The 57196-nt window shown below is 70.8% G+C and carries 52 protein-coding genes, 2 tRNA genes and 1 pseudogene (2 of these 55 only partly in view); 37 read left to right on the forward strand and 18 right to left on the reverse strand.

Annotated elements, in window-relative coordinates:
- Positions 1-1088 carry the 3' portion of a cytochrome P450 gene (locus ABZS69_RS10295; protein ID WP_355369339.1) on the forward strand. 88 nt of this gene lie to the left of the window's left edge, so only the last 1088 of its 1176 coding nucleotides appear in the window; its start codon lies beyond the left edge, outside the window; its stop codon occupies positions 1086-1088.
- 13 nt (positions 1089-1101) lie between these two features.
- Here ABZS69_RS10295 and ABZS69_RS10300 read toward each other — a convergent pair whose 3' ends face one another.
- From ABZS69_RS10300 to ABZS69_RS10315, 4 genes are all read right to left on the reverse strand, one after another.
- Positions 1102-1932, reverse strand: coding sequence for an NUDIX hydrolase (locus tag ABZS69_RS10300; RefSeq protein ID WP_355369341.1), 831 nt, complete (start codon positions 1930-1932; stop codon positions 1102-1104).
- Complete coding sequence (locus ABZS69_RS10305; RefSeq protein WP_355369343.1) at positions 1925-3985, reverse strand: RNA degradosome polyphosphate kinase; 2061 nt, start codon at positions 3983-3985, stop codon at positions 1925-1927. The genes ABZS69_RS10300 and ABZS69_RS10305 overlap by 8 nt, the downstream gene beginning before the upstream one ends.
- A gap of 224 nt (positions 3986-4209) precedes the next feature.
- Positions 4210-5106: a TetR family transcriptional regulator gene (locus tag ABZS69_RS10310; RefSeq protein WP_355369345.1), complete on the reverse strand. Its 897-nt coding sequence runs from the start codon at positions 5104-5106 to the stop codon at positions 4210-4212.
- 52 nt (positions 5107-5158) lie between these two features.
- Entirely contained in the window at positions 5159-6097 is a 939-nt protein-coding gene (locus ABZS69_RS10315) for a fatty acid desaturase (protein WP_355369347.1), read from the reverse strand.
- A gap of 299 nt (positions 6098-6396) precedes the next feature.
- Here ABZS69_RS10315 and ABZS69_RS10320 point away from each other — a divergent pair.
- The 12 genes from ABZS69_RS10320 (at position 6397) to ABZS69_RS10375 (ending at position 18024) form a co-directional block, all read left to right on the forward strand.
- Positions 6397-6468: transfer RNA gene (locus ABZS69_RS10320), tRNA-Gln, on the forward strand.
- A 126-nt stretch (positions 6469-6594) separates the two neighbouring features.
- A complete protein-coding gene (gene glmU, locus ABZS69_RS10325) occupies positions 6595-8046 on the forward strand; it encodes a bifunctional UDP-N-acetylglucosamine diphosphorylase/glucosamine-1-phosphate N-acetyltransferase GlmU (RefSeq protein ID WP_355369349.1) in 1452 nt (483 codons plus the stop codon).
- 64 nt (positions 8047-8110) lie between these two features.
- The gene (locus ABZS69_RS10330) at positions 8111-9088 is read left to right on the forward strand and encodes a ribose-phosphate diphosphokinase (RefSeq protein WP_355369351.1); all 978 of its coding nucleotides are present in this window, start codon (positions 8111-8113) and stop codon (positions 9086-9088) included.
- Positions 9089-9234: 146 nt separating this feature from the next.
- Positions 9235-9852, forward strand: a complete 618-nt coding sequence (locus ABZS69_RS10335; RefSeq protein ID WP_355369353.1) for a 50S ribosomal protein L25/general stress protein Ctc — start codon at positions 9235-9237, stop codon at positions 9850-9852.
- Positions 9853-9915: 63 nt separating this feature from the next.
- Positions 9916-10500 (forward strand): aminoacyl-tRNA hydrolase, encoded by a 585-nt coding sequence (gene pth, locus ABZS69_RS10340; RefSeq protein WP_355369355.1) that lies wholly within the window; start codon positions 9916-9918, stop codon positions 10498-10500.
- Between the two features lie 108 nt (positions 10501-10608).
- A complete protein-coding gene (locus ABZS69_RS10345) occupies positions 10609-12048 on the forward strand; it encodes a sugar transferase (RefSeq protein WP_355369357.1) in 1440 nt (479 codons plus the stop codon).
- Positions 12048-12812 carry a 3'(2'),5'-bisphosphate nucleotidase CysQ gene (locus ABZS69_RS10350; RefSeq protein ID WP_355369359.1) on the forward strand — a complete coding sequence of 255 codons (765 nt, stop codon included), beginning with the start codon at positions 12048-12050 and terminating at the stop codon, positions 12810-12812. The genes ABZS69_RS10345 and ABZS69_RS10350 overlap by 1 nt, the downstream gene beginning before the upstream one ends.
- 19 nt (positions 12813-12831) lie before the next feature.
- Complete coding sequence (gene cysD / locus ABZS69_RS10355; RefSeq protein ID WP_355369361.1) at positions 12832-13746, forward strand: sulfate adenylyltransferase subunit CysD; 915 nt, start codon at positions 12832-12834, stop codon at positions 13744-13746.
- Entirely contained in the window at positions 13746-15008 is a 1263-nt protein-coding gene (gene cysN, locus ABZS69_RS10360; RefSeq protein WP_355369363.1) for a sulfate adenylyltransferase subunit CysN, read from the forward strand. The genes cysD and cysN overlap by 1 nt, the downstream gene beginning before the upstream one ends.
- Before the next feature lie 87 nt (positions 15009-15095).
- Positions 15096-15992, forward strand: a complete 897-nt coding sequence (locus ABZS69_RS10365; protein ID WP_355369365.1) for a sulfotransferase — start codon at positions 15096-15098, stop codon at positions 15990-15992.
- Positions 15989-16870: a glycosyltransferase gene (locus ABZS69_RS10370; protein ID WP_355369367.1), complete on the forward strand. Its 882-nt coding sequence runs from the start codon at positions 15989-15991 to the stop codon at positions 16868-16870. The genes ABZS69_RS10365 and ABZS69_RS10370 overlap by 4 nt, the downstream gene beginning before the upstream one ends.
- Positions 16867-18024 (forward strand): WecB/TagA/CpsF family glycosyltransferase, encoded by a 1158-nt coding sequence (locus tag ABZS69_RS10375; RefSeq protein ID WP_355369369.1) that lies wholly within the window; start codon positions 16867-16869, stop codon positions 18022-18024. The genes ABZS69_RS10370 and ABZS69_RS10375 overlap by 4 nt, the downstream gene beginning before the upstream one ends.
- On the opposite strand, the gene ABZS69_RS10380 is transcribed toward ABZS69_RS10375, so the two are convergent.
- From ABZS69_RS10380 to ABZS69_RS10405, 6 genes are read right to left on the reverse strand one after another with little or no spacing between them, the layout of a single operon-like run.
- Positions 18014-19000, reverse strand: coding sequence for a sulfotransferase (locus ABZS69_RS10380; protein WP_355369371.1), 987 nt, complete (start codon positions 18998-19000; stop codon positions 18014-18016). The genes ABZS69_RS10375 and ABZS69_RS10380 overlap by 11 nt on opposite strands.
- On the reverse strand, positions 18997-20253 hold the full coding sequence (locus ABZS69_RS10385) for a polysaccharide biosynthesis C-terminal domain-containing protein (protein WP_355369847.1): 1257 nt from the start codon (positions 20251-20253) through the stop codon (positions 18997-18999). The genes ABZS69_RS10380 and ABZS69_RS10385 overlap by 4 nt, the downstream gene beginning before the upstream one ends.
- Positions 20250-21095: a sulfotransferase gene (locus ABZS69_RS10390; RefSeq protein WP_355369849.1), complete on the reverse strand. Its 846-nt coding sequence runs from the start codon at positions 21093-21095 to the stop codon at positions 20250-20252. Before ABZS69_RS10390 ends, ABZS69_RS10385 begins: the two co-directional genes overlap by 4 nt.
- Positions 21096-21100: 5 nt before the next feature.
- Positions 21101-22000, reverse strand: a complete 900-nt coding sequence (locus ABZS69_RS10395) for a hypothetical protein (RefSeq protein ID WP_355369373.1) — start codon at positions 21998-22000, stop codon at positions 21101-21103.
- Positions 21997-23340, reverse strand: a complete 1344-nt coding sequence (locus ABZS69_RS10400) for a hypothetical protein (RefSeq protein WP_355369375.1) — start codon at positions 23338-23340, stop codon at positions 21997-21999. The genes ABZS69_RS10395 and ABZS69_RS10400 overlap by 4 nt, the downstream gene beginning before the upstream one ends.
- Positions 23337-24608 (reverse strand): Wzz/FepE/Etk N-terminal domain-containing protein, encoded by a 1272-nt coding sequence (locus ABZS69_RS10405; RefSeq protein WP_355369377.1) that lies wholly within the window; start codon positions 24606-24608, stop codon positions 23337-23339. The genes ABZS69_RS10400 and ABZS69_RS10405 overlap by 4 nt, the downstream gene beginning before the upstream one ends.
- 294 nt (positions 24609-24902) lie before the next feature.
- On the opposite strand from ABZS69_RS10405, the gene ABZS69_RS10410 reads away from it, so the two are divergent.
- Positions 24903-25940, forward strand: a complete 1038-nt coding sequence (locus ABZS69_RS10410) for a hypothetical protein (RefSeq protein WP_355369379.1) — start codon at positions 24903-24905, stop codon at positions 25938-25940.
- Here the strand turns inward: ABZS69_RS10410 and ABZS69_RS10415 are convergent, their stop codons facing one another.
- From ABZS69_RS10415 to ABZS69_RS10425, 3 genes are all read right to left on the reverse strand, one after another.
- On the reverse strand, positions 25941-26876 hold the full coding sequence (locus tag ABZS69_RS10415) for a sulfite exporter TauE/SafE family protein (RefSeq protein WP_355369381.1): 936 nt from the start codon (positions 26874-26876) through the stop codon (positions 25941-25943).
- Positions 26873-28087: an adenylyl-sulfate kinase gene (gene cysC, locus ABZS69_RS10420; RefSeq protein ID WP_355369383.1), complete on the reverse strand. Its 1215-nt coding sequence runs from the start codon at positions 28085-28087 to the stop codon at positions 26873-26875. Before cysC ends, ABZS69_RS10415 begins: the two co-directional genes overlap by 4 nt.
- Before the next feature lie 70 nt (positions 28088-28157).
- Complete coding sequence (locus ABZS69_RS10425) at positions 28158-28877, reverse strand: methyltransferase domain-containing protein (protein WP_355369385.1); 720 nt, start codon at positions 28875-28877, stop codon at positions 28158-28160.
- A gap of 170 nt (positions 28878-29047) precedes the next feature.
- Here ABZS69_RS10425 and ABZS69_RS10430 point away from each other — a divergent pair, with 170 nt between their 5' ends.
- The 19 genes from ABZS69_RS10430 to ABZS69_RS10520 all read left to right on the forward strand — a co-directional run bounded on the left by ABZS69_RS10430 (position 29048) and on the right by ABZS69_RS10520 (position 46184).
- Positions 29048-29302, forward strand: coding sequence for a signal peptidase I (locus tag ABZS69_RS10430; protein WP_355369387.1), 255 nt, complete (start codon positions 29048-29050; stop codon positions 29300-29302).
- A gap of 107 nt (positions 29303-29409) precedes the next feature.
- Positions 29410-32898, forward strand: a complete 3489-nt coding sequence (mfd, locus tag ABZS69_RS10435; RefSeq protein ID WP_355369389.1) for a transcription-repair coupling factor — start codon at positions 29410-29412, stop codon at positions 32896-32898.
- A gap of 29 nt (positions 32899-32927) precedes the next feature.
- Entirely contained in the window at positions 32928-33530 is a 603-nt protein-coding gene (locus ABZS69_RS10440; protein ID WP_355369391.1) for a SurA N-terminal domain-containing protein, read from the forward strand.
- Positions 33531-33533: 3 nt separating this feature from the next.
- Positions 33534-34472: a MazG family protein gene (locus tag ABZS69_RS10445; protein WP_355369393.1), complete on the forward strand. Its 939-nt coding sequence runs from the start codon at positions 33534-33536 to the stop codon at positions 34470-34472.
- A gap of 91 nt (positions 34473-34563) precedes the next feature.
- Positions 34564-35841: a phosphopyruvate hydratase gene (eno, locus tag ABZS69_RS10450; protein WP_355369395.1), complete on the forward strand. Its 1278-nt coding sequence runs from the start codon at positions 34564-34566 to the stop codon at positions 35839-35841.
- A gap of 91 nt (positions 35842-35932) precedes the next feature.
- Positions 35933-36352: a septum formation initiator family protein gene (locus ABZS69_RS10455; protein ID WP_355369397.1), complete on the forward strand. Its 420-nt coding sequence runs from the start codon at positions 35933-35935 to the stop codon at positions 36350-36352.
- A 187-nt stretch (positions 36353-36539) separates the two neighbouring features.
- Positions 36540-36971 carry a DUF501 domain-containing protein gene (locus ABZS69_RS10460; RefSeq protein ID WP_355369851.1) on the forward strand — a complete coding sequence of 144 codons (432 nt, stop codon included), beginning with the start codon at positions 36540-36542 and terminating at the stop codon, positions 36969-36971.
- A complete protein-coding gene (locus tag ABZS69_RS10465) occupies positions 36962-37909 on the forward strand; it encodes a Ppx/GppA phosphatase family protein (RefSeq protein WP_355369399.1) in 948 nt (315 codons plus the stop codon). Before ABZS69_RS10460 ends, ABZS69_RS10465 begins: the two co-directional genes overlap by 10 nt.
- A 173-nt stretch (positions 37910-38082) precedes the next feature.
- Complete coding sequence (locus tag ABZS69_RS10470) at positions 38083-39180, forward strand: hypothetical protein (protein ID WP_355369401.1); 1098 nt, start codon at positions 38083-38085, stop codon at positions 39178-39180.
- Positions 39181-39293: 113 nt separating this feature from the next.
- Positions 39294-39620 carry a PadR family transcriptional regulator gene (locus ABZS69_RS10475; protein WP_355197401.1) on the forward strand — a complete coding sequence of 109 codons (327 nt, stop codon included), beginning with the start codon at positions 39294-39296 and terminating at the stop codon, positions 39618-39620.
- Complete coding sequence (locus ABZS69_RS10480) at positions 39617-40486, forward strand: hypothetical protein (RefSeq protein WP_355369403.1); 870 nt, start codon at positions 39617-39619, stop codon at positions 40484-40486. The genes ABZS69_RS10475 and ABZS69_RS10480 overlap by 4 nt, the downstream gene beginning before the upstream one ends.
- Before the next feature lie 18 nt (positions 40487-40504).
- Positions 40505-41299, forward strand: coding sequence for a uracil-DNA glycosylase (locus ABZS69_RS10485; protein WP_355369405.1), 795 nt, complete (start codon positions 40505-40507; stop codon positions 41297-41299).
- Between the two features lie 95 nt (positions 41300-41394).
- On the forward strand, positions 41395-42711 hold the full coding sequence (locus tag ABZS69_RS10490) for an NAD(P)/FAD-dependent oxidoreductase (RefSeq protein WP_355369407.1): 1317 nt from the start codon (positions 41395-41397) through the stop codon (positions 42709-42711).
- A gap of 80 nt (positions 42712-42791) precedes the next feature.
- Complete coding sequence (locus ABZS69_RS10495) at positions 42792-43304, forward strand: ACT domain-containing protein (RefSeq protein WP_355369409.1); 513 nt, start codon at positions 42792-42794, stop codon at positions 43302-43304.
- Positions 43301-43876 carry a peptide deformylase gene (locus ABZS69_RS10500; RefSeq protein ID WP_355369411.1) on the forward strand — a complete coding sequence of 192 codons (576 nt, stop codon included), beginning with the start codon at positions 43301-43303 and terminating at the stop codon, positions 43874-43876. Before ABZS69_RS10495 ends, ABZS69_RS10500 begins: the two co-directional genes overlap by 4 nt.
- Positions 43877-43925: 49 nt before the next feature.
- A tRNA-Leu gene (locus ABZS69_RS10505) sits at positions 43926-43998 on the forward strand.
- Positions 43999-44528: 530 nt separating this feature from the next.
- Positions 44529-45320 (forward strand): Bax inhibitor-1/YccA family protein, encoded by a 792-nt coding sequence (locus ABZS69_RS10510; protein WP_355369413.1) that lies wholly within the window; start codon positions 44529-44531, stop codon positions 45318-45320.
- A 168-nt stretch (positions 45321-45488) separates the two neighbouring features.
- Positions 45489-45722: a DUF4287 domain-containing protein gene (locus tag ABZS69_RS10515; protein WP_349448394.1), complete on the forward strand. Its 234-nt coding sequence runs from the start codon at positions 45489-45491 to the stop codon at positions 45720-45722.
- A 54-nt stretch (positions 45723-45776) separates the two neighbouring features.
- Positions 45777-46184 (forward strand): PPOX class F420-dependent oxidoreductase, encoded by a 408-nt coding sequence (locus ABZS69_RS10520; protein WP_355369415.1) that lies wholly within the window; start codon positions 45777-45779, stop codon positions 46182-46184.
- A gap of 74 nt (positions 46185-46258) precedes the next feature.
- Here ABZS69_RS10520 and ABZS69_RS10525 read toward each other — a convergent pair whose 3' ends face one another.
- The 3 genes from ABZS69_RS10525 to ABZS69_RS10535 form a co-directional block, all read right to left on the reverse strand.
- Entirely contained in the window at positions 46259-47476 is a 1218-nt protein-coding gene (locus tag ABZS69_RS10525; RefSeq protein ID WP_355369417.1) for an acetyl-CoA C-acetyltransferase, read from the reverse strand.
- Positions 47477-47521: 45 nt separating this feature from the next.
- Complete coding sequence (locus ABZS69_RS10530; RefSeq protein WP_355369419.1) at positions 47522-48880, reverse strand: PQQ-binding-like beta-propeller repeat protein; 1359 nt, start codon at positions 48878-48880, stop codon at positions 47522-47524.
- A gap of 88 nt (positions 48881-48968) precedes the next feature.
- Entirely contained in the window at positions 48969-49976 is a 1008-nt protein-coding gene (locus ABZS69_RS10535; protein ID WP_355369421.1) for an SGNH/GDSL hydrolase family protein, read from the reverse strand.
- Positions 49977-50122: 146 nt separating this feature from the next.
- Here ABZS69_RS10535 and ABZS69_RS10540 point away from each other — a divergent pair, with 146 nt between their 5' ends.
- Positions 50123-51493 carry a cystathionine beta-synthase gene (locus ABZS69_RS10540; RefSeq protein ID WP_355369423.1) on the forward strand — a complete coding sequence of 457 codons (1371 nt, stop codon included), beginning with the start codon at positions 50123-50125 and terminating at the stop codon, positions 51491-51493.
- Here the strand turns inward: ABZS69_RS10540 and ABZS69_RS10545 are convergent.
- Complete coding sequence (locus ABZS69_RS10545; RefSeq protein ID WP_355369425.1) at positions 51490-52347, reverse strand: NAD(P)-binding domain-containing protein; 858 nt, start codon at positions 52345-52347, stop codon at positions 51490-51492. The genes ABZS69_RS10540 and ABZS69_RS10545 overlap by 4 nt on opposite strands.
- A 64-nt stretch (positions 52348-52411) precedes the next feature.
- Here ABZS69_RS10545 and ABZS69_RS10550 point away from each other — a divergent pair, with 64 nt between their 5' ends.
- Positions 52412-55570, forward strand: a complete 3159-nt coding sequence (locus tag ABZS69_RS10550) for a BTAD domain-containing putative transcriptional regulator (protein WP_355369427.1) — start codon at positions 52412-52414, stop codon at positions 55568-55570.
- Here ABZS69_RS10550 and ABZS69_RS10555 read toward each other — a convergent pair.
- A pseudogene (locus tag ABZS69_RS10555) lies at positions 55493-56515 on the reverse strand (histidine kinase); the annotation flags it as partial. The gene ABZS69_RS10550 and the pseudogene ABZS69_RS10555 overlap by 78 nt on opposite strands.
- Positions 56516-56706: 191 nt before the next feature.
- Here ABZS69_RS10555 and ABZS69_RS10560 point away from each other — a divergent pair.
- Together ABZS69_RS10560 and ABZS69_RS10565 are read left to right on the forward strand one after the other, a co-directional pair.
- Positions 56707-56895 (forward strand): hypothetical protein, encoded by a 189-nt coding sequence (locus tag ABZS69_RS10560; RefSeq protein ID WP_355369429.1) that lies wholly within the window; start codon positions 56707-56709, stop codon positions 56893-56895.
- A 122-nt stretch (positions 56896-57017) separates the two neighbouring features.
- Positions 57018-57196, forward strand: the 5' portion of a protein-coding gene (locus tag ABZS69_RS10565; RefSeq protein ID WP_355369431.1) for a cystathionine gamma-synthase. It continues 961 nt past the right edge of the window; 179 of the gene's 1140 nt are visible here — the first part of the coding sequence; it begins with the start codon at positions 57018-57020; the stop codon falls past the right edge of the window.

Consider the following 57196-nt stretch of genomic DNA (forward strand, 5'->3'; position numbering starts at 1 on the left):
TCGCGAAGGTACGCACCCCGACGGGTGACGAGGTCTGGCTGGTCAGCGGCTACGAGGACGCACGCAGTCTGTTCAACGACCCCCGGCTCGGGCGCTCGCATCCCGAGCCGGACAAGGCCGCCCGCCTGTCGGGCTCGGCCCTGCTCGGCGGCCCCCAGGGCGACGTCGCCACGGAGAAGGCCGAGCACGACCGCATGCGCAAGCTGTTCATGCCGTCCTTCTCGGCGCGCCGGATGAAGGCGCTCAGCGACCACGTCGGCTCGCTCGTGGACGAGCGGCTCGACCACCTGGCCAAGCTGACGCCGCCGGTCGACCTGCACGCCGAGCTCTCCTTCCCGCTGCCCGTGCTGGTCATCTGCCAGCTCCTCGGGGTGCCGTACGAGGACAGGGAGTACTTCGGGGGCGTGTCGCAGCGCATGGGCGACATGCTGGACCTGGAGAAGGGCCAGGCGGCGCGCGAGGAGCTGAGCGCGTACATGGCCGGGCTCATCGAGCGCAAGCGGCACGAGCCGGCCGAGGACGTGCTGTCCGACCTGGCGAACGAGCTGGACGACGACGGGAGGATCGCCGAGCTCGCCGGCGGGCTGCTGTTCGCCGGCCACGAGACCACAGTCAACCGCATCGACTTCGGCGTGCTGCTCCTGCTCGCCAACCCCGGCCAGCGCGACCTGCTCATCGCCGACCCTGGGCTGGCGCCCGGCGCGGTCGAGGAGATCCTGCGCATGGCCGTGCCGAGCCTGCACGGCCTGCCCAGGTACGCCCACGAGGACATCGAGATCGGCGGCCACACGATCCGCCGGGGCGAGGCCGTGGTGCTCACCCCGGGCGTGGCCAACCGGGATGAGCGGATCTATCCGGATCCGGAGGTGTTCGACATCCGGCGTCCGCAGACCGACCCGCATCTGAGCTTCGGGTACGGCCCGCGCTTCTGCATCGGCGCCAGCCTGGCCAGGGTCGAGCTGGTGGCCGTGTTCAGCCGGCTGTTCCAGCGCTTCCCCACCCTGCGGACGGTCGTGCCGGTCGAGGAGCTGCCACGCAGCGAGGGACGGATCGCCGACGGCTTCGCGAACCTGCCGGTCACCTGGTGAGCGGCACGGGCGGTCAGGCCGGGTAGCGCTCGACGCTGACGACCTGCCCGCCCGCCCTCTGCAGCACGGCGAACGCGCCCTTGCGCAGGTGCACGTCCTTCCCGCTCAGCGTCTTGATCAGGTCGGGGAGCACCTTGCGGTGGCTGCACACGGCCGCGGGCACGGTGATCTCCCTGACCAGGGCGGGCGTCTTCTGCGGGTCCTGCCCCTCCTCGCTGAGCAGGCAGTCGAGCTTGACCTCGGCCCCGTACGGCTCCAGGGTCTGGACACATCGGGCGCTGGGGGAGCTGATCAGCAGCTCGGGCCGGTAGGCGGGCAGCGCGGTGGCCAGGTGCGCCGCCTGGGACCGGCCGTCGGTGTCGAGCGGGCGCAGGGCGTCGTCATCCTGCCAGTCGTTCCTGGAGCCGGCCGAGCCGTGCCGTACGAGGACGAGGGGCACGGTCTCCAGCGGCGCGGCGCTCAGCGCGCGCAGCAGCCCCACGTCCCATTCGTACGTCAGCAGCCGTCTGGCCTCCTCTAACGGCAGCCAGCGCAGCTCGTCCACCTCTTCACCGGGGGCGAACCCGTCGTCGGCGGCGATCCGCGCCGTCCAGTAGTCGACCCGCTTGAGCTGCCCGGCGCTGAGGTAGTGGATGGGTGGCAGCGCGCGGCCGAGCAGCACGGTCAGCCCGGTCTCCTCCCAGACCTCGCGCAACGCGCCGGCGATCACGTGCTCGCCGGACTTGAGCTTGCCCTTGGGGAAGGTCCAGTCGTCGTAGTCCGGACGGTGGATGACGGCGACCTCGGGGCGGCTCTCCTCGCCCCTCCAGACCACGGCTCCGGCGGCGCGGAGCAGGTCAGTCATCAACGGTCCTCCAGCGGCGCGTGCTGATGAGATGGCTCTGCGGGTCCTCGCCCGGGTGGCGGGTCCACTTGCCGTCGGAGTTCAGCACCCACGCGTTCGTGGTCTCGGCCATGACCAGGTCCATCAGCTCGATGAGGTACGCCTTGTGCTGCGGCGACGTCACCTTGACCAGGGCCTCGACGCGGCGCTCGAGGTTCCTGCGCATGAGGTCGGCGCTCCCGATCCAGATCTCGGGGCGGCGGCCCAGGCCGAACTCGTACACCCGGGAGTGCTCAAGGAAGCGCCCCAAGACCGACCTTACGCGGATATTTTCGGACAAGTCTGGGATGCCGGGGCGGAGGCTGCAGATGCCCCGCACCCACAGGTCCACCGGGACACCCGCCCTGGACGCCCGGTAGAGCGCGTCGATGATCGGCTCGTCCACCAGGGAGTTCGTCTTTATCCTGATCCGCGCCGGGCGTCCCGCCTCCTGGTGGGCGATCTCCCGCTCGATCCTGGCCAGCAGCCCGCTGCGCATCGAGTGGGGCGCGACCAGCAGCCGCCGGTAGGCGGAGTGGTTGGAGTAGCCGGTCAGGTGGATGAACAGGTCCGTCACGTCCTCGCCGACCAGCGGGTCGGCCGTGAGCAGGCCGAAGTCCTCGTACTGCCGGGCGGTCTTGGGGTTGTAGTTGCCGGTGCCGATGTGGCAGTAGCGGCGCAGCTCGCCCGAGGGCTCCTGGCGGACCACGAGCGCCAGCTTGCAGTGGGTCTTCAGCCCGACCACGCCGTAGACGACGTGGCAGCCGGCCCGCTCCAGCTTGCGCGCCCAGGAGATGTTCGCGTGCTCGTCGAAGCGGGCCTTGATCTCCACGACCACGACGACCTGCTTGCCGGCCTCGGCCGCGTCGATCAGCGCGTCCACGATGGGGGACTCGCCGCTGGTGCGGTAGAGGGTCTGCTTGATCGCCAGGACCCGCGGGTCGGCCGCGGCCACCTCGATGAAGCGCTGCACGCTGGTGGCGAACGAGTCGTACGGGTGGTGCAGCAGCACGTCGCGCTCGCGCAGGATCGAGAAGAGGTCGTCCTCGGCGTTGATCACCTCGGCGGGCACGAACGGCCGGTAGCTCAGCTCGCCCCGGTCCAGGTCGGCGATGGCGTGCAGGCCCGACAGGTCGAGCGGCCCGGGCAGCCGGTAGATCTCGTGCGGCGCCAGCTCCAGCTCCTCGACCAGCGGCGCCAGCACCTCCGGGGTGATCGTGTCCTCGACCTCAAGGCGCACGGGCGGGCCGAACCGACGCCTGAGCAGCTCCTTCTCCAGGGCCTGCATGAGGTTCTCGGTGACGTCCTCGTCGACGTCGAGGTCCTCGTTCCTGGTGACGCGGAAGACGTGGTGCTGGAGGATCTCCATGCCCTTGAACAACTGCCCCAGGTGGGCCGCGATGACATCCTCAAGTGGGACGAATCGGTCCTTCGAGGCCGGCACGAACCGCGGCAGCTGCGACGGGACCTTGACCCTGGCGAAGACCGTGTGGTCGGTCGCCGGGTTCCGCACCAGGACGGCGAGGTTCAGGCTGAGCCCGGAGATGTAGGGGAAGGGGTGCGCGGGGTCCACGGCCAGCGGCGTCAGGACGGGCCTGATCCGCTCCCTGAACAGCTTGCGCAGCTCCGTACGCTCCTCGCGGCCCAGCTCGTCCCACCTGACGATCTCGATGCCCTCGGCCGCGAGCTGCGGGGAGATGTGGTTGTGGAAGGCCGCGGCGTGCCGCCTGGCCAGGTCGTCGGCGATCGTGGCGATCCTGGCCAGCTCCTCGCGGGGCTTCAACCCGCTCTTGGTGCGCAGCAGGAGGCCCGTGGCCATGCGGCGTTTCAGACCCGCGACCCGTACGCGGAAGAACTCGTCGAGGTTGCTCGCGAAGATCGCCAGGAAGCGCACTCGCTCCAGGAGGGGTGTCGATGGATCTTCGGCCATGTCGAGCACGCGCTCGTTGAACTGGAGCCAGCTCTCTTCGCGATTGAGAAACCGCTCCTGTGGCAGGGGCAGGTCGTTGGTGGGTTGGAACGGTTCCGCGGACATATGGCCTATATTGCCCCGTTTGGTTGAACAGAACGTTAACGTGGTCGCAACGGCTTATCCCGGAAAGTCAACCACGCTCAACCCAATCGTCACTCAAGACATCCCCCCTGTTCAAGCCCACCTGCGGGCCGCCGGCCCCCACCCGCCCCTCCGGTCGACGACAGCCGGGGTCCTTCGGGAGCCGGGAGCGGAAGGCCGAGGGCTGAGGGGCGCCGGGCCTTGGGTCAGTCCTGGTGGTCGGTGTGTTCGAGGCGGGCGGCGCGTTCGGCGAGGCGGGCCTCGCGCTGGCGGATCTTGTCCTCGCGCTCCCGCGCCTTCTCCGCCTCCTTCAGCAGCCGCTCCCGCTCCTTGAGGTCCCGCACCCGTGCCTTCTCGGCATCCTTGAGCTCCCGGACCCGCGCCTTCTCCGCCTCCTTGAACTCCTTCTCCCGCGCCTTCTCCAGCTCGCGCAACTCCTTCTCGCTCGTGCGCGGCTTGGCGGGGACGGACTGCTGCTCGCGGCTCGTGGCGGTGATCGCCGGGTTGGGGTTGAGGCCGGTCAGGCCGTTCCAGGCGAGGTTGACGAGGTGGGCGGCGACCTCCTCGCGGCCCGGCTTGCGTACGTCGAGCCACCACTGCCCGGTCAGCGCGACCATGCCGACCAGCATCTGGGCGTACATCGGCGCGAGCTTGGGGTCGTAGCCGCGGGCCACGAACTCGTCGGCCAAGACGTCCTCCACCTGGCTGGCGATCTCGCTGATCAGGCTCGCGAACGTGCCGGTGCCGGAGGCGGCGTGGGAGTCGCGTACCAGGATGCGGAAGCCCTCGCTGCTCTCCTCGATGTACTGGAGCAGCGCCAGCGCGGCCCGCTCCAGTTTGATCAGGGAATGGGACGCGGCCAGGGCCTCGGTGATCATGGCGAGGAGCTTGCGCATCTCGCGGTCCACGACGACCGCGTAGACGCCTTCCTTGCCGCCGAAATGCTCGTACACCACGGGTTTCGACACCTGTGCCGTAGCTGCGATCTCCTCGATAGAGGTCCCGTCGAACCCCTTCTCCGCGAAGAGGGTGCGGCTGATCTGGATCAGCTGCTCTCTACGCTCGCTACCGGACATGCGCCTGCGAGAACGGGGTTCGGTCACGGTCTCCATAATGACGGCCACGGGTGCGCGGCCGCTCACTGGCTGATCTACGTCAGGCAATGCGCTTCGCCGCCAGGCGTTCCGGGCTCGGCCAGCGGACGTCGTACACCCAGCCCAGCTTCTCGAAGATCCGGATGAGCCCGGCGCTCAGGTCGATCTGGCCCTTGAGCGCGCCGTGCCGGGCGCAGGTCGGGTCGGAGTGGTGCAGGTTGTGCCAGGACTCGCCGAAGGACGGGATGGCCAGCCACCAGACGTTGCGCGACTTGTCGCGCACCTGGAACTCCTCCTCGCCGAAGACGTGGCAGATGGAGTTGATCGACCAGGTCACGTGGTGCAGCAGGCCGATGCGGACGAGCGTGCCCCAGAACAGCGCGGTCACCGCGCCCTGCCAGGACCAGGTGACGAGCCCGCCGATCACACCGGGGAGCAGGATCGAGGCGAGGGCGATCGGGCCGAACCACTTGTGCAGCTTGATGACGTCGGGGTCCTTGCACAGGTCAGGGGCGTACTTCTCCCTGTTGGTGCGCTCGCTCTCGAACAGCCAGCCCATGTGGGCGTACAGCAGGCCCTTGGACAGGGACTTGAAGCCGGGGCCGAAACGCCACGGCGAGTGCGGGTCGCCCTCCTTGTCGGAGAACTTGTGGTGCTTGCGGTGCGTGGCCACCCAGTCGAGTACGGACATCTCCAGCGACAGGCTGCCCGCGATGCCCATCGCGATCTTCAGCGGCCGCTTGGCCTTGAACGAGCCGTGGGTGAAGTAGCGGTGCAGGCCCACGGTCACGCCGAGCCCGGAGACCACGTAGAAGACGAAGGAGATGACGATGTCCGTCCAGCCGAGTCCCCATCCCCATGCGAACGGCACCGCGGTCGCGATCGCGATCAGCGGCAGCCCGACGACGAGTACGAAGGTGATCAGCTCGGCCTTGCTTCTGGGCTCGGGCTCGAAGTCAGGCTTCGGTGTCGGGGCTGAACGCTGGGTGACAACGGTCATGGACGACCTCCAACGGCATGTATGAGGATGTATGTCCGGGCTACGCCACCGTAACCTACGCTAGCGTAAGTAAGGAAGCCCTAAGTCGTTAATGGGGAGAACGTGACGCTCTGCCGAACAAGGTGGGTGGGGTTCGTGCCTTGCGTCGTTTAGGGGGGTCTGTTATGGGTCGACGCGTCGCGCACCGGCCGTCACCTGGCACTTCACGCCCGAGCCGGGTGGGGCGCGTAATTACGGGCGCGCGCCGGGGTGCGGGCTCGGTATCGTAGGGATGTGTCGGACGCCACGTGTCCGATCTATCCCGGATCGTCTAATCGGCAGGACAAGTGGTTTTGGTCCACTTTGTAGGGGTTCGAGTCCTCTTCCGGGAGCTGTGACCTGCTCCCCCGGCGGAAAGGTTCGGGGCGCGGCCAGGTATCCTCACGGTGTCGGGAGGGTAGCGGTGCGGTAGACGTACCAAATGCCCTGATCCGTCCAGCCACAGGGAGCCTCAGTCCGTGAGTGTGCCGCGCCCGGCAGCCGTCATCGTCCTCGCCGCCGGCGAGGGCACCCGGATGAAGAGCCAGACCCCCAAGGTCCTGCACGAGCTATGTGGCCGTGCATTGGTCGACCACATGCTCGCAGCCGCCAGAGACCTCGGTCCTGAGCAGCTGATCGTCGTCATAGGCCACGCGCTGGAGCAGGTCGGCGGCCATCTGGCCGCCACCAGCCCCGACGCGCGCGCCGTCGTCCAGCATGAGCAGCGCGGCACCGGCCACGCGGTCCGCACCGTGCTCGAAGAGGTCGGTGTGATCTCCGGCACGGTGCTGGTCACGTACGGGGACGTGCCGCTCATGCGCCCGCGCACCCTCGCCGAGCTGCTCCAGCGGCACGAGGCCGAGGGCAACGCGGTCACCGTGCTGACGGCCAACGTGCCCGATCCGACCGGCTACGGGCGGATCATCCGCGACGAGAGCGGCGCCGTCCTGGAGATCGTCGAGGAGAAGGACGCCAGCCCGGAGCAGCGCGCGATCAAGGAGATGAACTCCGGGATCTACGCCTTCGACGGCTCGCTGCTCGCCGACGCCGTCAAGCGCGTGTCCACCGACAACGCCCAGGGTGAGGAGTACCTCACCGACGTCCTGGCCATCCTGCGCGGCGACGGCCATCGGGTCGGCGCCTGCGTCGCGGGCGACTTCGTCGAGGTCGAGGGCGTCAACGACCGCGTCCAGCTCGCCGCCGCCCGCAAGGTGCTCAACCTGCGCCTGCTCGAAGACCACATGCGCGCCGGGGTGACGATCATCGACCCCGGCAGCACCTGGATCGACGTCGGCGTGCGGATCGCGCCCGACGTGGTCATCCACCCCGGCACCCAGCTCCACGGCGACTCCGTGATCGAGGCCGGTGCCGAGGTCGGCCCCGCCACCACGCTGACAGACACCCGCGTCGGCGAGGGGGCCGTCGTGCGCAACGCCGTCTGCGACAGCGCCGACATCGGCCCCGAGGTCAACGTCGGCCCCTACGCCTACCTCCGCCCCGGCACGGTGCTCGGCCGCAAGTCCAAGGCCGGCACGTTCGTCGAGATGAAGAACACCAAGGTCGGCGAGCGTTCCAAGGTGCCGCACCTGTCCTACGCGGGGGACGCCACGATCGGCGACGACGTCAACATCGGCGCCTCCACCGTCTTCGTCAACTACGACGGGGTCGAAAAGCACCGCACCACGATTCGCGACGGCGTGTTCGTCGGCTGCGACACCATGCTCGTCGCCCCGGTCACGGTCAATGACGGCGCCTACACGGCGGCGGGCTCGGTGATCGTCGACGACGTGCCCCCGGGCGCGATCGGCGTGGCGCGTGCGCGGCAGCGCAACATCGAGAAATGGGTCTTGCGCAGGCGCGCGGGCACGAAGTCGGCCGCGGCCGCCGAGCGGGCGCTGGCCGAGCAAGAGCAGCAGGAGAGTGGCACATGACCGAGCTTGCCGAGGTCATCAACGAGCGCAGCACCTCGGTCATGAGGCCGACGAAGGAGGTCTCATGACCAGCATCAAGCAGCCAGGCGAGAAGAATCTCATGCTCTTCTCCGGCCGGGCCTATCCTGAGCTGGCCGAGGAGGTGGCTGAGCACGTCGGCGTCTCCCTCACCCCCACCAAGCTGATCGACTTCGCCAACGGCGAGATCTACGCCCGCTATCTGGAGTCGGTACGCGGCTGCGACGCCTTCGTCATCCAGAGCCACGGGGCGCCCATCAACCAGTGGATCATGGAACAGCTGATCATGGTCGACGCGCTGAAGCGGGCCTCCGCCAAGCGCATCACCGTGGTCATGCCGTTCTACGGCTACGCCCGCCAGGACAAGAAGGGCCGTGGCCGCGAGCCGATCACGGCCCGGCTGATGGCCGACATGTTCAAGACCGCGGGCGCCGACCGGCTCATGTCGATCGACCTGCACACCTCGCAGATCCAGGGCTTCTTCGACGGCCCCGTGGACCACCTGTTCGCGATGCCGGTGCTGGAGAGCTACCTCAAGAACAAGCTCGACCTGGAGACCACCACCATCGTCTCGCCCGACACCGGCCGCGTCCGGCTGTCGGAGCGCTGGGCCGACACGCTCGGCACGCCGCTGGCGTTCATCCACAAGCGCCGCGACCTCGACGTGGCCAACCAGGTGAAGGTCAGCGAGGTCGTCGGACGGGTCCGCGGCCGCACCTGCGTGCTGATCGACGACATGATCGACACCGCGGGCACCATCTGCAAGGCCGCCGACGCCCTCTACGAGCAGGGCGCCACCAACGTGATCACCGCCGCCACCCACGCGGTCTTCTCCGAACCGGCGGTCGACCGGCTGAAGAACTCCCGGATCTCCGAGGTCATCGTCACCAACACGCTGCCGCTGGCGGAGGCCAACAGGTTCGACAAGCTGACGGTCCTGTCGATCGCGCCGCTCATCGCCCGCGCGATCACCGAGGTCTTCCAGGACGGCTCGGTCACGAGCTTGTTCGAGGGCGACACGTGAGCCGTGCGGACCGCCGTCACGGCTTTCCGAGCGGAGCTCGGCAGATAGCGCTGTAGACTGGCACGGTTGCGCTCGTAACGCCTTCCGCTAGGGCGGATGAGGGGGAGCGCCGACACCCACCGACTCATGCATCCCTAGGAGATGTCGTGTCCGAAGTACGTATCGCCGCCGAATCGCGCACCACGTTCGGCAAGGGCGCCGCTCGCAAGATCCGCCGCGCCGACAAGGTGCCCGCCGTTCTCTACGGGCACGGCATCGACCCCAAGCACCTGACCCTGCCCGGCCACGAGGTGCTGCTCGCGCTCCGCACGCCCAACGTGCTGATCCACCTCAAGGGTGAGGGCGTCGACGAGCTGGCCCTGCCCAAGGGCGTGCAGCGCGACCCGATCAAGGGCTTCGTCGAGCACGTCGACCTGCTGCTGGTCAAGCGCGGCGAGAAGGTCACGGTCGAGATCCCGGTCACCACGGTCGGCGACGTTCACACTGACGGCCTGCTCGACCTGCAGCTCGTCGCCGTCGCCGTCGAGGCCGAGGCCACCCACATCCCGACCGGCGTCGAGGTCGACGTCGAGGGCCTGGAGGTCGGAAACTCCGTCACCGCCGGGCAGCTCGCGCTGCCGCAGGGCGCCACGCTGGCCGCCGACCCCGAGGTCGTCGTGCTCCAGGTGATCGCCAAGCCGGTCGAGGCGCCGGCCGAGGGCGGGGAGGCCGCCGAGGGCGCGGCCGCCGAGGGCGAGACCGCAGAGGCCGCCGCCGCCGAGTAACGGTCTGATTCGTGAACGGGGCGGCCGGACTCGAGCCGCCCCGTTCCGCTGTAAGGGGTGCAGATGGATCGCTGGCTGATCGCCGGTCTGGGCAACCCTGGGCCCGAATACGCGGGCAACAGGCACAACGCGGGCTTCATGGTGCTCGACGAGCTCGCCGCCAGGGCAGGCGGGCGGTTCAAGGCGCACAAGAGCAGGGCGGAAGTGTGCGAGACCCGCACTGCCATCCTGGCCAAACCCCTCACCTACATGAACCTCTCCGGCGGGCCCGTCAAGGCGCTCTCCGACTTCTACAAGATCGGCCCGGAGCGGCTGATCGTCGTCCACGACGAGCTCGACGTGCCGTACGGCGCGCTCAGGGCCAAGCTCGGCGGCGGCGACAACGGCCACAACGGCCTCAAGTCGATCACCAAGGTCCTCGCCACCCGCGACTACCTGCGGGTCCGCTTCGGCATCGGGCGCCCGCCCGGGCGCATGGACGCCGCCTCCTTCGTGCTGCGGGACTTCGCCACCATGGAGCGCAAGGACCTGCCCTTCCTGGTGGACCGGGCGGCCGACGTCGTCGAGTCGCTGATGGCGCGTGGCCTGGAAGTCACCCAGAACGACTTCCATCGGGCTGATTTGAACATTTCGGGCCCTCCTCGCTGATCGCCACATAGGTTCGTTCGCCGGTTCCCTGCCGTTCTCACCGCTACGATCAGTGACTGTCCGTTCAGGAATGGTCACCTGGAGGCGCGCGTGCGCGGTGAGGGTCACATGGCCATCGTCGGACCTGGCCACGTGGCCTCCTGGCGAGTCAGCCCCCGCACACCCGTCTGGGTCCGCTCCTATCGGTTCCGCGCGGTGCTGGGCGACCTCTGCGGGGCGTGGGTGGGGTCCGGGGTGGCCTTCTACGTGCGCTTCGGCGAGCTCACGCCGTACGTGCTGCCGTACCTGCTGGTCAGCCTGGTCCTGCCGGTGGTGTGGACGTTCGCGGTGGCGCTCAACCGCGCGTACGAGCCGCGCATGCTCGGCGTGGGCTCCGAGGAGTTCCGCCGGGTCGTGCAGTCGGGCCTCGCGCTGACCGCGGGCACCGCCATCTGCTCCTACGTGACCAAGACCGACGTCGCCCGGGGCTACGTCGTGCTCGCGCTGCCGCTGGTCACGCTGCTCGCCCTGCTCCTCAGATACGCCCTGCGCCGCTCCCTGAACCGGCGCCGGGCGGCGGGGCAGTGCATGCGCAGGGTGGTCGCCGTCGGGCACGAGGCGTCCGTCGAGGAGCTCGTGCGGCTGTTCAGGAAGGAGCGCCACCACGGCATGGACGTCGTGGCCGCCTGCCTGCCGGGCGGCACGCCGGGCGACTCCGTGGGCGAGGTGCCCGTCGCCGGCGACCTCAGCGACGTGCCGATCGTGGTCGACCAGTTCCGCGCCGACACCGTGGCCGTCCTGGCCTGTCCCGAGATGGACGGGCAGGCGCTGCGGCGGCTGGCCTGGCGGCTGGAGCGCACCCACACCGAGCTGGTGGTCGCCCCGGCGCTGATGGACGTGGCGGGCCCGCGCACCATGATCAGACCGGCCGCCGGGCTGCCGCTCCTGCACGTGGAGCACCCCGAGCTGGGCGGGGCCAGGAAACTGGTCAAGAACATCTTCGACCGGCTGGTGGCCGTCGCCCTGCTGGTGCTGCTCGCGCCCCTGATGGTGGGGCTGGCGGTGGCCGTACGCGCGTCGAGCCCCGGGCCCGCGCTGTTCAGGCAGACCAGGGTCGGCAGGGACGGGCGGCTGTTCACGATCCTGAAGTTCCGCACCATGCGGCGCGGCTCCGAGCAGCAGAAGATCACTCTGGTCAGCGACCGTGACGGCGTGCTCTTCAAGATCCGGAACGATCCCCGGGTCACGCCGCTCGGCACGCGGATGCGCCGCCACTCGCTGGACGAGTTGCCGCAGCTCATCAACGTCCTGCTCGGCCACATGTCGCTGGTCGGCCCCCGGCCGCCGCTGCCGGAGGAGGTGGCGCGCTACGGCGATGACGTCCGCAGACGGCTCCTCGTACGCCCCGGGCTGACGGGCCTGTGGCAGGTCAGTGGTAGATCTGACCTATCGTGGGAGGAATCCGTACGCCTCGACCTGCGTTACGTGGAGAACTGGTCCCTCATGCTAGACCTCCAGATCCTGTGGAAAACTTGGTCGGCCGTCGCCCGTGGGCAAGGAGCTTATTGATGACGATTCGCGACGACCACTCACTGGCGGCCGATCTGGCGACCGAGGCGGGTGAGCGGTTGCTGGGCATTCGCGAGCGGGTCGGGTTCGACGATTCCTCCGCCCTTCGCGCGGAGGGCGACCGGGCCTCCCACGTCTTCCTCATGGAGGCGCTGGCCAGGCTCCGTCCCAGCGACAGCGTGCTGTCGGAGGAGGCCACCCGCGAGGAGCGGCTCGACCCGCGCCGGCTCAGCGCGTCCCGGGTTTGGATCGTGGATCCGCTAGATGGCACCCGGGAGTTCTCCGAGGAGGGCCGGCCCGACTGGGCTGTGCACGTGGCGCTGTGGGAGGGCGGCAGGCTGACCGCGGGCGCCGTGGCGCTGCCCGCCCAGGGCCGCACGCTGACCACCGCGGAGCCGCCCGAGCCGCGCTCCTTCGACGGGGGGCGGTTCCGCATCGCGGTGAGCCGTACGCGCCCGCCGGAGTTCGTGCGGAAGCTGGCCTTCCTCGTCGGCGCCGACCTGGTCCCCATCGGGTCCGCCGGGGCGAAGATCTCGGCGGTGCTCACCGGCGAGGTCGAGGCGTACGTACACGCCGGTGGCCAGTACGAGTGGGATTCCGCCGCGCCGGTCGCGGTCGCCCAGGCCGCCGGGGCCCACGCGAGCCGGATCGACGGCTCCGAGCTGACCTACAACCAAGCCGACCCGTCACTACCGGATATCCTGGTTTCCCTACCTGAGCTAGCGACATCGCTGCTCAACGGGATTCGGGACCTGCACCGCTAAACCGCCGGAGGAAGCTCCCATGCTCCAGCGCGACTACACGACGTCGCAGCTTGACGTACTCGAAGCCGAGGCCATCCACATCATGCGCGAGGTGGCCGCCGAGTTCGAGCGTCCCTGTCTGCTCTTCTCCGGGGGCAAGGACTCGATCGTCATGCTCCGCATCGCGGAGAAGGCGTTCTGGCCCGCGGCCATCCCGTTCCCCCTCATGCACGTGGACACGGGCCACAACTTCGACGAGGTCATCGAGTTCCGCGACCGCCGCTCCGTGGAACTGCACGCGCGGCTGATCGTGGCCAGCGTGCAGGACTCCATCGACGCCGGGCGCGTGGTCGAGGAGACCGGTCGGCGCGCCTCGCGCAACCGCCTGCAGACCACCACGCTGCTCGACGGGATCGAGGAGCACGAGTTCGACGCGGTCTTCGGCGGCGCGCGCCGCGACGAGGAGAAGGCCCGCGCCAAGGAGCGCGTCTTCTCCTTCCGCGACGACTTCGGCCAGTGGGACCCGAAGAACCAGCGCCCCGAGCTGTGGAACCTCTACAACTCGCGCATCCGCAAGGGCGAGCACATCCGCGTCTTCCCGCTGTCCAACTGGACCGAGCTCGACGTCTGGGACTACATCAGGCGCGAGGGCATCGAGATCCCCTCCATCTACTTCGCCCACACCCGCAAGGTGTTCGAGCGCGACGGCATGCTGCTGCCCGACTCCGACGTCGTCCAGCGGGGCGAGGACGAGCCGCTGTTCGAGGCCGTGGTGCGCTACCGCACGGTGGGCGACATGACCTGCACGGGCGCCGTGCAGTCCACGGCCGCCACGGTCGAGGAGATCATCGAGGAGATCGCGGCCACCCGGATCACCGAGCGCGGGGCCACCAGGGCCGACGACCGCGCGTCCGAGGCCGCGATGGAGGACCGTAAGCGAGAGGGCTACTTCTAATGGACATCCTTCGCTTTGCCACGGCGGGAAGCGTCGACGACGGCAAGTCCACCCTCATCGGACGGTTGCTCTTCGACTCCAAGGCGATCTTCGAGGACCAGCTTGAGGCGGTCGAGCGCACCTCGCGCGACCGGGGCACCGAATACACTGATCTGTCGCTGCTGACCGACGGCCTGCGGGCCGAGCGGGAGCAGGGCATCACGATCGACGTGGCGTACCGGTACTTCGCGACGCCCAGGCGGAAGTTCATCATCGCCGACACGCCCGGCCACATCCAGTACACCCGGAACATGGTCACCGGCGCCTCCACGGCCGACCTGGCGATCATCCTCATCGACGCGCGCAAGGGCGTGCTGGAGCAGTCGCGGCGGCACGCGTTCCTGACCTCGCTGCTGCGGGTGCCCCACCTGGTGCTGGCCGTCAACAAGATGGACCTGGTGGACTACTCGCAGGAGCGGTTCGAGGAGATCAAGGACGAGTTCACGGCGTTCGCGTCCAAGCTGAACGTCTCCGACCTCACCTTCATCCCGATCTCCGCGCTCAACGGCGACAACGTGGTCTCGCGCTCCGAGAACATGCCGTGGTACCTCGGCACGTCGCTGCTGCACCACCTGGAGAACGTCCACATCGCCTCCGACCGCAACCTGGTCGACGTGCGCTTCCCCGTCCAGTACGTGATCCGCCCGCAGCGGGCCACCGAGCAGGCCTTCCACGACTACCGCGGCTACGCGGGCCAGGTGGCGGGCGGCGTGCTGAAGCCCGGCGACGAGGTGGTGCACCTGCCGTCGGGGCTCACGACCCGCATCGCCTCGATCGACACCTTCGACGGGCCGGTCGAGGAGGCGTTCCCGCCCATGTCGGTGACGCTGCGCTTCGAGGACGACCTCGACATCTCGCGCGGTGACATGATCGCCCGGCCGAACAACCAGCCGCAGGTGGCGCAGGAGGTGGAGGCGATGGTCTGCTGGATGGCCGACGGGCTCAAGCTGACGCCGCGCTCCAAGCTGACGATCAAGCACACCACCCGTATGGCCCGTGCCATGGTCCGTGACCTGCACTACCGGCTCGACGTCAACACCCTGCACCGCGACGAGGAGGCGACCTCGCTCGGCCTCAACGAGATCGGGCGGGTGTCGCTGCGGATCACGCAGCCGCTGTTCGTGGACGACTACGCGCGTAACAGGCTCACCGGCGGCTTCATCCTCGTGGACGAGTCCACCAACGGCACCGTCGGCGCTGGCATGGTCATCGACGCCCGTTAGGTAGATCTTTCCGGGTTCCCCGACCTTCGGTTACTCTCAGCGATAGGGTCTTCGCGTTCCGTGTTCACGACGTGAAGGCCCTTTTTCGTGACCGACCGCGAAAGCACCACCCGGGTCATCTACCTGGGCGGCCTCGGGCGCAGTGGCACCACACTGCTCGAGCGGCTCCTGGGCGAGCTGCCGGGGGTGGTCGCGCTCGGCGAGGTCGTACACCTCTGGGAGCGGGGCGTGCTCGCGGGGGAGCTCTGCGGGTGCGGGGTGGCCTTTCCCGACTGTCCCTTCTGGCGGCAGGTGGGGGAGCGGGCGTTCGGCGGATGGAGCCCGGCGCTGGCGGGGAAGATCCTCACGTTGCGGCGCCGGGTCGACCGCACTCGCCGGATCGCCCGCATCGCGCATGCCGACCTGGCCGAGTACGTGCGGGCCTACCGGCTCCTGTACGAGGCCGCGGGCGCGCCGGTCGTGATCGACTCCAGCAAGCACGCGTCGCTGGCCTGCTGCCTGGTCGCCGGCGGGGTGGATGTACGGATCGTCCACGTGGTCAGGGACCCGCGCGCCGTCGCCCACTCCTGGGCCAGGACGGTGCCGCGCCCCGAGGACGGGCGGCCCATGACCCGGTGGCGGCCCGCCCACACGGCCGTCCACTGGACGGCCCAGAACGCCGCTCTCGAGCTCCTGCCAGGGCGCGGGGCCCGCGTCACCAGGATCCGCTACGAGGATCTCCTCGCCGCGCCGGGGCCCACGCTCACCTCCCTGGCGCTCGGGCTCGGCCTCGCGGAGCCCGACCTGCCGTTCCTGGAGGGCCGTACGGCCTGGCTCGGGCCCTCCCACACCGCGTCCGGCAACCCGATGCGCTTCCACGTGGGGCGGATCGAGCTGCGCAGGGACGACTCGTGGGTGACGGACCTGCGCGACGGCGACCGCCGGGTGGTGAACGCCCTCACGTGGCCGCTCAGGGCCCGCTACGGCTACCAGGGGACCGCATGACCCCGTCGGTGGGCGTGGTGATCCCGACCCGGGGCGACCGTCCGGCGCAGCTGCGCGAGGCCGTGGAGTCGGCGCTGGCCCAGAGCTACCCGGGGCGCCTGTCCGTGGTGGTGGTCGCCGACGGCGCCGCGCCCGGGGACATCGAGGTGCCGGCCCCCGTCCGGGTCCTGCCCAACACGCTCACCCCGGGCCTGCCCGGCGCCCGCAACACCGGCATCGCGGCCTGCGACACCGACCTCGTCGCCTTCTGCGACGACGACGACGTGTGGCTGCCCGGCAAGCTCGCCGCCCAGACGCGGGCGCTCGGCGAGCGCGGCGGCGAGTTCGCGAGCTGCGGCATCGAGGTGGAGTACGGGCACCGCCGCGTGCCCCGGCTGGCCGGGTGCGACACGGTGACGGCCGACGACCTGGTCCGCTCGCGCATGGTGATGGTGCACTCGTCGACGTTCCTGTTCGAGCGCGGCGCGCTGCGGGTGGACGAAAGCGCCCCCCACGGCCAGAACGAGGACTGGGACCTGGCCCTGCGCGCCGCCGCCCGCCGGCCGATCACACACGTGGACCGCCCGCTCGTCCGGGTGCGATGGGGCGGATCCCACTATGTCGCCCGATGGGCGGACCGCATTGCCGGGCTCGACTGGATGCTCGCCCGGCACCCCGAACTGGCCGTGGACCCGCGCGGCGCGGCACGGGTCTACGGCCAGCTGGCCTTCGGCCACGCGGCGCTCGGCCACCGCCGCGAGGCCGTCCGCTGGGCCCTGCGCGCCATGGGGACCCGGGTCGGGGAGCCACGCGCCCCGATCGCCCTGGCGGTGGCGGCCGGACTCATCTCCGCGCCGGCGGTTCTTTCCGCCCTTCACCGTAGGGGGCACGGCATTTGACTCGTTCCGAGACCACCACACCGCACGTCCCGCTCCAACGCCTTCCCGAGGGAGTGCCGGCGGACCCCACCCTGCCGCACGACCCGCCACCGCTCGACGCTTCCTCGGACGCACCGGCGAACGCCCCGTCCGGGCGGGCGCCGGCCTCTGAGGGACGCGCGGAGGAGCGGGGGGCGGCCGAAGCGGCGGTGGACACCGAGGGGCCGCAGCCGGGCACGCCGCTCGCGAATGGCACGTCCCGAGACCCGGCTTCGTGCGACGCGGCCGGGCAGGCACCGGCTCCTGGGGGTGCGCCCGCGGGTGCCTCGGCCGGGTGGGTGACGGGTCGGGGCGACCGGTCGAGCGGGTGGGCAGTCGGCGCCGAGGAGGCGCGGGCGGAGGCGACCCGTCGCGAGTGGGATCGGGTGTGGGTGGGCGGGATCGGGGTGGACGCGCTCACCGAGGACGAGGTGGTCCGGTGGGTGGAGACCGAGCTGGAGGCCGGCCGGGGCGGGCGGATCGTCACCCCGAACGTCGACATCTGCCGCGCCGCCGCCACCGACCCCGCGCTCAGGGAGCTCGTGCGCACCGCCGAGCTGGTGGTGGCCGACGGGATGCCGCTGGTGTGGGCGGCCAGGCTGCTCGGCACCCCCGTGCCCGAGCGGGTCACGGGCGCGGACCTCATCTGGTCGCTCAGCAAGCTCGCCGCCCGCCGGGGCTGGCCCGTCTACCTGCTGGGCGGTCCGCCGGGCGTGGCGCGCAGGGCCGCGCAGGAGCTCACGAGCTGCCATCCCCGGCTGCAGGTGTGCGGGGTCCACGCGCCGCCGTACCACTTCGACACCACCGCCGCGGGGAGCGCGCGCGTCCGGAGGATGGTGGCCGCGGCCCGGCCGAGGGTGGTGTTCGTCGGGCTCGGGTTCCCCCGGCAGGACCGGCTCATCGCCGACCTGAGGGCGGAGATGCCCGAGGCGTGGTTCGTGGGGTGCGGGGCGGCGATCTCGTTCGCCGCCGGTACGGTCTCCAGGGCGCCGGAGTGGATGCGCAGGGCCGGGCTGGAGTGGGCGTTCCGGCTGGGCTGCGAGCCGGGGCGGCTGGCGCGCCGCTATCTGGTCGACGACCTGCCGTTCGCGCTGCGGCTGCTGGGGAGCTGCCTGGTCGGTCGCCTCACGAGGTGAGGGCGCGGACCCGGGCGGCGTCGTCCGGGCTGAGCCCTCGGGCGGCGTCGTCGAGCGCGCGGCGGGAGTCCATGGGGCGGTAGGCCGTACGCGACAGGCCCGACCAGGCGAACCCCGCGCGGGGCAGGCCCGGCCAGGAGAAGCCCGCGCGGGACGAACCCGGCCGGGCGACCCCCGTGGTGACCCCTGTGGTGACCCCCGTGGTGACCTCTGTGCCCGCCCCGGACGGTCCCGTGCAGGCTCGCGCGATGCGGTGTTCGGCCGCGGGTGTCCATGGCAGGTCCGCGTAGGCGTACAGGCTGCGGAAGCCGGTCAGCGGGTCGGCGGCCAGCGACTCGTACGAGGTGACGCGGACGCCGGGCGTGCGGTCCAGGATCGCGCGGGTCGCCCGCCACAGCGCGGCCGCCTTGGCGACGCGGTCCTGGGAGCCGACGAGCGCGCGCAGCTCCAGCAGCTCGGGGTGGTCGCGGACCAGGAGCGGCTGTTCGAGCAGCTCGTGGAAGTAGACCGTCCACCCGAGCCGCTGCCAGCTCGCCACGAACGACACCGGGTCCCGCACCAGCGCGATCACCCGGCAGCCCAGGGCCGCGGCGAACCAGCCCGCGCTCAGCACCGCGAACGGGTCGTCCAGCAGCGCCCGGCGGCCCGTCAGGCGGCCCAGGGCGAAGGCGGTGCCGTAGCGCAGCAGGCGGGCCAGGTCGTACGGGGAGCGGTTCGCACGCAGCTCGGAGAGCCAGCGGTAGCGCAGGGCCACCGTGTCGCGGAAGGCGGGCAGCCAGCCGGCGGCGTTGTCGTCGCAGATGTACTGGAACCGGTGGGTCACGGTGGCCCTGAGCACCCCCGGGCAGCGGCCGGGCGGGTGCTGCGGGTTGAGCGGCTCGTTGACGTAGACCAGGTCGCCGCCGGCCGCGAGCATCTTGCCGGTCCAGCTCGTGCCGCTCCTCGGCAGGCCGGTCACCAGGACGGGCGCCGTCACACGATTCTCCCCGCGCGGAGAGCGGTCAGGGTGTGGCGGCCGAAGGGGTGGAGTCCGTAGCGGCGGTGGAGCTGCCACAGCGGGAGGAGGTTCTTGACGAGCACGCCGCCCGACCAGCCGATGACCGCCCCGAGCGCGCCGTGGACGGGGATCAGGGCCACGTCCAGAGCCACCGTGCAGGTGATCGCCGCCAGCAGGTTGAACAGGCTCGTGCCCGTGTGCCCGGCGGCCGTCAGCACGACGTCCACCATCCCGCAGGCCGTCGCCACCATCATCGTGCCCGCCAGCACGAGCGCGACCGGGGCCGCGGACCCGTACGTGGGGCCGAAGAGCCGCAGCAGCCACGGCGCCAGCGCCGCGTACGCCAGCCACACCGGCCACGTCAGCAGCACCAGCCAGATCGTGGCGGTCTGGTACAGCTCGCCGGCCCGCTGCCGGTCGCCGTTCGCGAGCGCGCTCACCATCCGGGACTGCACGGCCTGCGCCAGCCCCTGGTTCGCGAGCTGCCCGACCACCTTGAACCGGGTGGCGGCCGTGTAGACGGCGGCCTGCGCGGGCCCGCCGAGCAGCGCGACGACCACGATGTCCAGCCGCTGGAACACCGCCTGGATCGCCCCCGCGGCCGACCGGGGAGCCGTGTGCCGCCACAGGTCGCGAACCGTTCCGGGCAGGTACGGGGTCCGCGGCACGCGCCCCCGCAGGGCCGCCCAGGCGATGACCGCCACCAGCGCGTACGGCGCCCCCCACGCCACCGGCAGCCACGAGGTCGCCCCCGCCACGGCGGCGCAGGCGACCAGCGCGAGCTGGGAAACGGGCACCAGCAGCCCGTCCACGAGCACGGTGGGCCGCATGGACCCGAACCCCCGCGTGGCGGCCAGCAGCACGTCCCCCACCACCATGACGGGCAGGATCGCGGCGAGCGGGCCCAGCCGCGGGTACAGCACGGCCCCCGCGAGGCAGGAGGCCGCCACGCAGGGCACCAGCGCCGCCCGGATATATCCGGATATGCCGACGTAGTCGTAGGTCTTCGCCCGTGCGATGAAGAACACGAGCCCGTTCCCCGCGTCCAGCTTCGCGATCCCCGCCGCCATGAGGGCGATCGCGGTGACCGTGAAGAACGCCCCGGCGTCGGCCGGACTGAACGCCCGGGTCACGACCACCACGAGCATGAACTGCGCGACCGCGCTCGAGCCCGCCCCCAGCACCCCCGCGATGCCGCCACGCCGCAGCCGCCGGTCGGCGACCGCGGTCATCGCCGCCACGAAGGCTCACCGCCCAGCCACCGCACGAGCCGGGCGTCGTACGGCTCGAAGTGGTCCCGCAGCTCCCGCGCCAGCCCGCGCGGCACCGGTCGCGGCAGGGCACGCCCGTTGTGCCGCTCGAACAGCGGATAGCCCAGATGCGGCACGCCCAGGAACTCCAGCACCCGGTCATAGGCGGTCTCCGGCTCGGCGAAGAACCGGTGGCTGTCGAGCACCAGGATCCGCCCGGGGCCGACCAGGGCCTCCAGCCGGTCGAGCTGGTCGGCGTAGCGCCCGCGGGCCACGTACGCGTGGTGGCGGTGCGAGTGGTGCTGGGCGGAGGGCGAGTCGCGCAGCACCTGTTCGGCCCCTGCCAGCCGCTCGGGCTCCAGCGCGATCGCGTGCTCCAGGAGCGACTCCGTCTCGTAGCCCCTGGCCAGCTCGTGGGCGTGGGCCGAGCAGGCGCGCGCCACCGGATCGCGTACCAGCACGATCAGCCGCACCCCGGGTAGATCGGTCGTGATCCGCTCCCCGGCCAGCGGATGGAACAGGTAATAGGGGGACGACTCGAACGCCAGCGCCCGCGAGCCGTACCGGTGTTCGACCAGGCCGGCGCTCATCCGCAGCGGGAAGTGCGCCTGGTACCAGTGCAGCCCGCGCGCGTAGCCGACGTCGAAGTAGTGGACGCCCTTGTGCAGCACCGGCTTGAGCAGCAGCGGATGCTGGGCCAGCGCCCGGTACAGCGAGGTGGTGCCGCACCGCTGCGCCCCCGCGATCAGGAACGACGGCAGCACCCGCGCCCCCGACGTGATCCTGCCCGTGGCGCGGGACAGCGACAGCACCGACCGTTTCATGGTCCTCACGTGAGCAGCTCCTCGTGGTCGACGACCGGGCTGAGCCAGGTCTCCGGCGGCCCGAGCGGCGCGTGCCCGTCGGCGGCGTGCCGGTCGGCCAGCGCGATGAGATAGCGCAGCGCGCTCTGCCTGGCCACCGCGTCCGACACCCCCAGGGGGCCGAGCTCGCGGGCGGCCCGCGCCACGCAGGCCCGCGCCGCGACCGGCGGGGACATCCGGCGCAGGGCCCGCTGGAAGAAGTGGTGCACGAGGTCGAAGCCGTAGGGCACGCCGATCTCGTACCGCTCCCAGTCCCACACCAGCAGCCGCCCGTCGCGGGACGGGGACATGTTCCACGGCGCGAGATCCCCGTGCCAGGCCGCGCCCGGCCCCCCGGTGGCCGCGATCTCCTTGACCGCGTCGAGCAGCAGCCGCCTCGGCACCCGGCCGCGCCGCACCGGCAGCGGCGACATCGCCAGCACCGACAGCCCCCGCCAGGAGCCGTGGTGCAGCACGGCGGGCGGCCTCACCCGCTCCAGCGGCAGCCCGGCCAGCCTGCGCAGGGCCGCCGCCTCGGCGGTGATCAGCGCGCGCGCCCGCGCGCTGTCGCCGATCTTCACGAACGCCAGCAGCCGCCCGCCCGAGCGGGCCTCCAGGATGGGCTTGCGGTTGGCCCGCACGGCCGGCCGCACGTGCAGAACGGTCTCCACGGGACGCCCGAAGACCTCCCCGAGGTACGCGGCGATGGACCCCTCGCCCGGCACGATGACCGAGGACCACGGGTGCCACCAGCGGCGCGGCACCATCCGCCGGGGCACGGCGTTGTGCGGCAGCACGGTGTACCGCCGGGGCGACCCCGACCCCGGATACAGCAGCCGCACGGTCTGATCGAGGTAGTCGAGCCGGATGGCGGCGTCGCTGCTCATGGCCGAGCCCCGCTCGGCGTGGCGTGATGGATGTCCTCGCTTCGCTGCGGATCCATTGCACACGTGATTTCCCCCCGACTGTTCCGCCACAACAGGGCGAACGAGATGAGATAGAGGCTGAGGGGGGTGACCAGGCCGTCGTAGATGAACATGTAGAGCAGCACCAGGCCCATCACCAGCACCCCGGCCAGCCCGATCGGGCTGCGGTCGGCCCGGTGGCGCCGGATCGCGCCCACGAAGAACGTCACGTAGAGCGCGGCCCCGGTGAAGCCCTGCGTGATGATCAGCAGCCAGAGCTGGCCGTCGCTGCCCAGCGGCGGGTGCCCGCAGCCCTCGCACCACTGGGTCCGGCCCGTGGTGATGGTGCGATGGTTGCCCATGGCGTTGCGGGTGTTGCCGTACCCGATGAGCGGCGAGTGGCCGGCGGCGGCGACGGTGGCCGTCACGGTGAAGGCCCTGATGTCGTTGGAGTGCGGCCGGTCCAGCCGCTGCGCGACCAGCGGCGCGAGCGGGCTCAGCGCGAACGCCACCGCCCCCGCCGCCACGGCCCCGCAGAGCGCCACCCTGGTCCGGCCCCCCACCCGGACGATCAGGTACGCGACGGCCAGGCCGAGCCCGATCCACAGGCCGCGGTTGAGCGAGTAGACGACGGGGATCGCGGCCAGGGCGATCACGGCGGCCACGAAGACCTTCTGCCGCCGTCCCCCGTACACCCACCACCCGACCACGAACCACACCAGCAGCACCGACACGTTGCTGCCCCACGCGTTGGCCCACTCGAACGGCGCCTCCGGCCTGGGGGAGGCGAAGCCGAGCACCTTCTGCGTCTGGGCGGCGGTCGGGTGGATGAGGTTCTGGACGAACGAGTTCGAGCCCACCCAGTCGGGCAGCAGCAGCTCCACCGGCGAGGTGAACGCGAACGAGGGGGCGAACACGCCGAGCAGCCCGCCCGCGACCGTCGTGACGAACAGCACGCCGAGCATCCGCACCAGGCGCAGCTGCGGCAGCTCGCGCTCGGTGAGGTTGCCCAGGTAGAGGACCATGATCAGGATGGCGGTGTAGAGCGCCAGCCGCATGGCGTAGCCGACGACCCGGCCCGGGCCGATCTCGCCGTACGTGCCCGGCGGCATCTCCGACAGCATGAGCCCGCTCACCAGGTAGCCGGCGAGCAGCAGCAGCCACAGCCCGAACCCGCGCGGCACCCTGATCGGCCGGCGCCGCCACAGCACCACCGCCATCGGCACCGCGACCACGATCACCGACAGCCCGCCGAACCCCAGCGCCCACCACACCGGATAGCCGACGAGCAACGCCGCGATCGGCCACGCGGGCCCTCTCACGTCGGCTGGCCGGGGCGCCGGGGGTGCATGTGCATGGGCGTGGTCTCGCCCAGCTCCAGCTCGCCCGTGGCGACGAGCTTGCCGAGCGGGGTGTGCGTGCGCGGCTCCAGCAGCGGCACGAACGACGGCAGCGCGTCGGTCGCCGTCACCACGCCGATGACGGGCACGTCGTGCCTGGCGAGCCGGCGCACGGCCGCCGCGACGTGGACCGAGGTGGCCCGGCCGAGCCCGACCAGCAGCAGCGCGGCGTCCGCCCTGGACAGGTCGCGGACGTCGGAGCCGTCGAGCACGGTCAGCGGGATGCTGACGGGCACCGGGTCGCCGGACTCCTCCAGGTCGGGCGGCAGGGTGCGGACCAGCAGCCGCTTGCCGGGGCACGCGGCGACCGCGGCGCAGGCCAGCTCGTGGGCCGCGCCGGGCTCGCGCGGGCCCGACAGGTCGCCCAGCACGGGCAGGCCGGTCAGCCGCTCGACGTCGGCGGCCGAGCGCAGCCGCCGGTCGAGGCGGTCGCGGAGGTAGGCGGCGGCCGAGCCCGCGAGCAGCCCGGCCATGAGCCCGGTGCCGAGGTAGAGGGGCAGGCTGGGCGAGCTGGGCGCGGCCGGCGGGACGGCCTGGCTGATGATCGTGCCGGGGGTCACCGCGACCGTCCTGAGCGCGTCGTACCTCAGCGCGAGGCCGGCGGCCTGCCGGTTGAGCACGCTCTCCCGCTGGGCGGCGATCGTGTGCTCGGGCGTGGTCTTGGACAGCGTGGCGAGCTGCTTGATCACCGTGTCGAGCGTGGTGTTGACCTGCTTGAGCTTGCCCAGCACCACCTGCTGCTGCGCGGTCAGCGCGGCCAGCGCGCTCTCGCGGCGGTTGGCCAGGTAGGCCTGGGCGTACGCGCGGGACTGGGCGGCGGCGACGCCGGCGTCGGCGGCCGTCACCGAGATCCACAGCACCGCCGAGTTGGGCGGCACCGAGACCTCGACCGGCTCGGGCGTCTCCACCTGCAGCGTCCTGGCCGCCCGCGCCGCGACCACGGCGGACTGCGCGACCTGGGCCTCGGTGTCGAGGTTGAGCGCCTCGCGCTGGCGGTTGGTCACCTGGTTGGCGGGCTCCTGCGGGCCGACGGGCACGACCAGCACCTGCGTGGTCGCGGTGTAGGCGGGCGGCGTGAGCCGCATGAGCGCGAGGCCGGCCGTGCCGCCGAACACGACGCAGCCCACCAGCAGCAACCATCGCCTGCGCAGCAGCGAAAGGTGCTCGTCCAGGTCCGTGCCGGAGCTCATGGGGAGGGTCTCCTGGAATTGCGTCGAGATGTGCGCCCACTATAGGGCGGATGATTATCAGCCAAGCCTAATACCCAAGATTTTCTGCAGAAAGGCACGAGGCAAAGACCTTAAAAAAGGAAATGTCCGGAAAATTCCTTGGGCGATACACCCCTCGCGAGCTGGCGAGACCCGGCACACTTGCTGAAGTTCCAGGAACGGCTCGGCAAGGATCGGGTTTGATAGGCGAGGGTCGTTCGACGAGGGGGTTGAAAGGCTTTGCAGCTACGGGGAATTTCTCATAACACCATCAACGTGGCGCTCATTCTGGCCGTTATCGCGGTGCTCGCCGCCTGCTCCACGGCGGAGGGTTCCAACGCGCGCGCGCCCGTAGCGATCAAGGAAGCCGCGGGCTCGCCCTCCTGCACGGCCACCTCCAGGCTCATCCCGTCGTGCGGCGCCTGGTGGGGCATCGCGCCGGAGGTCTTCACCGGCGCCCCGCTGGACCAGGCCCTGCACAGCGCCGAGGCGCGCATGGGCGCCGCCGCCGACGTGGTGCACGTCTACCACCGGGGCAGCGAGCTGTTCCCCACGCCCGCGGAGATCAGGCTGGCCCGCGATCCGGCCAGGCCCCGGCTGCTCATGGTCAACTGGAAGCCCTCGTTCGACCACACCTGGGCCGAGATCGCCGACGGGGCGCTCGACGCCAGGATCGACCGGCTGGCCGGATATCTCAGGCGCACCTTTCCCGAGCGGTTCTTCCTCACCCTGCACCACGAGCCGGAGAACGACGTCGACGAGTCGTCGGGCTCGGGCATGCAGGCCACCGACTACGCGGCCATGTTCCGGCACGTCGTGCTCAGGCTGCGGGCCGAGGGGGTGAAGAACGCCGTCATGGTCATGACGTACATGGGGGCGCCGAACTGGGCGGCCGAGCCGTGGTTCGAGGACCTCTACCCGGGTGACGACGTGGTCGACTGGGTGGCCATGGACCCGTACGCCGACAGCCGGGTCGCGGACTTCGAGGGCCTGGTGAACAAGACCCGCAAGGAATATCCCGACTGGCCGGGGTTCTACCGGTGGATGCAGGCGCGCTTCCCCGGCAAGCCGGTCATGGTGGCCGAGTGGGGGGTGTTCGAGCGGAAGGACGACCGGACCTTCAAGCGGGCGTTCTTCGAGTCGGTGCGGCGGCAGATCAAGCGGTATCCGCAGATCAAGGCGCTGCTGTACTTCGACTCGCCACAGGCGCCGCGCGGCGACACGAGCTTCGACGCCGGCTCTGGGGCCGACCGGGCGTTCAGCGAACTGGCTCGGGATCCGTACTTCCGCTCGACGCCCGTGCCCCGGCCGTAACTATGGCCTCCACTCCGCGGAGGCGGCTCGGTCGCTGGCGAGTCGTCGCCTTCCCTCGTCGCTCTGGTCGCTACGCTCCCGCCGCTCCTCAGTCCAGGCGACGACGCTCCCTCGCACCCGCCACCCCGCGACCGTGACCACCGTGGCGGCCACGAGGGCCCAGGCGGTGATGGTGTTGCTCACGTCCAGCAGTTTGAGCGCGGAGGCGAGCAGGACGATGGCCAGCAGCGCCCTGATGAAGCCGCCCGGGGCGCGGGAGGAGATCCGGGCGCCGAGGTAGACGCCCGGGATCGAGCCGATGAGCAGCGACAGCGTGAGGTCGAGCTGGAAGTCGCCGAACAGCAGGTGCCCGAGCGCGGCGGAGGCCACCAGCGGCACGGCCTGGACGAGGTCGGTGCCGACGAGCTGGTTGGCCTTGAGCGCCGGGTAGAGGGCGAGCAGGGCCACGATGATCAGTGACCCGGATCCGACCGATGAGACCCCTACGACCAATCCGCCTACCATACCGACCAGTAGGGTCGGAATTGGGCGCACGACGATCTCGTGGGCGCTCGACGTGCCTCCCCGCGAGCCGAGCCAGCTCTTGAGCGCCATGCCGGCCACGGCCAGCAGGAGCGCCACGCCGAGCGCGTACTTCACCGCGTCGGTGACCGCGAACGCGCGGGCCAGGAACACCCCGCAGAAGGCGGTCGGCACCGAGCCCGCGCACAGCCAGCCGACCAGGCGCAGGTTGACCGTGCCCCGGCGCAGGTGCACGACGCCGCCGACCGGCTTCATCACGGCCGAGGCGACCAGGTCGCTGGAGACCGCGGCCAGCGGCGGGACGTTGAAGAACAGCATCATCATCGGCGTCATGAGAGCCCCGCCGCCCATCCCGGTCAGCCCGACCACGATCGCGACGAGGAAGGACCCGAGGATCAGGGGGAAGTCGATCAACGGACCCAGCCTCCGGACCGCAGCGTCCCCAGAACCTGGGAGACGGCCGCGTCGATCGAGAGGTGTGTGGTGTCGATCACCAGCTCGGCGTCGTCCGGCTCCTCGTAGGGGTCGGAGACGCCGGTGAACTCGGGGATGAGGCCGGCGCGCGCCTTGGCGTACATGCCCTTGCGGTCGCGCCGCTCGCACTCCTCCAGCGGCGTCGCGACGTGCACGAGCAGGAAGTCGGCCCCGACCGACTCGACCATCTCGCGCACCTCCTCGCGGGTGGCCGCGTAGGGGGCGATGGGCGCGCAGATGGCCAGGCCGCCGTGGCGGGCGGCCTCGGCGGCGACGAAGCCGATGCGGCGGATGTTCAGGTCGCGGTCGGCCTTGGAGAATGTCAGGCCCTTGGACAGCAGGTGGCGCACGACGTCGCCGTCGAGGTAGGTGACCGTGCGGCTGCCGAGCTCCAGCAGCGCGTCGCGCAGGCCGCGGGCGATCGTGGACTTGCCGGAGCCGGACAGGCCGGTGAAGAAGACCACGAGGCCGCGGCGGTGCGGCGGGCCGGGGATGTGCACGGGGTCGGGGCCGGCCAGGTGCTCGGTGGCGCCGTAGGCGGTGGCGACGTGCTCGCGCAGCTCCAGGTCGATCTCGGGCTCCTCGCGGGGCGCCAGCGGCACGGAGACGACGATCGTGTCCTCCGGCAGCTTCTCCTTGGCGCGCAGCGCGGCGCGGACGATCGCGGGGCCCGGCTCGCCGTACGAGAGGGGGAGGAGCATGATCACCGCGTCGAGCTCCTTGGCGGTGGCGACGATCTCGGAGAGGTCGTCGAGGGGGCCCCGCATGGTCACGGCGAGCGCGGGACGCCCGGCGAGCTCCGCCCTGGCCTCGGCCGGAGTGCGCCGCAGGCGCGCGAACGGGCCGTGTTCGGGCGTGCCGAGGCCCTTGACCGGCCCCGAGGTCAGCCCGTCGGGCTCCTGGGCGGCCACCGTGAGGGCGGCCAGCGGCAGGCCCTCGGGGTCGAGCAGCGTGACCTCGTCGCCGGGCGAGAGCTCGGCGGACACGTGGAGCGTGACGGGCGCGGGCCACGGCGTGCCGTCGGCGAGCGTGCCGCGCTCGTGCACGGAATGGAGGTCATCGTGGCCCAGGAACCCGCTCAGCGGCTCGAAGGCACCCGAGAGCAGCAGCTCGAGGTCGGCCAGCTCGCGCGCATCGGGGGTCCACTCCACGGCTCCAACATCCCAACTATTCCGATTGAATTGGTAGGGATGGAGTCTACCGATTGATGCAAGTGTGCCGCTAGAGGACCCTGGCGAAGTGGTGTTGCGGTTTCCTGATGACCATGGTGATCTCGTCGTGGGTGGCAGGATAGCGGCCGTTGGTCAGCCTGGCGGCCAGCGCGACCGCGGCGCCGGTGAGCTTGCGACGGCGGGCCGGGCCGCTGGTGTTCCGCCGGTCGTCGGTGATCATGAGACCCCGGCTGAGGCAGAACGCGTACATGCCGTCGCCCGACGCCAGCGGCTCGTACACGCGGGGCAGCGGGCCCGGGGTGCCGGGGGTGACGAGCAGGCGCCAGAACATGCGGCGCAGCAGCGACGGCGTGATCCGGTCGAGCAGCCCGTAGGCGGACTTGCGGTCGCGCATCCGCAGCAGCACCAGGCCGCCCGGGCGCAGCGACTGCAGCAGCCGGTCGAAGACCAGCTCCGAGTGCTTGATGCGCTCCAGCAGGAAGGACAGCTGGATCACGTCGTACGACCTGGGCGGCAGCGGCACGCACCGCAGGTCGCCCAGCGACCACGACACCAGGTCGGCCCGCTCCTCGAGCACCGCCCTGATGGCGGGATGCTCCTCGTCGGCCCCGGTGGCCCTCGTCTCGATCCGCTCCAGGTCGAGCGGCTCGTCGTGGGCGCACCCGGCGACCAGCACTTCGAGTCGTCTGCCGGGCATCCCGGACCAGTGCTCGCGAACCCGTTGACCGAAGAGGTCGCCCCGCTGGGCGACCGATCGCACCTCAGACATGTCACCTACAGTAATCACTCGTGCGGTTTCAGTAAGCCATTTCCTCGCTAGCATCCTTCCCCGTGAGCGGCGAGGTTTACATCGGAAATGCCGGCGTCGATGCGGCCATGGACCGGGGCTGGCTGCTGGGTCATTTCAAACCCCTCGGAGACCCAAGGCACAGTGACGACGTGGAGATCAAATGGGGGGTGCACCAGCCCGGCGAGGAGCGGGCGGAGTGGGTCAAGGGGGAGGCGCGCACGGCCCTGCTGGTGCTGATCAGCGGCCGGTTCCGGGTGGAGCTGCCGGGTCACAGCGTGCTGCTGGCCGAGCCGGGCGACTACGTGGTCTGGGGTAAAGGCGTCGACCATTCGTGGCGCGCGGAGGAGGCCTCGACCGTGCTCACCGTCCGGTGGCCCTCCGTGCCTGGTTATCGGGTCCAGTAAGTCGGGGGCGGCCGAGTTATGCCTGCGAGTACCCTTGGAGGGAACCCCCGCGACCTGACCCGGCCGGGGGTAGTCGTGTTGCCGTCGTGGGGCTGTGGGCGTATCTGATGAGTCTTTCCGGGCTACTTGACCTTGTTCGCGCCGACCCGAAGCTGACCGCCGCTCTCGAAGAGGGCGGCGACGTCGCGCTGATCGCGCCGTCCGCGCTGCGGCCGTTCGGCGTGGCCACGCTGGCCGCGCACGACCAGCGGGCCGTGCTGGCGATCACCGCGACGGGCCGCGAGGCCGAAGACCTCGCCGCCGCGCTGACCAGCCTCATCGAGCCCAGCTCTGTGGCCGTGTTCCCGGCGTGGGAGACGCTGCCGCACGAGCGCCTCTCGCCGCGCAGCGACACCGTGGGGCAGCGGCTGGCGGTGCTGCGGCGGCTGGCGCACCCGGTCAAGGGCGACAGCGCGGCCGGGCCGCTCAGCGTGGTCGTGGCGCCCATCAGGGCGCTGCTGCAGCCGATCGTGAAGGGGCTCGGCGATCTGGAGCCCATCAGGCTGCGCGCGGGCGACGACGCCGACCTCGACGAGGTCGTCGACCGCCTGGTGACCAACGGCTACCACCGCGTCGACATGGTGGAGAAGCGCGGCGAGGTGGCCGTGCGCGGCGGGCTGCTCGACGTGTTCCCGCCGACCGAGGAGCACCCGCTGCGGCTGGAGTTCTGGGGCGACACGGTCGAGGAGATCCGCTGGTTCAAGGTGGCCGACCAGCGCTCGCTGGAGGCGGCCGAGGACGGGCTGTTCGCGCCGCCGTGCCGCGAGCTGCTGCTGACCGGCGAGGTCAGGGCGCGGGCGCGGGAGCTGGCCGAGGAGCACCCGGCGCTGGCCGAGGTGCTCGACCAGCTCGCCGAGGGCACGCCGGTGGAGGGCATGGAGGCGTTCGCGCCTGTGCTGGCCGGGGAGATGGACCTGCTGCTCGACCACCTGCCGGTCAGGTCCGCGGTGTTCGTGTGCGACCCCGAGCGGATCAGGGGGCGGGCCGAGGAGCTCGTACGCACGTCGCAGGAGTTCCTGGAGGCCTCCTGGATCAACGCGGCGGCCGGCGGCGAGGCGCCGATCGACCTGGGCGCGGCGGCCTTCCGCACGCTGGAGGAGATCCGCGACCACGCCGACGCGCTGGGCCAGCCGTGGTGGACGATGGCGCCGTTCGGCGGCGGGGTCGAGCTCGACGCCCAGGACTCCGAGGCCTACCGGGGCGACACCGCCAAGGCGCTGGCCGACATCAAGGGCTGGCTGGCCGACGACAAGGCCGTCGTGCTGCTCAGCGAGGGCCACGGGCCGGCCGAGCGGATGGTCGAGCTGCTCAAGGGCGTCGACGTGCCCGCCAGGCTGCGGCAGTTCCTGGACAAGGCGCCCGAGCCCAAGGTCGTCCACGTCAGCACGGGCCTGATCGAGCACGGCTTCATCACGCCCAACCTGGCCGTGCTCACCCACCTCGACCTGGTCGGGCAGAAGGCGTCCACCAAGGACATGCGGCGGCTGCCGTCGCGCCGCCGCAACATGGTCGACCCGCTCCAGCTCAAGGTCGGCGACCACGTGGTGCACGAGCAGCACGGCGTGGGCCGCTACGTCGAGATGGTCCAGCGCACGGTCCAGGGCGCCACCCGCGAATACCTGGTGATCGAATACGCCAAGGGCGACCGGCTCTACGTGCCCACCGACCAGCTCGACGAGGTCACCCGCTACGTCGGCGGCGAGGCGCCCACGCTCAACCGCATGGGCGGCGCCGACTGGGCCAAGGCCAAGTCCCGGGCGAAGAAGGCGGTCAAGGAGATCGCGGGGGAGCTGATCAGGCTCTACTCCGCCCGCATGGCCTCGCCGGGCCACGCGTTCGGGGACGACACGCCGTGGCAGCGGGAGATGGAGGACGCCTTCCCGTACGCGGAGACCGGCGACCAGCTCGAGGCCATCGACGAGGTCAAGCGCGACATGGAGCGCGGCGTCCCGATGGACCGGCTGATCTGCGGCGACGTCGGCTACGGCAAGACCGAGATCGCGGTGCGGGCGGCGTTCAAGGCGGTGCAGGACGGCAAGCAGGTGGCCGTGCTGGTGCCGACGACGCTGCTGGTCCAGCAGCACATGTCCACCTTCACCGAGCGGTTCTCCAGCTTCCCCGTCACGCTCAAGCCGGTCTCCCGGTTCCAGACCGACGGCGAGGTCAAGGGCACGCTCGAAGGGCTCAGGTCGGGCGCCGTCGACGTGGTGATCGGCACGCACCGGCTGCTCAGCCCGGAGGTCCGGTTCAAGGACCTGGGGCTGATCATCATCGACGAGGAGCAGCGGTTCGGCGTCGAGCACAAAGAGGCGATGAAGCACCTGCGCACGCAGGTCGACGTGCTGGCCATGTCGGCCACGCCGATCCCGCGCACGCTGGAGATGGGCCTGACCGGCATCCGCGAGATGTCCACGATCCTCACGCCGCCGGAGGAGCGGCATCCGATCCTCACGTTCGTGGGGCCGTACGAGGAGAAGCAGATCGGGGCGGCGATCAGGCGCGAGCTGATGCGCGACGGCCAGATCTTCTTCGTGCACAACCGGGTGGCCTCGATCAACCGCGTGGCCGCGCGGCTGCGCGAGCTGGTGCCCGAGGCGCGCGTCGCGGTGGCGCACGGGCAGATGAACGAGCACCAGCTCGAAAAGATCATGGTGGGCTTCTGGGAGCGGGAGTACGACCTGCTGGTCTCCACCACGATCGTCGAGTCCGGGCTCGACGTGCCCAACGCCAACACGCTGATCGTGGACCGGGCCGACAACTACGGCCTGTCGCAGCTGCACCAGCTGCGCGGGCGCGTCGGGCGAGGCAGGGAGCGCGGTTACGCGTACTTCCTCTACCCGCCGGAGAAGCCGCTGACCGAGACCGCCCACGAGCGGCTCGCCACGATCTCGCAGCACACCGAGATGGGCGCGGGCATGTACGTCGCCATGAAGGACCTGGAGATCCGCGGCGCGGGCAACGTGCTCGGGGCCGAGCAGTCCGGGTTCATCGCGGGCGTCGGCTTCGACCTGTACGTGCGGCTGATGGCCGAGGCCGTGCAGGAGCAGAAGGCCAAGCTCGAAGGCGGCGAGGCGCGGGAGGAGCAGCCGGACGTCAAGGTCGAGCTGCCGATCAACGCCCACATCCCGCACGACTACGTCACCTCCGAGCGGCTGCGGCTGGAGGCGTACAAGCGGATCGCGGCCATCGCCACCCCGGACGACATCGGCGGGGTGCGCGACGAGCTGACCGACCGCTACGGCAAGCCGCCAGCGGAGGTGGAGAACCTGCTGGAGGTGGCCAGGTTCCGCATCAAGGCGCGCCAGGCCGGGCTCACGGACGTCACGCTGCAGGGCCAGAACATCAAGTTCGGCCCGGCCAGGCTGAGGGAGTCGCAGCAGGTCCGGCTCGACCGGCTCTACAAGAAGGCGATATACAAGCAGGCGGCCGAGACGCTGCTGGTGCCCGTGCCCAAGACCAAGCCGCTCGGCGGGCAGCCGCTTCGCGATCTCGACCTGCTCAAATGGTGTGGTGACCTGGTCGAGGCGATGTTCCTTGAGCCAGCGCGGGTAAGCTAGCGGCGGTTTTCGGTCGGAAAGGGACGCACGTGAAGTCGATACGAGTGGCTGTGGCCGCCGCCGCGGTGGGCATCGCGCTGACCGCCTGCTCTTCCCCCATGCAGGCCGGCGCTGCGGCCGTGGTGGGCAAAGAGCGCATCTCGACGAGTCAGCTCAACAGGGAGACGGACGCCTACCGCGCCGCGCTGAAGAGGAACAATCTGGACGAGACGGCGCTCGGCGTGCCGGTCACCCAGTACGTGCTCCAGCGGCTGGCCGACATGAGCGCCGCCAAGCAGTTGCTCGCGCGCAACAACGTGCAGGTGACCGACAAGGAGATCGACGCCAAGCTCCAGGATCCCGGCCAGTACCAGTCGCCCGACATCAACCTCCTGGCCCTGGGCGTCGCGCCCAGCTACGCCCGCGAGTACGCGCGCACGGCGGTCGGGATGGGCAAGCTGCAGCAGCAGGCCGGTCAGGGTGGGCTGGACAAGCTCCGCCAGGACTTCGCCCAGATCAAGACGATCTTCAACCCCCGCTTCGGCGTGGTGAACACCAACCCGTCGCAGGAGAACCCGTCGCTGTTCGTGGACGCCGGCAGGTTCGGCAAGGCCACCCCGCAGCAGGCTCAGCAGCCGCAGCAGCAGGGCTGACCCGTGCCGCTGACCGTCGTCACCACCTCGCCCAGGGTCCCGCCGGGCCTGCTGAGCCACCAGGCGTGGCAGGTGCTGCGCTCGGGTCCGGTGCTGACCGGGTCCGCCGCGCATCCGCAGCTGCCCTACCTGGCCGAGGCGGGGGTGACGGTCGAGGTCGTGGAGCCCGACCCGGGCGGGCTGGCCGCGCGGGCGGTCGGTGAGAGCGTCGTATGGCTCGCGTCGGCCTCCGAGAAGGAGGACGAGGAGTTCATGCGCGCGGTGGGGCACGCCGCGATCGCGCTGGAGGAGCCGCCGCTCATCGAGGTGGTCCCGGGCTCGTACGACCTGCCGGGGGCGCGGGTGCTCGACCTGGTCGCCGTGATGGACCGGTTGCGCACCGAGTGCCCGTGGGACCGCAGGCAGACGCACGAGACGCTGGTGCCGTACCTGCTCGAAGAGGCGTACGAAGTGCTGGAGACCATCGAGCAGGGCGACTACCCGGCGCTCCGCGAGGAGCTGGGCGACCTGCTGCTCCAGGTGGTCTTCCACGCGCGGGTGGCCGAGGGCTTCGACATGGACGACGTGGCGGCCGGGATCGTCGAGAAGCTGGTGCGCCGCCATCCGCATGTCTTCGGCTCGGTACGCGTGGAGAACGCCGACCAGGTCAGCGACAACTGGGACGCGATCAAGGCGGCCGAACGGGCCGCCAAGGGCCGCGAGTCGGTGCTCGAAGGCGTGCCGATGGGGCAGCCGGCGCTGTCGCTGGCCGCCCAGCTCCTTCGCCGGGCCGAGCGCGCGGGGGCGCCCGACGCGCTCGCGGCGGCGGTCGGGCAGGGGGTGGCCCGGGAGCTGTTCGACCTGGTCCGCCGGGCGGGCGAGGCCGGCCTCGACGCCGAGGCCGAGCTGCGGTCCGCCGCCCGCGCGTACCGCGACCGCGTGCGTGCCTGGGAATCCGCCTGACGCGTCCGCGGGGCGGTGACCGTGCGGTCCCGCATCGAGAGGTACCGATAGGCTCTGATGGCATATCGCCTTTCACTTAGGAGCGCATCCCGTGGCTACCATCGAGGTCGTATACGCCCGCGAGATCCTCGACTCCCGAGGCAACCCCACGGTCGAGGTCGAGGTCGTGCTCGACGACGGCAGCAACGGCCGCGCGGCCGTGCCGAGCGGGGCGTCCACCGGCCAGTTCGAGGCGGTCGAGCTGCGTGACGGCGGCAAGCGTTACGGCGGCAAGGGCGTGGAGAAGGCCGTCCTCGCCGTGACCGACGAGATCTTCGAGGAGATCAACGGCATCGAGGCCGAGGACCAGCGCATCATCGACCAGATCATGATCGACCTGGACCGCACGCCCAACAAGGCCAAGCTCGGCGCCAACGCCATCCTGGGCGTCTCGCTGGCCGTCGCGAAGGCCGCCGCCGACAGCGCCGACCTGCCGCTCTTCCGCTACGTCGGCGGCCCCAACGCCCACGTGCTGCCCGTGCCGATGATGAACATCCTCAACGGCGGCGCCCACGCCGACACCAACGTCGACATCCAGGAGTTCATGATCGCCCCGATCGGGGCGGAGACGTTCCGCGAGGCCGTGCGCGTGGGCACGGAGGTCTACCACGCGCTCAAGGGCGTGCTCAAGGAGAAGGGCTACGCCACGGGCCTGGGCGACGAGGGCGGCTTCGCGCCCAACCTGCCGTCCAACCGCGACGCGCTCGACCTGATCCTGGTCGCCATCGAGCGGGCCGGCTACGTGCCGGGCGAGGACGTGGCGCTGGCGCTCGACGTGGCCGCCTCCGAGTTCCACAAGGACGGCGTCTACACGATCGACGGCAAGGGCCTGTCGGCGCAGGAGCTGATCGAGTTCTACGCGGACCTGGTCGCCAACTACCCGCTCGTCTCCATCGAGGACCCGCTCGACGAGGAGGACTGGGCCGGCTGGAAGGCCATCACCGAGGCGCTCGGCGACAAGGTGCAGCTCGTGGGCGACGACCTGTTCGTCACCAACCCCGAGCGGCTGGAGCGCGGCATCAAGGAGGGCACCGCCAACGCCCTGCTGGTCAAGGTCAACCAGATCGGCACGCTGTCGGAGACCCTCGACGCCGTGGACCTGGCCCACCGCAACGGCTACAAGTGCATGATGAGCCACCGTTCCGGCGAGACCGAGGACACGACGATCGCCGACCTGGCGGTCGCGGTCAACTGCGGCCAGATCAAGACCGGCGCCCCGGCCCGTTCTGACCGGGTGGCGAAGTACAACCAGCTGCTGCGCATCGAGGAGCTCCTCGACGACGCCGCCCGCTACGCGGGTCGCGCCGCTTTCCCGCGCTTCCGGCGCTAGTTTCGAATACGGCGCGCGCGAGGCGGCTCGATCACCGGGCCGCCTCACGAATTGAGGCCAGAAGTGAGGCCATAGGCAGGGGGTGCAGCAATTGGCGAAGAGGCCGCAGCTGACCGGGCGGGCCGCCATCCTGGCCGTCGTGGTGTGCGCGATCGCGATGAGCCTGGCCTACCCTGTCCGCGAGTACATCAGCCTGCGCCGCAGCATCGCCGAGCATCGGGCGGAGAAGGCCAGGGTCGAGGCGGAGAAGCAGACGCTGCTGGCGCGCGACCGGCAGAGCGACGATCCCAACTGGATCAAGAAGACGGCCAAGGAACGGCTGCATTACTGCGGGCCCGGCGAGAAGTGCTACGTGGTGATGGACCAGCGGCAGATCAAGGAGCAGACGGCCGTGCAGCAGCAGCCGGCGCTGCCGCCGTGGTACCAGACGCTCTGGGAGTCGGTGGAGGCCGCCGACAAGGGCACCGGCCGCAGGGCCGTGACGGGGAAGGAAAGTGTTGGACAGTCCTGAGCGCAGGAGCTCGGCCCGAGAGAGCGAGGGACGAGTCAACGAGGGCCGAAGCGGGCGCGACCATGAGCGCGAGCGCAGGAGCTCGGCCCGAGAGAGCGAGGGACGAGTCAACGAGGGCCGAAGCGGGCGCGACCATGAGCGCGACGTCGAGACGGTGCGACTGCAGCTCGGGCGCCCGCCCAGGGGGATGCGCGAGGTGGCGCACCGCTGCCCGTGCGGCAACCCCGACGTGGTGGAGACCGCGCCGCGGCTGCCCGACGGCTCGCCCTTCCCGACTCTCTACTACCTGACCTGCCCCAAGGCGGCCTCGGCCATCGGCACGCTCGAAGGCTCGGGGCTGATGCGGGAGATGCAGGCCCGGCTGGCGACCGATCCCGAGCTGGCCGCCGCCTACCGCGCCGCGCACGACGACTACGTCGCCAGGCGCGACGAGGCCGCGAAGGAGGAGGGGCTGGAGCCGCTCCCGCGTGACATGCAGAGCACGGGCGGCATGCCGCTGCGGGTCAAGTGCCTGCACGCGCTCGTCGCGCACGAGCTGGCGGCGCCCGGTGCCAACCCGTTCGGCAGGGAGGCGCTCGACGCCCTCCCCGACTGGTGGAGTGACGGACCATGCGTGTAGCCGCCGTCGACTGCGGCACCAATTCCGTACGCCTGCTCATCGCCGATGTGGGCGACGATCTCATCGACGACGTCGACCGGCGGATGGAGATCGTCCGCCTCGGCCAGGGCGTCGACAGGACCGGCAGGTTGGCTCCTGACGCGCTGGAGCGCACGTTCAAGGCCATGCGGGTCTACCGGGAGCTGATCGACCGGCACGGGGCCGTCAGGACCCGCGTGGTGGCCACCAGCGCGACGAGGGACGCGGCCAACAGGCAGGAGTTCGTGGACGGGGTCCGCGAGATCTTCGGCGTGGAGCCGGAGGTCGTGTCGGGGGCCGAGGAGGCGGAGCTCTCGTTCGTGGGGGCGACCAAGGGGCTGGTCCGGCTGTCGCCGGAGACCGAGCTGCCGCAGGGGCCGCTGCCTCCGTACCTGGTGGTGGACATCGGCGGCGGGTCGACCGAGTTCGTGGTCGGCTCGGAGCACGCCGAGGCGGCGCTGTCGGTGGACATCGGCTGCGTGCGCCTCACCGAGCGGCACCTCAAGGACGCCGGCGACCCGCCGTCCGCGCCCGCGCTGGAGGCCGTGGTGGCCGACATCGAGGCGGCGCTCGACCGGGTCGTGGCGGAGGTGCCCGTACGGCGGGCCCGCACGCTCGTGGGGCTGGCGGGCTCGGTGACGACGGTCGCGGGCATGGTGCTCGATCTGCCCGCCTACGACTCGGCCAGAATTCATCACTCGCGGATTTCGGCCGGGCAGGTTCACGAGGTGACCCGGCGGCTGCTGGCGATGACCCATGGTGAGCGGGCCGAGGTTCCGGTCATGCACCCGGGAAGAGTGGACGTGATTGGCGCCGGCGCGCTAATTCTCGACCGGATCGTTCGCCGTTTCGCGTTTTCGCAGGTCGTGGTGAGCGAACACGACATCCTCGACGGCATCGCCTGGTCTATCGCCCGATAACTGAAGAAATCCGGACATTTCCGGTCTATGCATCGTGTTGAGCGTGCAATCAGTATTGTGCTTAGGTAAAGGGGCATTACGGGGGCTTTGCCATATTGCTGTGCACGGAAGGTGCCGGCGTGGCGACCGTTCCCGAGCGCGTCTCTTCCCTCAAAGGAATGGAGCACTCTCACATGATGTCTGTTGGGTTAGCACGTAAGGCGGCGGCGTTCGGTGCGTCCGCCGCGGTGCTGGCCGCCCTGGCCGCGGGCCTGGTCGCCAGCCCCGCCCAGGCGGCGACGGCCGCCAAGGCCGCTCCCAAGGTCGCGGTCTCCGCGCCCTCGGTGTCGGCGGGCGATTACGAGGGAGCCTGCCCGGTCAAGGTCAACTTCGCGACCAAGATCAAGGTTTCCGTCAAGGGCAAGACGGAGCTGGCCTACCGCTGGCTCCACGGCGACGGGTCCAAGAGCAAGGTCAAGGTGATCAAGCTCTCGGGCAAGGGCACCAAGTCGGTGACGGTGAAGCAGTCCATCACCTTCAAGGAGAGCGTCAAGGGCTGGGAGGCCGTTCAGGTCCTCGGTCCGAAGAAGGCCACCTCCAAGAAGAGCTACTTCTCCGTCTCCTGTCAGGAGCCCAAGGAGGTGCGTTCGCACCTCGACGTGTCGGTGTCGGCCCGCGCATGGGCCAGCCCCGACTCGTACGTCGGTTCCTGCACCCCCGGCGACAAGATCGGCTTCGTCGGCCTGATCCAGGCCAACCGCCCGGCGTGGGTCCGTTACCGCTGGATCCTCAACGGTGAGGTGGCCGACTACGGCAAGGTCAAGGTCTACGACACGCGCAAGGTCGGCTTCGGCATCTCCCCGCGGCACAGCCAGCGCGGCTGGGCGCAGCTGGAGATCCTGAGCCCCGAGGGCGTCTCCTCCAACCGGGCCTACTACAAGGTCTGGTGCAAGGACGAGGCTCCGGCCTCGCGGGTCTCCGCCGCCACCTCGGTGGCGACGACCACCGACTGCAAGGTCGGCGCGACCGGCACCATCAGCTCGACCGGCGCTGCCCGGGTCTCCTGGACCTGGTCGGTGAACGGCAAGCCGGTGTCCAGCGGCGTCAGCTACTTCGACCGGGACGGTGGCACGAAGAGCGTCGACTCGCTCTCCAGCACGCTGACCGGCGATGACGTCAAGGGCGGCAACGTCTCGCTGTCGATCTCGGGGCCGAACAACAGTGACGTCGTCACCAAGTCGTACGCCCCCTGCTCGGCTCCGGCCCCGGCCGAGCCCCCCGCGGCTTCCTGAACGCCTTCCGCGTCAGCAAGGCCGAGTGACTGACTGACAGCCGGGTGGCACCTCCGGGCGCCACCCGGTTTTCTTGTTGGCACTACTGCGCTTTGCACAGTAGTGTGCATTGCGTGGATAGCAGCCAGCTCCTCAAAGGTGTGCTCGACCTGGCCGTGCTCGCCGTGCTCAACGAGCGCGACGGCTACGGCTACGACGTCGTGCGCCGGCTGCGGGAGGCGGGCCTGGAGGAGGTGGGCGACGCGTCGGTCTACGGCACGCTGCGCCGCCTGTTCAAGGCCGGGGCGCTGACGTCCTACGTGGTGGCCTCGGACGAAGGGCCGCACCGTAAGTACTACGGGCTCAACGAGGTCGGCCGGAGCATGTACGCCACGTCGGCCAAGACCTGGACCTCGTTCTCGGCAACCATGGCATCCCTGCTCAAGGAGGGACAAGCATGACACCCGGAGAGTACGCACGGGCCGTACGGGATGTCCTGGCCGACCATCCCGAGCGGGAGGAGTTACTCGAAGACCTGGACGACCATCTGGCCGAGATCGCGGCGGAGTCGGAGCTGCCGCTGGAGGACCGGCTGGGCCCGCCCGAGGTCTACGCCGAGGAGCTGGCGGCCGCGTACGGAGACCGCCCGCGCGGCCGCGGGAAGCGCCACGCCGACCCGCGGGCGTGGGTGCGGGGCGCGCACACCAGGCTGATGGACCAGGGGCCGTACCGGGGCTTCGTGGGCTTCCTGCCGGAGCTGCGCCCCGGATGGTGGGTGCTGCGCGGCTACCTGCTGGCCATGCTGCTGCTGGCGATGACCGGCGAGGGCGGCCTCGTCCCGCCGAACCCGGCCGCCTGGGCCCTGGTCGCGGCAGGCGTCTGGGTCTCGGTCTGGATCGGCAGGCGGCGCAGCGGACGGCTGGCCGCGGGACTCGTCGGGGCGCTCAACCTGGTCGCGGCGCTGGCGTTGTTCGCCGGGATGGCGGAGGCCGGGTCGCGCGACTCCGATGGGGTGCGCGTCGTCATGGCGAACCCGCAGCCGCGGATGTACGCGGCCGAGGCGTCGTCCAACGACGACGTCTACAACATCAAGCCGTACGCCAAGGACGGCACCCCGCTGACCGACGTCTACCTCTACGACCAGGACGGCAGGCCGCTGACCACCAACCCCGGGAACTTCGGGTACACGGTCGACCGGTCGTGCGGCGAGCCCATACTCAACCGCTACCCGCTGCCGCTGATCGAGGAGAGGGCGGCGGCCGCCGAGCGCGCCGTGAAGCCGTCCGGGTGCCCGACCCCCACGCCCAGTCCGAAGCCCGCCAAATGATCGGGCACCATCGGTGTCATGAGCTTCGTACCTCCTGGCACCGGCTGGCCCGAAGACCCGGCGACCGCTGACACCCCGGTCGCGCTCGACCCCGCGGACGTGCGCCGCCTCGCCGCCACCAGTGACACCCTCGCGGAGCTCACGGCCGGACAGTCCGTCTGCCGTGCCTGTCCCCGCCTGGTGGAGTGGCGTGAGCAGGTCGCCGAGGCGAAGCGGCGCGCGTTCGCGGACCAGACGTACTGGGGCCGTCCGGTCCCCGGCTGGGGCGCCGAGCGCCCGCGGATCCTGCTGGTCGGCCTGGCCCCGGCCGCCCACGGCGGCAACCGCACCGGGCGGATCTTCACCGGCGACCGCAGCGGCGACTGGCTGTTCGCTTCGCTGCACCGCGCCGGCCTGGCCGCGCAGGAGACCAGCACGCACGCGGGGGACGGCCAGAAGCTCATCGACACGCGGGTGGTGGCCTCGGTGCGCTGCGCGCCGCCCGCGAACAAGCCGCTGCCCTCGGAGAAGGCCGCCTGCTTCCCGTGGATGGCCAGGGAGGTGGCGCTGGTCGCCCCGTACGTGCGGGTGGTCGTGGCGCTCGGCGGCTACGCCTGGCAGGCCGTGTGGCCCGCGCTCAAGGACGCCGGATACGAGCTGCCGCGCGCCAGGCCGGCGTTCGGGCACGGGGCCGAGGTGGAGGTGCGGCACGAGGGCGTCCCCGTCACGCTGATCGGCTGCTACCACCCCAGCCAGCAGAACACGTTCACCGGCCGCGTGACCGCCCAGATGCTGGACGACGTCTTCACCAGGGCCAGGTCACTGGCTGTGTGACGCGTTGCACCACCCCCGGGTTGGATTCGTCGAACGGGCTTGACGTAAGCTTGTGAATGCTTTCACAAGCACTCCACGAGGGATGGGGCCTCAGGATGAACAAGCACATCTTGATCGTCGGCGGTGGATACGTCGGCCTGTACACAGCGCTCCGGCTGCAGCGCACGCTCCAGCGTGAGCTGCGCGGCGGCGAGGTGCGCATCACGATCATCGACCCCCAGTCCTACATGACCTACCAGCCCTTCTTGCCTGAGGCGGCGGCGGGTAACCTCTCGCCCCGGCACGTGGTGGCGCCGCTCCGGCGGATCCTGCCCAAGGTGCGCATCCTGAACGGCAGGGTCACCAAGGTCGACCACTCCGAGCGCACCGTCACGTTCCAGCCGCCCGAGGGCGCGCCGCGCCAGGTGGCCTACGACGTGATCGTCATGGCCGCCGGATCGATCTCGCGTACGTTGCCGATCCCCGGCCTCACCGACATCGGCATCGGCTTCAAGGCGGTGGGCGAGGCCATCGCCCTGCGCAACCGCGTGCTGCACCTGCTCGACGTGGCCGAGTCGACCGACGACCCGGAGGTGCGGCGCAAGGCGCTCACGTTCGTCGTGGTCGGCGCCGGGTTCGCGGGCGTCGAGGCGCTCGCCGAGCTGGAGGACATGGCCAAGGACTCGACGCGCTACTACCGCAACATCCAGCCGTCGGACATCCGCTGGGTGCTCGTGGAGGCCTCGAACCGGGTGCTGCCCGAGGTCGGCCCCGAGATGGGCAAGTGGACCCTGGAGCAGCTGCGCGAGCGGGGCATCGACGTCAAGCTGGAGACCCGGCTGGAGTCCTGCACCGGCGGGCACGTGATCCTCTCGGACGGCTCGGAGTTCGACGCGGAGACCCTCGTGTGGACGGCGGGCGTCAAGCCCAGCCCCGTCGTCAAGGACAGCGAGCTGCCGCTCGACGAGCGCGGCCGGATCAAGTGCACCGCCATGCTCACCGTCGCCGGCACGGCCGACGCCTTCGCGGCGGGCGACGCCGCGGGGGTGCCCGACGTCACGAACCCCGGCCAGTACTGCGCCCCGAACGCCCAGCACGCCGTCCGCCAGGCCAAGGTGCTGGCCGACAACATCGTCCGTCACCTGCGTGGTCAGCAACTGGTCGAATACCGGCACAAGTATGTCGGATCGGTTGCCGGTTTGGGCCTTCACCAGGGTGTCGCCAATGTCTATGGCGTCAAGCTTCGCGGATTCCCTGCGTGGTTCATGCACCGGACCTACCATCTGTCGCGGGTGCCGACGCTGAACCGCAAGGTCCGTGTCGTCGTCGATTGGACCCTGGCCCTGTTCTTCAAGCGCGAGACGATCTCGCTGGGTGAGATGGAGCACCCGCGTGAGGACTTCAGGGCCGCGGTCGCGACGACCCGTCGCTAGCCCAGGAACGGCAGGCGCCCCGGCGAAGCTCGCCGGGGCGTTTTCGGCACCCCTGGTCGCAAGCGGAAGGGGTACCACGGGTGGGGCTCTCAGCGGTGACCGTGCTCGGCGTCGACCGGCCCGGCGTGATCGCCGCGGTCACCGGTTCGCTCGCCGACTGCGGAGCGAACATCCAGGACTCGACGATGACGTTGCTCGGCGGCCACGTGGCGATGATGCTGCTGGTGTCGGGCGATCTGGACTCCGTCGAGCTGCTGAAGCGCCTGTGCGCGTCCGATCTCGTGGTGACCGCCTCCGCGATCGAGGCCCGGCGGCACTTCTGCGAGGAAGGGGACGGCCTCGGCTACGTGCTGACCGTGCACGGGCCCGACCGGCCCGGGATCGTCTCGGCCATCAGCGCCGTGCTCGCCGCCGACAAGGGCAACATCACCGGGATGAGCACCAGGCTCAGCGGCCGTCTCTACGTGCTGATCGCGGACGTCGAGCTGCCGAAGGAGGTGGACGTGGCGGCGCTCATGCGCAGGCTGGCGGCCGTCGGCGCCAGTCTCGACTCGGAGATCACCTTCCGCCCCGTCGAACCGGACCTGTTGTGAACGGGTGGGGCGACGTTCCTCCCGGGGCGCCCGGCGGCCGCGACGTGCTCGCCGGCCGGCCGGGGACCCCGCGCGAGGTCCTCGGCGCCCCGCACCCGCTCCTGTCCCTCGCCGCCGAGGCGGTGGACCCCACCGCTCCCGAGATCGTGGCCGCCGCCGCCGACCTCCTGGCCACCCTCCGCCGCGAGCCCGCCACGACCGGGCTGGCCGCCCCTCAGATCGGCCTGAGTTGGCGCCTGATCGCCTTTGACGCCGGACTCCATCCTCGGAGTCGTTCGTGGGCCGGAGAGCTCGTCCTGGCCAATCCACGCCTCGCCAGGGCCTCCCACTGGGACCCCTGGCGCGAGGGCTGCACGTCCATCACGGGACTCACGGCAGATGTCCTCCGCGCCACCCGTATCACCGTACGTGGGCATTTGCCAGGTACGGGGGAGCCGGTCACCATCGAGGCGGACGCCTTCGAAGCCCGCTGCATTCAGCACCAACTCGACCATCTGGACGGTCTACTCTTCTTGGACAGAGTGCCTGGAGCCCTCTCACTTCACCGCAGACTTCACAGTTGTGACGCCTGATGCGAAGTTGTGCTCCTCGGAACCATGGTCTGTTTCGTATGATTGCGGCGCCCCCGTAGCCCAATGGCAGAGGCAAACCCCTTAAAAGGGTTGACGTGCGGGTTCGAATCCCGCCGGGGGCACTTGCCGTCTTCATCGCCTTTAGGTCTCTGACCTGGAGGTTTACCGCGATCGTCGGACGGGCCGACTGCGGCCGATATCGAGCCGTTACGGAGTTGCCGTGTCCGTAGGCGCTCCGCCCCTGGTCGCAGGGGCCTGGGGGCGTTGACACCGGACCGGTTGAGCCCGGCCGGGAGCGTCCGAGTAAGCTCAGGTGGGCGTCGTTTACTTTTCCCCTTCGCCATATTGACAACGCGCTGTCTTTCTGCCCTTCGGGCTTCTCACGAACGTTTCTTTCTGTGAATGCCCGACTACGCAATTACTGCCGGTCTTTTCTTGTGGACGCACAGTAAATGGCGCTTGCGGAGTCGTGGCCGCGAGGGTCCCGGCGGGGCCCTGGATGATCTTGAAGAGCCGGCCTGATGACCTTGGGAACTCTCGGCCGGTCACGTTCGTTGGGAAGCTGCCGAAGTCCCGAATGAACATCGATCTAACACGTCAGTTGACCAAGGTGTCGCCGCGCCCCGTAGGCTCGGCGTCACAGGAGGCAGCGATGGAGAGCAAGAACCCCGTTTTCAGCAGGTCGCGGCAGCAGTCCGCGGGCTGGGCCGGGCCGACCCCGTCCCCCGGCCAGCTGCAGAACATGTACGACGCGCCGTCGTACGCGCAACCCACTCGGCCCGCGTACCGCACCATGACGCTCGACGACGTCGTCGTGCGCGGGTTTCTCACCCTCGGGGCTCTTGTCGCGGCCGCCGCCGCGGCCTGGGTCCTCAACGTCCCGCCCATGGTCGCCATCGGCGCCGCCGTCGTCGCCCTGATCCTCGGGCTGATCGCCTCGTTCACGCAGAGCACCAACCCGGCGCTCATCCTGGGGTACGCCATCTTCGAGGGCGTCTTCCTCGGCAAGATCAGCTCCGTTTTCGAGGGCATGATCAGCGGCATCGTGCTGCAGGCGGTGCTCGGCACGGCCTTCGCGTTCGGAGCGGTGCTGACGGTCTACTCGTTGCGGATCATCCGGGTCACACCCAAGCTCGTGAAGTTCGGCCTCGCGGCCGGCATTGCGGCGCTCGGGCTGCTGCTCGTCAACATGATCCTCGGCATCTTCGTCGACGGCGGCCTCGGTCTGCGCACCGACAGCCCGATCGGCTGGGTGTTCAGCATCGTCATGATCCTGATCGGCTGCTTCTTCCTGCTGCTCGACTTCGACTCGATCGAGCAGGGCGTGCGGGAGGGGGCGCCGGAGAAGTTCGCCTGGCAGTGCGCGTTCGGTCTGACGCTGAGCCTGGTCTGGATCTACCTCGAGGTGCTCCGGTTCGTCAGCTATTTCACCAGTAGCGACTGATCGTTAACGTCTGAGTAACCACCGGGGGCCTCGCCGTTCAGGCGGGGCCCTCTCTGTGTGCGACCGAAAATCTACGTGCCGTCACGGAATGATGCCTGGCTAGGGGCTTGCCATTCGGACGCAGGTGTTGCAGTGTCGAGCAAAGGACCGTTATCCGCGGAGGTGCCCATGTCCTTGAACCACTCACCGGAGACGCAGACCAAGCTCATCGCCAGAGTCCCGACCATAACGGGACGCGAACTCCCCGAGTGGTTCCAAGCCATCGACAACGGCCCGGCTTTCCTGAGGTGCGACGAGCGGGCCAACTGGCTTGCCGACGAGCACGGGCTATCCCACGGCTACGCCGCCGCGATCGTGCACGAACACGAGCGGCACCGCCGTAACCGCATGGGCTTCATCTAAGCCCATACCGTCCCCGCGCCCGTGCTCCAAGCGCGGGCGCGGCATCATGAAGGCATGGATCTCGACAAGGCACTCGACTTTCTCCGCACCAACCACCAGGCCGTCCTGCTCACCAGGCATCGCGACGGGCGCCCGCAGATGTCTCCGGTGACCGTGGGGGTGGCGGGCGGCCAGATCGTCATCAGCACCCGTGAAACGGCCGTCAAGCTCCGCAACATCCGCCGTGACCCGCACGTCTCGGTGTGCGCCTTCACGAACGCCTTCTACGGCCCCTGGATCCAGGTGGACGGCACGGCCGACATCCAGCCGCTCCCGGAGGCCATGGACGGGCTGATCTCGTACTATCGCGACATTTCCGGCGAGCACCCGGACTGGGACGACTACCGCGCCGCCATGATCCGCGAGCACCGCGTCCTCCTCCACATCACGCCCCACCGCGCCGGCCCCGACATCCACGGCTGATCTGCCGCCGCCGCGCCCGTCTGCCCTGGTCGGTTTGGAGCGCGGCGGCTCGGCGGGGTGTGGTGGGGTGCGGCTCAGCCGAGGCGTTCGAGGATCATGGCCATGCCCTGGCCGCCGCCCACGCACATGGTTTCGAGCCCGATGCTCTTGTCGTGGTGCTGCAGGCTGTTGATCAGCGTCGACGTGATGCGCGCCCCCGTCATCCCGAACGGGTGCCCCACCGCGATCGCCCCGCCGTTGACGTTGAGCCGGTCCAGCGGGATCCCCAGGTCCCGGTAGGAGGGGATCACCTGCGCGGCGAACGCCTCGTTGATCTCCACGAGGTCGATGTCCTCGATCGCCATCCCCGCCCGCGCGAGCGCCTGCTTCGAGGCCTCCACCGGCCCCAGCCCCATGATCTCCGGGGACAGCCCGGTGACCCCGGTCGAGACGATGCGGGCCAGCGGCGTGATCCCCAGCTCGGCGGCCTTCACGTCGCTCATCACGACGACGGCCGCCGCCCCGTCGTTCAGCGGGCAGCAGTTGCCGGCGGTGACCGTCCCGTCGGGCCGGAAGACCGGCTTGAGGGTGGCGACCTTCTCGTACGTCGTCCCCGCCCGCGGCCCGTCGTCCTTCTCCACCACCGTCCCGTCCGGCAGCGTCACCGGCGTGATGTCCTTCGCCCAGAACCCGTCGGCCAGCGCCTTCTCCGCCAGGTTCTGCGAGCGCACCCCGAACTCGTCCTGCTCCTGGCGGGTGACCCCCTTGAGCTGGGCGAGGTTCTCGGCGGTCTGCCCCATCGCGAGGTAGATGTCGGGCACATCGCCGTCCTCGCGCGGGTCGTGCCACACCTTCCCGCCCTCGGTGAAGGACTGGGTACGCGCCAGGGCCTCCAGGAAGACGGGGTTGTGCGTGTCGGGCAGCGAGTCCGAGTTCCCCTTCGTGAACCGGGACACGGTCTCCACCCCGGCCGACACGAACACGTCCCCCTCGCCCGCCTTGATCGCGTGGAAGGCCATCCGCGTGGTCTGCAGCGACGAGGAGCAGTAGCGCGTCACGGTCGTGCCGGGCACGTTGTCCAGCCCGAGCATCACCGACACCACCCGGGCCATGTTGAAGCCCTGCTCGCCCCCGGGCAGCCCGCACCCCAGCATGAGGTCGTCGATGGACGAGGGATCGAGCTGGGGCACCTTGGCCAGCGCCGCCTTGATCATCTGCACGGTCAGGTCGTCGGGGCGGATCTCCTGGAGCGAGCCCTTGAAGGCCCGGCCGATCGGGGAACGCGCGGTCGCGACGATGACTGCCTCGGGCATGGCCCCTCCTTTGTCGGGTGCTTCCGATAGAACTATATTCCGGTCCTATCCATACATACCCGGCGCGGTGGAGGTTTGGTCGTTGATGGCGTGGATGGCGCCCTTCTCGTCGCGCCACAGCCGCCATCCGTCCTGGCTGCCCGTGAACCAGGCGGGCGGCACGACGGCGCCCTTGACCCGCTTGCCGGTGGCCAGGTCGTACTCGCAGACCGAGGCCGTCGAGTAGAAGCCCGGCGCCTGCCCGCGCAGCGCCAGCGGCTTGGGGTCGGTGACGCAGAAGGACCAGCCGTGCTGCTCCTCCACCGGCATCGGCTTGCCCGAGACCAGGTCGAACGCCGTGCCCTTGGCGTCGTGCTTGAGGAAGCCCAGCTTGTCCATCCGGTCGGGGAAGGCCAGCCACCAGCCGGACCCGGGCACGTCGGCCGCGGGGATCTGCCCGACCACCCGGCCGCTCTCCGAGTCCAGCCGGGCGAAGCCGCCGTAGGCCCCCTGGCGGTCGACGGGGCGCACGACGGGGGCGTAGCCGGGGCTGCCGCTCGGATAGACGCGTACGACCGAGGGTCGCATCCAGTTGATCGTCCCGTTGCCGATCTTGACGGAGAAGAGGCCGAAGGTGGAGACCTTCTTCGTCTGGGGGTTCGTGTAGGGGGCGACGTAGCCGACCAGATTGTCACCGGTCGCGCCGAACGCCCACCCGCCCGACATGTCGATCCCGGGCCCGAGCGCCTGCTCGATCGGCTGCTGCCACTGGAGCTTGCCGCTCTTGAGCTCGTACGACTCGATCATGGGGTTGGCGGCCAGCCTGAGCAGCAGCACCCGGCTCGGGTCCGACCACTCCACCTCGGAGATCCCCGGCAGCTTCCACAGGGACTTCCCGCTGGACGGGTCGAGCACCACCATGCGGGCCGTGGTCAGGGCGGTGTGCTCCGACACGCAGACGTACGGCCCGCAGCGCTGCGGGCCGAACGTCGAGTGCACCGGCCTGCTCCACTTCTGCGCCCCCGAGCGCGCGTCGCGGGCGATGAGCGTGGCGTTCCAGCGGCCGCTCTTGGCCGGGTCGAGCGCGACGACCACGCCCTGGCCCGGCGACGTCTCGACGACCGCCGGGGTCGAGACGCCCATGCCGGGCAGGCGGCCGGCCATCGTGGCCGGGTAGGCCCACAGCCGCTTGCCGTCCCGCAGGCCGACGGCGACGGTCTCCAGCGTGCCGTCGGGCTTCATGGCGGTGGTGGCGACGACCCCGGCCCCCACCGCCATCCGGCTGACGGCGTTGACCTGGGTGTTCTGCCAGGTCGGGAAGCTCGGGGCGGTGGCCGCGTCGCTGCCGGAGCAGGCGGTCGCGGTGAGGACTCCGGCGAGGGTTCCGGCCAGCGCGACGGACGGTTTCCAGAGGGGTCGCTGCACGGGCAATCCACTCCAAAGGGGACGAGGAGTGGCGACGCGGGCGCGCAGAGTAACCGACAGTCGGCCCGACGGGCCTAGACGGGGGACGTCAGGCGTCGTCGAGCGTCTCGCCGAGCCGGGACGTCAGACGGCGGGCGTCGTTGAACGTCTCGCCGAGCCGCCGGCGGAACAACGTCGCCCACTTTCCGTGCAGGCCCGTCGCCCGTCCGTCGACCCGGGTCGCGGTGACCTCGGTGCCGGGCTCCTCCGCGGCCGTAGCCGCCGCAAGGTAGATCGGTTGCAGTGCTTCGCCGCGTGCGGGACGCGGCTCAGGCCCCAGCCCCAACGCAGCGCACACTGACGGTAGCACCGTGTAAGCGGCCTGCGCGTAACCTCGGGCAGATGGATGGAAACGATCCGGTCCGAACATTTCTGTCGGATTTGTAGCGAATTCGGGGCCCAGGAGGTCGGCGAACGCCACCGTACGGCCGCCCGCGTCCACCACCGCCACCGTCTGCGCCGCCGCGAGCTGGCGGCTCCACCGCCGCGCCACCCAGCGCAGCGGCTGCCCGATCGGGCGCACCGTGCCGAGGTCGGGGCAGGTGCCCACGACCACCTCCACGCCCGCGTCCCGCAACCGCCGCACGGCCTTGGCCAGATGGCGTACGGCGGTCGCGGGCGCCGTCTGCGTGATGATGTCGTTGGCCCCCACGAAGATCACCGCGATGTCGGGCTCCATGGTCAGGGCCTTGTCGACCTGGTCGCCCAGCTCGACCGAGGGCGCGCCCGACTTGCCGGCGACGAGCAGCCGCACCGGCCGTTCGGCGACCGCGGCCAGACCGTACGCGAGCAGCACGCCGGGGGTCTGGTCGGGGTCGGTCAGGCCGAGCCCGACCGACGTGGAGTCGCCGAGCATGGCGATCTTGAGCGGCTCGCCGCGAAAATCGCCGTACGTGCCGTCGGAAGGAGGCCCGTCCAGGCCGTGCGGCTGCCCGATGGCCCTGCGCGCGAGCAGCCCTTCGGCGATCAGCAGTCCGTACGCCGTCGCGCCGAGGGCCGTCAGCCCACCGCCTCCGAGCGCCGCGGCCGTGGCGATCTTGCGTGCCGCGCGCGCCATACCAGCTGGCCAGACCACCGTACGTCCCCTCCTAGTCGAACTCAGCGGTAGCGTTTGCTTGAAAACTAGCCGAGTGCCGGCCACCCCCACTGGATCTCGGCCACAGGCAAGCTGACCAAGCTTCTGTAAAGAAGGTGAACACCTCGGTGCGCGTTTACGATTCCCTGGTTGATCTCATGGGGAACACTCCGCTCGTCCGGCTGCACAAAGTCAACGCGGGGTTGTCCGCACAGGTGCTGGCCAAGGTCGAGTACTTCAACCCGGGCGGCTCGGTCAAGGACCGCATCGCCGTCCGCATGATCGAGGCCGCGGAGGCGTCCGGCGAGCTGCGTCCGGGAGGCGTGATCGTCGAGCCGACCTCCGGCAACACGGGGGTGGGCCTGGCGATCGTGGCCCAGCAGAAGGGATACCGGTGCCTGTTCGTGGTGCCGGACAAGGTGGCCCAGGACAAGATCGCGGTTCTACGGGCGTACGGGGCCGAGGTCGTGGTCTGCCCGACCGCCGTCTCGCCCGACCACCCCGACTCCTACTACTCGGTCTCCGACCGGCTGGCCCGCGAGGTGCCGAACGCCTGGAAGCCCGACCAGTACTCCAACGTCAACAATCCCGACTCCCACTACCACTCGACGGGTCCGGAGATCTGGGAGCAGACCGAGGGCCGGATCACCCACTTCGTCGCGGGCATCGGCACCGGCGGCACGATCAGCGGCACCGGCCGCTATCTCAAGGAGGTCTCCGGCGGCCGCGTGAAGATCATCGGGGCCGACCCCGAGGGCTCGGTCTACTCCGGCGGCACCGGACGGCCGTACCTGGTGGAGGGGGTGGGCGAGGACATCTGGCCCGCCACGTACGACACCAAGATCTGCGACGAGATCATCGCGGTGTCCGACAAGGACTCGTTCAACATGACCCGCAGGCTGGCCCGCGAGGAGGGGCTGCTGGTCGGCGGCTCGTGCGGGATGGCGGTCGTGGCGGCGCTGCGGGTGGCGGCCACGGCCGCGCCCGACGACGTGATCGTCGTGCTGCTGCCCGACGGCGGGCGCGGCTACCTGTCCAAGATCTTCAACGACGACTGGATGGCCGACTACGGCTTCCTGACCACGGCCTCCGAGGAGGGGCTGGTCTCCGACGTGCTGGCGCGGAAGGGGGCGGGGCTGCCGGAGTTCGTGCACGCGCATCCGCACGAGTCGGTGGGCACGGCCATCTCGATCATGCGGGAATACTCGGTGTCCCAGCTCCCGGTGATGAAGGAGGAGCCGCCGGTCATGGCGGCCGAGGTGGTCGGTTCCATCGTCGAACGCGACCTCCTCGAAGCGCTCTATCACGGCAGGCTCTCCTCCGACGACCCGATCAGCGATCACATGTCCGCGCCGCTACCCATGATCGGCAGTGGTGAACCTGTGGCTCGTGCGGTCGAAGCGCTGGAGAAGGCTGATGCGGCCGTTGTGCTGGAGGACGGCAAGCCCTCGGGCATGATCACCCGCCAGGACCTGCTCGCCTTCCTGGCCAACCACTAGGGCTTTCTGATCGACTCGATCACGGTGCCGAGCCCTTCGTGGCCCCGGCCCTCGGCGTCGGCGCGCTCGAACAGCGCCTTGAGCGCGCCCGGCACCGTGGTCTCCAGCCCGGCGTCGGCCAGCGCCTCCACGGCGTGGCCGATGCCGACGGCCTGCATGTGCAGGGAGTTCAGCTCGCCCGGATACTTCCCGGCCGCGAACTCCTCGGCCAGGATCTTGGCGTACCCCATGGGGCCCTCGCCGCCGAGCTGCGTGAACAGGTCCCGGGCGAACGGCAGGAACTCCGCGGGCGCGGTCCCCGCCGTGTTCAGCAGCGCCATCGCGTGCATGAAGCTGGTCAGGCTCGACCAGAAGATCAGGAGCTGGGCCTGGTAGTACATCATCGCCAGCGCCTGGTCCGGCCCGACGTACGTGATCTCGCTCAGCGCCGCCAGCGTCCCGGCGTGCCGGTCCAGGGCCTCCTTGGGGCCGCTGTAGAAGGTGTAGGCGCCCGGCATCCCGATCCCCGGCGGCGGCACCATGATGCCCGCCGTGACGAGCGTGCCGCCGCGCCCCTCGACCCAGCGGGCCGCCGCGCGCAGCGCCTCCGGGGTGTCGGAGCTGAGGTTGACCACCACCTTGCCGTCCAGCTTGGCGTCGCCGAGGCTGTCGTACATCGCCTGGTAGCTGATCTGGCTGACCACCAGCAGGTCGCCGTCCGCCGCGCTCGCCGCCTGCCTGGCGCCCTTGGCGACCAGCGGCGCGGTCCTGCTCGCCGTACGGTTCCACACGGCCACCTCGTGCCCGGCGGCAAGGAACGTCTCGGCCATCTTCAAGCCCATCGGGCCCAGTCCCACAACTGTCACTCGACTCATGCCCGACACCCTCGGGCACGCCGCTACGGAAATCCTTCGGCCCCGCCACGGGTTGGGTAATGACGTGGTGCGATTCGGGGTGCTGGGGGCGCTGGAGGTCTGGGCCGAGGACGGCTCGCCCGTCGTGGTGGGCGAGCCCAAGGTACGCGCGCTCCTGGCCGACCTGCTGGCGCACGGGGGCGGGCCGGTCTCGGCGGACCGGCTGATCGACGACCTCTGGGGCGCCGCGGCCGGCCGCAACCCGGTCGGCACCCTCCAGGCCCGCGTCTCCCAGCTGCGCCGCTCCCTCGGCGAGCCCGGCCTGGTCGTGCACGGGCCCGCCGGGTACCGGCTGGCCTCCCACGACTGCGACGCCCGGCGCTTCCGCTCCCTCGTGGAGCGCCGATCCCCTGATCCCCGCCTGCGCGCGGCCGAGCTGGAGCAGGCGCTGGCGCTGTGGCGCGGGCCCGCGTACGCCGAGTTCGCCGACGCCGAGTTCGCGATCCCGGAGGCGGCGCGCCTGGAGGAGACGCGCCTGGCGGCGCTGGAGGAGCAGGCGGAGGTACGCCTCGACCTGGGCGAACCCGTCGACCTGGGCGACCTGGTGGCCCGCCACCCGCTGCGCGAGCGGCTGGTCGCCGCCCACATGAAGGCGCTCTACCGGGGCGGGCGGCAGAGCGAGGCCCTGGCCGCCTACGGGGAGCTGCGCGGGCGGCTGGGGGAGGAGCTGGGGCTCGACCCGTCACCCGCGCTGGCGGACCTCCACCAGGCGATCCTCCGCCAGGACCCCGGCCTGACGCCCGGCTCCGCGCTCGCGCCCGCCACCAACCTGCCCGCGCCCCTCACCGACCTGATCGGCAGGGAGGGGGAGCTGGCCGAGGTCCGTGCGCTGCTGGCCGCCTCGCGCCTGGTGACGCTCACCGGGCCGGGCGGCGTCGGCAAGACCCGGCTCGCCCTGGCCGCCGCGGGCGGGGTGCCGGACTTCCCCGACGGGGTGTGGCTGGCCGAGCTCGCGGGGGCGGCCGAGGTCGCCGAGGCGGTCGCCGCCGTGCTCGGCGTGCGGGACGACGACGCCGCCCCGCTCGCGTCCAGGCTGGCCGGGGCGCTGGCGGGCAAGCGCGTGCTGCTCGTCCTCGACAACTGCGAGCACCTGGTGGAGCAGGCGGCCGAGCTGGTCTCCGCCCTTCTGCGCGCAGTCCCGGGCCTCCGCGTGCTCGCCACGAGCCAGGAGCCGCTGGGCGTGACGGGCGAGCGCGTACGCGTGGTGCCGCCCCTGCCCGAACCCGAGGCCGTACGGCTCTTCACGGCCCGCGCGAACGTCCGCCCGAGCGAGACCGTGGCCACCATCTGCCGGCGGCTCGACGGCATCCCGCTGGCGCTCGAACTGGCCGCCACCCGCGTGCGCGCCCTCGGGGTGCGGGAGCTGGCGGACCGGCTGGACGACCGGTTCAGGCTGCTCAGCGCGGGCATGCGGGACGCGCCGGCGCGGCAGCGCACGCTCCGGGCGATGATCGACTGGAGCTGGGAGCTGCTGCCCGAACCCGAGCGCGTCGTGCTGCGCCGGCTGGCCGTGCACGCCGACGGGTGCACGCTGGAGGCGGCCGAGGAGGTCTGCGCCGAGCCCGGGGTGGACGTGCTCGACGCCGTGGCCAGGCTGGTGGACCGGTCGCTGGTGGTGCGGGTGGCGGGGCCGCGTTACCGGCTGCTGGAGTCCGTGACGGCGTACTGCGTGGAGCGGCTGCGGGAGGCGGGCGAGTACGACGCGATCAGGGAGCGCCACGCCCGCCACTACACCGCCCTGGCGGAACGGGCCGACCTCAAGGGCCCCGGCCAGCGGGAATGGCTCGCCCGGCTCGACGCCGAGAGCGCCAACCTCCGCCTCGCCCTCGCGGGGCCGGAGCCGCTGCGCCTGGTCAACGCCCTGGCCTGGTACTGGTTCCTGCGCGGCCGCCTGCGCGAGGCCCGCCGCTCCCTGTCAGCGGCCCTGTCAGCGGTCCTGTCGGCGGGACCGTCCGCGGCCCTGTCATCGGCTCTGGGGACGCCCGGTGCCTCCGGAGCGGAGGAGGCGCGGGCGTCGGTCTGGCTGGCCGGGATCGAGTCGCTGATCGGCGAGCCCGGCACGCCGATCCGGCGGGCCGAGCTCGACCCGGCGGGCGCGGCGCTGGCCGACTGGTTCCCGAGCCACGCCGGGTGGGCCTACGGGGACCGGCGGGCGCACGAGGTGGCGGCGGAGCGAGCGCTGGCCGCGTACCGGGAGCTGGGCGATCGGTGGGGTGAAGCGGCGGCGCTCTGCCTGAGGGGGAAGCTCGCCGTCGGCCGGGGCGACCTGGCGGCCATGGAACGCGACGGCGAGCGGGGCCTGGCGGTCTTCAGGGAGCTCGGGGACGGGTGGGGGCAGATCGAGGCCATGGACGTGCTCGACCGGGCGGCGGAGATCCGCGGCGACTACGCCAGGGCGGCCCGGCTGCGGGAGGAAGGGCTGCGGCTGGCGGAGGAGCTGGGGTTCGAGGTGTCGTTCAAGGTGGCTTCTCTGGGCCGGATCGCGATGTTGTCCGGCGACTACGAGCGGGCCGACGATTTCCACGAACGCGCCAGGCGGCTGGCGGTCGAGCAGTCGCACAAGTCCGCGGAGGAGCACGCCGTGCTCGGCCTGGCCCTGAGCGCCCGGCGGCAGGGCAGGTACGAGGAGGCGGAGTCGTACCTGCTGCCCGTGCTCGACTGGCTGCGGCGGGTGCGGGGGACGCCCGGGATCGCGTTCATCATGGCGGAGCTGGGCTTCGCGGCCGAGCAGCGCGGAGCCGCGGCGCTCGCGCTGGCCAGGCATCGCGAGGGGTACGAGGCCGCACGGGCGACCGGCGACCCCCGGGCGATCGCGCTGGCGCTGGAGGGCCTGGCCGGAGCCCTGTCGATCGACCACGATCGCGGCTCGGCGTCGATCGACCAGGGTCGCGGGGCGGTGGAGGCGGCCAGGCTGCTCGGGGCGGCCACGGCCATGCGGCGGGCGGTGGGGGCGCCCCTGCCGGCGGGCGAGCGGCCGGACGTGGAGCGGATCAGCGACAGGTTGCGTGCCGTGCTGGGCGGAGAGGCGTTCGAGCGGGCCCTAGGCGAGGGGGAACTCGGCGACCACCTCCCAGCCGCCCTCGCGGGACGGGCCCGCGTAGAGCCTGCCGCCCAGAGCCTCCACCCGCTCGGCCATCCCGACCAGCCCGAACCCGCCGCCGAGGCGCGACACCTTCGGATCTGACCCCGACCCGTAGTTTCGCACCCGCAGCACCACCGCCCTCTCGAAGCGCCGCAGACCGGCCTCGACCCAGGCGGTGCGCGAGGCGTGCTTGCGGATGTTGGTCAGCGCCTCCTGGAGCACCCGGTGCAGGGTGGTCATGACCTCGGGCGGCAGGGTGCGATCGTCCAGCCCCTGCCCGATCTCGAAGGCCACCTTCGGCCCGTCGGCGGAGAACCGCTCGGTCAGCAGCCGCAGGTCGGCCAGCGTGACGCCGGGTTTGCGGCTCCCGTCCTCCTCGGCGCGCAGCACCGTGACCATGCGCCGCATCGAGGTCAGCGCCTCCGACCCGGCCGAGGCGATCGCGTCGAGCGCGGGCGCCACCGCCTCCGGCTTGGTCTCGGCGACCGTACGCGCGGCCTGGGCCTGGACCACGATGCCCGTGATGTAGTGGGCGACCAGGTCGTGCAGTTCCCTGGCCAGTTCGAGGCGTTCCGCCCGCCGTACCGAATGGACGGCCTCGGTGCGGCGCTCCTGCTGGAAGCGGAGGTAGCCGCCGACCCCGGCCGCCGTCGACCACCCCGCGAACAGCAGGAACGAGAACGCCAGCCCCGAGTTGTTGTACTCGCGCCCGATGGCCTCGGCCAGCAGCACGATCAGGCCCACGCACGCGAGCACCGCCGCCCGCCGCACCGGCTCCACGTGCCGCAGCACGCCGATGATCAGGATGAGCAGCGACCCCGTCTCCGCCATGCCGGGCGCGCCCACCATCTCGGTGCCGCCGATGACGATCGACGTGCTGAACGACAGGGCCAGCATGATGCTGAACCCCTCGATCCGGTAGCGGCGCCGCAGCATCACGGCCGCGATGCCGGCCGCGCCGCAGAAGGGCACGATCCACTGCACGCCTCCGGTGACGCCGGCCAGCACGAGGTCGAGCAGCAGCATCATGCCCAGCCAGCCGATCATCGCGATCTCGCTCAGCCGGCGGATCCAGTACACGATGCGCTTGCTCTCCACCACGGCCTTGAGCCTAGGCCGGAAGTCGGACAACTCGTATCAACCGTTCGGCCGAGACGGGTCGCCGGAGACCAGTCCTTCAGCGGAGGCGGAGGCCATGGGGGGTCGCCGATGCTGGATATGTCGGAAGGGGACAGGAAATGGTGGTCATCGGGTTCGTGCTACTGGGTGTCGGGCTGCTGGTGGGAGTGCTGCTCGCGCTGGCCGACCCAGTGCTGCTCTCCCGTATCAACGGGGAGCCCGCGCAGGGCGGCAGCGGTCGGTTCATCGAGGCGGACGTCGTACGGCTCCGGCCGCACGCGGAGGACCGCGAGCCCAAGGCGGCCTGAGGACCTGGCTCGCGCGGGCATGGAGCGCGAGCCATAGCGGGGGTCGTTGGGGGACGGCGCCCGCGGTCGGCCCGTGATCCGGAGGGGACGGATCGCGGGCCGACTTCCATTAACGTGGCTATATGAGCAACGGTTTTGAGACGCTGGCCATCCACGCAGGTCAGGAGCCCGACCCTACGACGGGCGCGGTGGTGCCGCCGATTTACGCGACCTCCACCTACAAGCAGGACGGCGTGGGCGGTCTGCGTTCCGGATATGAGTACAGCCGATCGGCCAACCCCACCAGGACCGCGCTCGAAGA

This window comes from Nonomuraea sp. NPDC005650 (genome assembly GCF_040605375.1).
In the GTDB taxonomy this organism is placed as follows: Bacteria; Actinomycetota; Actinomycetes; order Streptosporangiales; family Streptosporangiaceae; genus Nonomuraea.

Excerpts from the sequence above, each read along its gene's own strand:
- mfd (WP_355369389.1), top strand. The coding sequence starts at position 29,410 with ATGAGTCTTTCCGGGCTACTTGACCTTGTTCGCGCCGACCCGAAGCTG.
- ABZS69_RS10490 (WP_355369407.1), top strand. The coding sequence starts at position 41,395 with ATGAACAAGCACATCTTGATCGTCGGCGGTGGATACGTCGGCCTGTAC.
- ABZS69_RS10385 (WP_355369847.1), bottom strand. The coding sequence starts at position 20,253 with ATGACCGCGGTCGCCGACCGGCGGCTGCGGCGTGGCGGCATCGCGGGG.
- ABZS69_RS10350 (WP_355369359.1), top strand. The coding sequence starts at position 12,048 with ATGACGATTCGCGACGACCACTCACTGGCGGCCGATCTGGCGACCGAG.
- ABZS69_RS10510 (WP_355369413.1), top strand. The coding sequence starts at position 44,529 with ATGGAGAGCAAGAACCCCGTTTTCAGCAGGTCGCGGCAGCAGTCCGCG.
- ABZS69_RS10300 (WP_355369341.1), bottom strand. The coding sequence starts at position 1,932 with ATGACTGACCTGCTCCGCGCCGCCGGAGCCGTGGTCTGGAGGGGCGAG.
- ABZS69_RS10470 (WP_355369401.1), top strand. The coding sequence starts at position 38,083 with ATGATGTCTGTTGGGTTAGCACGTAAGGCGGCGGCGTTCGGTGCGTCC.
- cysN (WP_355369363.1), top strand. The coding sequence starts at position 13,746 with ATGGACATCCTTCGCTTTGCCACGGCGGGAAGCGTCGACGACGGCAAG.
- ABZS69_RS10545 (WP_355369425.1), bottom strand. The coding sequence starts at position 52,347 with ATGAGTCGAGTGACAGTTGTGGGACTGGGCCCGATGGGCTTGAAGATG.
- ABZS69_RS10535 (WP_355369421.1), bottom strand. The coding sequence starts at position 49,976 with ATGGCGCGCGCGGCACGCAAGATCGCCACGGCCGCGGCGCTCGGAGGC.
- cysD (WP_355369361.1), top strand. The coding sequence starts at position 12,832 with ATGCTCCAGCGCGACTACACGACGTCGCAGCTTGACGTACTCGAAGCC.
- ABZS69_RS10345 (WP_355369357.1), top strand. The coding sequence starts at position 10,609 with ATGGCCATCGTCGGACCTGGCCACGTGGCCTCCTGGCGAGTCAGCCCC.
- ABZS69_RS10520 (WP_355369415.1), top strand. The coding sequence starts at position 45,777 with ATGGATCTCGACAAGGCACTCGACTTTCTCCGCACCAACCACCAGGCC.
- ABZS69_RS10560 (WP_355369429.1), top strand. The coding sequence starts at position 56,707 with ATGGTGGTCATCGGGTTCGTGCTACTGGGTGTCGGGCTGCTGGTGGGA.
- ABZS69_RS10405 (WP_355369377.1), bottom strand. The coding sequence starts at position 24,608 with ATGAGCTCCGGCACGGACCTGGACGAGCACCTTTCGCTGCTGCGCAGG.
- ABZS69_RS10425 (WP_355369385.1), bottom strand. The coding sequence starts at position 28,877 with ATGTCTGAGGTGCGATCGGTCGCCCAGCGGGGCGACCTCTTCGGTCAA.
- ABZS69_RS10480 (WP_355369403.1), top strand. The coding sequence starts at position 39,617 with ATGACACCCGGAGAGTACGCACGGGCCGTACGGGATGTCCTGGCCGAC.
- ABZS69_RS10395 (WP_355369373.1), bottom strand. The coding sequence starts at position 22,000 with ATGAGCAGCGACGCCGCCATCCGGCTCGACTACCTCGATCAGACCGTG.
- pth (WP_355369355.1), top strand. The coding sequence starts at position 9,916 with ATGGATCGCTGGCTGATCGCCGGTCTGGGCAACCCTGGGCCCGAATAC.
- ABZS69_RS10485 (WP_355369405.1), top strand. The coding sequence starts at position 40,505 with ATGAGCTTCGTACCTCCTGGCACCGGCTGGCCCGAAGACCCGGCGACC.
- ABZS69_RS10460 (WP_355369851.1), top strand. The coding sequence starts at position 36,540 with ATGCGCGAGGTGGCGCACCGCTGCCCGTGCGGCAACCCCGACGTGGTG.
- ABZS69_RS10315 (WP_355369347.1), bottom strand. The coding sequence starts at position 6,097 with ATGACCGTTGTCACCCAGCGTTCAGCCCCGACACCGAAGCCTGACTTC.
- ABZS69_RS10330 (WP_355369351.1), top strand. The coding sequence starts at position 8,111 with ATGACCAGCATCAAGCAGCCAGGCGAGAAGAATCTCATGCTCTTCTCC.
- ABZS69_RS10525 (WP_355369417.1), bottom strand. The coding sequence starts at position 47,476 with ATGCCCGAGGCAGTCATCGTCGCGACCGCGCGTTCCCCGATCGGCCGG.
- ABZS69_RS10465 (WP_355369399.1), top strand. The coding sequence starts at position 36,962 with ATGCGTGTAGCCGCCGTCGACTGCGGCACCAATTCCGTACGCCTGCTC.
- ABZS69_RS10390 (WP_355369849.1), bottom strand. The coding sequence starts at position 21,095 with ATGAAACGGTCGGTGCTGTCGCTGTCCCGCGCCACGGGCAGGATCACG.
- ABZS69_RS10515 (WP_349448394.1), top strand. The coding sequence starts at position 45,489 with ATGTCCTTGAACCACTCACCGGAGACGCAGACCAAGCTCATCGCCAGA.
- ABZS69_RS10305 (WP_355369343.1), bottom strand. The coding sequence starts at position 3,985 with ATGTCCGCGGAACCGTTCCAACCCACCAACGACCTGCCCCTGCCACAG.
- ABZS69_RS10370 (WP_355369367.1), top strand. The coding sequence starts at position 15,989 with ATGACCCCGTCGGTGGGCGTGGTGATCCCGACCCGGGGCGACCGTCCG.